Here is a 42248-nt window from a genome sequence, read left to right on the forward strand (position 1 = left end):
GAGTCGTTCGACGACGACGACGCGGTGGGCCCGTTCCAGCCGGCCGCCGACGACCGCCTCGTGGGCCGCCTCGACGAGCACCCCTTCCTCGACGTGGCCGACGAGGAGCACGACCACGCGGGGCACCGCCACTAGCTGTTCCCACCAGGACGGAACGCGGGTGATCGGTGTCGCGTCGCCCGCGTGAGCGCAGGGCCGGCCGTGCGCATCGGCGTGTCGTAGGCGTTCTGGTTAGGCGGGTGGGGGGGCCTCCGCGGAGGCGTCCAACGCGCGTAGCGCAGGCAGTGCCGCTCGGTTAGTTGCACGTAGCGTGCGGTCACGAGGGTGTCCAGTTCAGCTTCAACGCTGATCTTGGACACCCTCGTTTTGCGTCAACCTGCTCTCGCGCTCGCCCGGGAGTTGGGCGTACTGGGCCGGGGCGACCCACACCGGGATCCTCGCCAGGCATCGATCATCGGGTTGAGGCCAGGGCCGCGCAAGGGGGGCCATCCCATCAAGTGGACGTCGGGCGACTTCCGCCCTGGTGCAGGCGCATGTCGGATATCTGCCACTAGATATGACTTTGGGTTCCTGATAGATCTACACGCCGTGTTCGACCGAACGTCGGAAGCGGCGACAGGTCGAGCTCGTCTGCCGGGCGCAGTTGCCGGTTCCGTCGTCGACAGTGAGACCGAAGGGTTGATCATGACAGGTCCGTTCGCACCTGAGTTCGAGGATCAGGCACAGCATCGATTGAGCTTGAGTACGGCGGCGGCGCGGAATCTGGCGACGACGACGAAGTCCGTGCCACAGATGCAGGAAATCAGCTCGCGGTGGCTGCTGCGCGTGTTGCCGTGGGTGCAGGTCTCCAGCGGAACCTACCGGGTGAACCGGCGGGCGACGTACTTCCTCGGGGATGGCCGGGTGTCGTTCACCAATACGGGCGCCGACGTGCGGGTGGTGCCGGCAGAGCTGGGCGAGCTGCGGCTGTTGCGTGGTTTCGACGACCAGTCCGTGTTGGGTGATCTGGCCGGCCGGTTCACCCGGCAGGACTACGAGCCGGGCCAGGTCATCGCCGAGTTCGGCTCGGCCGTTGACAACCTCTACCTGATCGTGCACGGCAAGGTCAGGGCCGAGGGCGTAGGGGCCTATGGCGACCAGGTGCAGCTGCGGGTGCTCGCTGACGGGGAGTTTTTCGGTGACCGGGCGCTGGTCGAGCCAGAACCGATCTGGGACTACACTGCCAAGGCGCAGACGGCGGTGACGTTGCTGGCGCTGCCCCGGACGGCCTTCGCCGAGTTGCTCGACCGGTCCGAGGCGTTGCAGACCCATGTGGAGCGGTTCCGGGCAGCCGCTGCGGTGCCGCAGAACAAGCACGGCGAGGCGGCTATCGAGCTCGTCTCGGGGCACCGGGGCGAACCGGCGCTGCCGGGCACCTACGTGGACTACGAGTTGTCGCCACGCGAATACGAGCTGGCCGTCGCGCAGACCGTGCTGCGGGTGCACACCCGCGTGGCCGACCTCTACAACGAGCCGATGAACCAGCTGGAGCAGCAGCTCCGGCTGACCATCGAGGCCCTGCGGGAGCGGCAGGAACACGAGATGGTGAACAACCCGGAGTTCGGGCTGCTGCACAACGCCGACTACCGGCAGCGGATCCACACCCGGACCGGCCCGCCGACTCCGGACGACATGGACGAGTTGCTCACCATGCGGCGTGGCACCCGGCTGTTCCTGGCCCATCCGCGGGCCATCGCCGCGTTCTCCCGGGAGTGCACGAAGCGCGGGATCTACCCGGACCCGGTGGAGGTCAACGGCCGGCCGGTGCCAGCCTGGCGGGGCGTCCCCATCTACCCGTGCGGGAAGATCCCGATCACCGACGCGCACACCACGTCGATCCTGGCCATGCGGACCGGGGCAGAGGACCAGGGCGTGATCGGCCTGCACCAGACCGGCATCCCGGATGAGTACGCACCGAGTCTCTCGGTGCGGTTCATGGGCATCAGTGAGCAGGCCATCATGTCGTACCTGGTCAGCGCCTACTTCTCGGTCGCCGTGCTGGTTCCGGACGCGCTCGGGGTGCTCGACGATGTCCAGCTGTCGCACTACGGCGACTAGGGCAACGCCGTGTTCCTCCCGTCGCTCGATTCCGGCAGCGCCGGCAAGCTGACCGGGCTGGCCGCGACCATCCTGTCCGACATGGTGGGTGCCCCACCTGCGGAGCTGACCCGGCTCACCGGGCCGACGCTGCGGCTGAACGGGCCGACTGGTCTCGGCACTGCGGCGCTACGGATCTCGCCGCCTTCGGCACCGGCAGCCGTCCCGCCAGCCCCCGACCGGGGCCGGCCAGAGCTGTTCTGCCCGGGGCCGGTCCGCGACGACCCGGCCCTGGGCGAGGAGGTCAATGACCGGGTGGTCGAGTGGGCGGAACAGGTCGGCATCTACCCGGGCCGGCTCGACCGGCTCCGGGCCGGGAACTTCGGCCGCCTGATCATGCTCGCCCATCCTGCCACGAGCGACCCGGACCGACTGCTGGCCGCGACGAAGTGTGTGGTGGCCGAATGGGCGGCCGACGACTACATGGTCGACGAGGTGTCGCTGGGCGCCGACCCCACCGTCGTGGGGTCGCGCCTGGCCAAGCTGCACGTGATCGTGGACCCGGCCAGGCTGCCGGCCCGGTACGCACCGCAGCTCGACCAGTACCGGCGTGAGGAGCCCATCGCCACGGCGTTCCGCAGCGCGATGCAGCACCTGTCCCGGTACGTCTCGGTGCCGCAACTGGCCCGCTTCCAGCACCAGATGTCGATCCTTTTCGTCGCCTGGAACCAGGAGGCGGACTGGCACGTCAACCGGCGGACCCCGCCGGTCTGGGAGTATCTGGTCCAGCGGCACCTGAACAGCTACCTGCCGCCCATGATCCTCGTCGATGCGGTCGCCGGCTACGAACTGTCCCCCGAAGAGTTCTTCCACCCGTTGGTACGCCGCGCGTTCACCACGGCAGGGCTGGCCGCCGTGCTGCTCAACGACATCTACTCGGGTGCCCAGGAGTCGGACACCGACTTCAACCTGCCCCGCGTCATCGCGGCGGAGCACAACTGCGCCCTGGAGGAGGCGATCACCCGCACCGTCGAGATACACAACGAGCTGATGCACGAGTTCGTAGCCGATGCTGTGACGCTCAGCCTGACCGGCTCACCCATGCTGCGCCGCTTCCTGGCCGACACCTGGGCCTGGCTGGGCGGCAGCCGTGAGTGGCACGCCACGACCGCCCGATACCACAAGCAACAGGGAGCTGACCCCGCATGACCGTCTCAACGACGCCCACCGCCGGCAGTCCGGTACTGCGTACCCAGTACCAGAAGTCGGTGGCAGCCTACTGGAACACCAACCAGCAGGACCCGGTCAACCTGCGACTGGGTGAGATCGATGGCCTCTACCACCACCACTACGGGATCGGAAACTACGACCCGTCCGTGCTCGCCGGGCCGGAACAGACCCGCGACGAGCGAATCATCGCCGAGCTGCACCGGCTGGAGACGGCACAGGCGGACATGCTCCTGTCGTATCTCGGTGAGATCGGACCGTCCGACCGGCTGCTCGACGCAGGCTCCGGACGCGGTGGCACCAGCTTCATGGCGAACCAGCGCTTCGGGTGTCAGGTCGACGGGGTGAGCATCTCCGAGTACCAGGTCGACTTCGCCAACCGGCAGGCGACCGACCGCAGGGTCGCCGACCAGGTCCGGTTTCACTTCCGCAACATGCTCGACACCGGCTTCGAAGCCGGCTCCCGCCAGGCCGTCTGGACCAACGAGACCACCATGTACGTCGATCTGTTCGAGCTGTATGCGGAGTTCGCCCGGCTGCTGCCGTTCGGTGGCCGTTACGTCTGCATCACCGGGTGCTACAACGACGTCACCGGCGGCCGGTCCAGGGCGGTCAGCCAGATCGACGAGCACTACACCTGCAACATCCACCCACGGAGCGCCTACTTCAAGGCGCTCGCCGCCAATCGGTTCGTGCCCATCCACGTCATCGACCTGACCTCAGCCACCATCCCCTACTGGGAGCTACGGGCTCAGTCGTCGGTGGCGACGGGAATCGAGGACCCGTTCCTGACCGCGTACCGCGAGGGCAGCTTCCACTATCTGCTGATCGCCGCCGACCGGGTCTGACACCACCGATGACGGACCGCGAACAGCATCTCGTAGAGCTGGTGGACCAGGCGGGAACAGCGGTCGGATCATGTACCGTGGCGCGAGCCCACCGAGTGCCCGGTCTGGCCCACCGCGCCTTCTCCATCCTGCTTGTCGATCCGGCCGGGAGGCTGCTGTTGCAACGGCGCGCCGCCACGAAGACGCGCTTCGCCGGACTCTGGGCGAACGCCTGCTGCGGACACCCCGCGCCCGGCGACGACCTGATGTTCGCGGCCACGAGACGGCTCCGGGAGGAACTGGGAGTGTCCGGTACACCGCTGACCGAAATCGGCGTCCACCGCTACCGGGCCGACGACCCGGGCACCGGGCGGGTCGAACACGAACATGACCATGTGCTGGTCGGCTCCCTCGCGGCCGACCAGCACCTCCAACCCGATCCCTCCGAGATCGCCGAGATCCGCTGGATGCCGCCGAAGGAACTCGCCGCCGATGTGGCGAGCTTTCCCGACCGGTACACCCCGTGGTTGCCCGGACTCCTTGCCATCTGGCAGGCGACCAGGCCGGTTGGCTGAACGACCGCGAGACGAGCCCGGCCGGCCGGCTGGCGGGGGCGTGCGGCCGAGGCGGGCCGCCCGGGTGACCGGCGTACGTCGGTCACCCGGCTCAGTACGACAGGCCGGGCTGGGGCTGGTTCACCCGGCGGCGGCGCAGCACCACCTGGCGCGTGCCGTCCCGGTACAGCCGCACCCGGGCCAGCTCCCAACCGGAGAACTCCGCCTGGATCGCCAACTGCGCCGCGGCGGTCAGCCTGTCGACGTTCGAGGGCAGCCGCAGCGGCGCGTATTCGTAGTCCATGCGTTCCATGCTGCCCAGCCCGGCGGCCGTTCGCCACCCCGTCCACCCCGTCCGCAGCGGCCCGACTGTGCCGCCCGTCCGGCCGACGGCTCAGCCGTCGCGCTCGGGGTAGCCCACCGGCACGGCGGACACGTCGTCGAGCGCGACGACGATCTCCTCCGGCAGCGTCATCCGCTCCACCTGAAGCGCGCCGAGCAGCTGCCCGACCGTCCGCGCGCCGAGAATCGGGGCGGTGACCCCGGGCCGATCCCGGATCCACGCGAGCGCCACCTCCAGCGGCGACACGCCCAGCCCACCGGCCGCAGTGGCCACCGCCTCCACGATGCTGGAGCAGCGCGGCTCCAGGTACGTCGCGACGAACGGCTCGAAGTGCGGCGACGCGGCCCGCGAGTCCGCCGGCCGGCCGTGCCGGTACTTGCCGGTGAGCACCCCCCGGCCCAGCGGCGACCAGGGCAGCACCCCCAACCCCAGCGCCGCGCAGGCCGGCAGCACCTCCCGTTCGACCCCCCGCTCCAGCAGCGAGTACTCCACCTGCCCGGCGACCACCGGAGCCCGGCCCGGCCAGGCCGCCTGCCAGGCCGCCGCCCGGGCGGTCTGCCAGCCGGAGAAGTTCGACACCCCGACGTAGCGGACCCGGCCGCTGGCCACCGCGTGGTCCAGCGCCGCCAGGGTCTCCTCCAGGGGAGTGTCCGGGTCGTACCCGTGGACCTGCCACAGGTCGACGTGGTCCGTGCCGAGCCGCCGTAGCGAGGCGTCCAGGGTACGCAGCAGGTGACCCCGGGAGCCGTCCCGGCGCCGGCCGCTGCCCGGCCGCAGCCCCGCCTTCGTCGCGATCAGCAACTCGTCGCGGGGAACCAGGCTGCCCAGCAGCGAGCCGATGACCGACTCCGCGTCCCCGTCGCCGTACACGTCGGCCGTGTCCACCAGGTTGCCGCCCGCGTCGAGGAAGCTCTTAAGCTGGGCGGCCGCGTCGTCGGCGTCGGTGTCCCGGCCCCAGGTCATGGTGCCGAGCGCGAGCCGGGAAACCGCCAGCCCGCTTCGGCCGAGCGGTCGCTGTTGCATGGGTGAACCTTATTTCGAACCCGCCGCCACCGATATCCTCGCTCCCGTCAAGTTCATGCTCGCCCTCTGGGTGGGGTTCCCTGCTTGCCCTCTGGACTGGGTTTCCCCGCTGGCCCTTTGGGCAGGGTTATCCTGCTCGCCCTCCGGGCGGATCCGGCCCCCGACGGTGTGAGGCGTTCGGGGTGAGCCGGTGGTCGGGTCGGCCGCCCGCATTGCGTAACCTGATGCGACCTGTGGTGCGGGATGGGGGAGGACCAGTGCGACTCGGGCTCAGCCTCGGATACCAGACGGCGTGGAGCACACCCGCCGACCACCTGGCGTTTGCCCAGGAGGCGGACCGGCTCGGCTATTCGGTGGTGTGGGCGGCGGAGGCATACGGCTCCGATTCGCCCAGCATGCTGGCCTGGATCGCCGGCCAGACCGAACGGATCGACGTGGGCAGCGCGGTGATGCAGATCCCCGCCCGGACCCCGGCGATGACCGCCATGACGGCGGCGACCATCGACGCGCTCTCCGGTGGCCGGTTCCGGCTCGGCCTGGGCGTCTCCGGCCCCCAGGTCTCCGAGGGCTGGCACGGCGTGCGCTTCGGCAAGCCCCTCGCCCGCACCCGGGAGTACGTCGACATCATCAAGCTCGCCGTCGCCCGCAAGGAGGTCGCGTACGACGGCGAGTTCTACACCCTGCCGCTGCCCGACGGCCCGGGCAAGGCGCTGCGGCTGGGCTTCCACCCGCCGCGCGAGCAGATCCCGATCTACCTCGCCGCCGTCGGCCCGAAGAACCTGGAACTGGCCGGAGAGATCGCCGACGGCTGGCTGGCCGTCTTCTACGCTCCCGAGTTCGCCCAGGAACAGCTCGCCGTCGTGGCCGCCGGCCGGGCGAAGGCCGGCAAGGAACTGGCCGGCTTCGACGTCGTGCCGTCGGTCCCGGTGGTCGTCGGCGACGACATCGCGACCTGCGCCGAGCTGGTCCGCTGGTACGCCGCCCTCTACGTCGGCGGGATGGGCAGCCGGCAGCAGAACTTCTACAACCAGCTCGCCACCCGGATGGGCTACGGCGACGCCGCCCGCGAGGTGCAGGACCTCTACCTGGCCAAGCGGCAGCGCGACGCGGCCGCCGCCGTGCCGATGGAGTTCATCGACCGCACCTCGCTGCTCGGGCCCAAGGAGCGCATCGCCGAGCGACTGCGCGAGTACGCCGCCGCCGGCGTCACCACCCTCGCGGTGACCCTCTTCGTCGCCGACCGGGACAGCGGCACGCAGACGCTGCGGACCGTCGCCGAGGCCCTCGACCTGTCCGGGGTCGGCGAGTGACCTGGATCGAGGCCATCGTCCTGGGCATCGTCCAGGGGCTCACGGAGTTCCTCCCGGTCAGCTCGTCGGGGCACCTGCGGATCACCTCGGCGATCTTCTTCGAGCGCGACGCTGGTGCCTCGTTCACCGCCGTCACCCAGCTCGGCACCGAGGCGGCGGTACTGATCTACTTCGCCAAGGACATCTGGCGGATCACCCGGACCTGGCTGGTCGGGCTCTGGGACCGCTCGGTGCGCTCCAGCCTCGACTACCGGATGGGCTGGTACGTCATCGTCGGCTCGATCCCGATCGGGCTGTTCGGCTTCCTGTTCAAGGACCAGATCCGCACCGCCGGGCGCAACCTGTGGGTGGTCGCCACCACGCTGATCGTCTTCGCGTTCGTACTCGCCTTCGCCGAGTACTGGGGGCGGCAGAGCCGCACCCTGGAGAACTTCCGGATGCGCGACGGTGTCGTGATGGGCTTCGCCCAGGCGATGGCGCTGATCCCCGGGGTGTCCCGCTCCGGCGGTACGCTCACCGCCGGCCTGCTGCTCAACCTCACCCGGGAGGCCGCGGCCCGGTACTCGTTCCTGCTCGCCATCCCGGCGGTGGTGATGTCCGGCATCTTCAGCATCGGGGACGTCTTCGAGCCGTCCGCGCCGGGAACCTCCGCGCCGAGCGGGGCGCAGATGGTGGTGGCCACGCTCATCGCCTTCGTCATCGGCTACGCGGCCATCGCCTGGCTGCTGCGCTACGTCGCCCACCACACTCTGTACGTCTTCGTGTTGTACCGGGTCGCCCTGGGCACCCTGGTCCTCGCCCTCCTGATGACCGGCACCATCACCGCCACCTAGCTGACGGGCCCGGTGATCGACTCCATGCCGGCGACCCAGGGGTATCCGGGCGGGCGGGACTCCGCCATATCGCCGACACGGAGTCGATCAACCAGGCCGCAACCCGCCAGGCCGCCGGCGACCAGCTCGCGGCGGGCCGACCCTGGGCCCCGCCCGGCCCTGGCTCGTACCCCATAGGGTGGGCAGCGTGGCGACTCTTCTCCTCCTGCGACACGGCCGCACCACCGCGAATGCCGACGGCGGCCTCGCCGGGCGTCAGCCCGTCGAACTGGACGACACCGGCCGGGCCCAGGCGACGGCGGTGGGGGAGCGGCTGCGCGGGTTGCCCCTCGCCGCGGTGGTGACCAGTCCGCTGGTCCGGTGCCGGCAGACCTTGGAGCTGGCCCTGCCGCAGGCCGCGCCGACGGTGGACGAGGGGCTGATCGAGTGCGGTTACGGCAACTGGGAGGGGCAGCCGCTGAAGAAACTCGCCAAGGAGCCGCTCTGGCCGGTGGTCCAGCAGCACCCGAGCGCCGTCGTCTTCCCCGACGGGGAGGCCATGGCGGCGATGGCGGCCCGCGCGGTCGCCACGGTGCGCTCGTGGGACGCACGGATCACCGCCGAGCACGGTCCCGAGGCGGTCTGGCTGGCGTGCAGCCACGGTGATGTGATCAAGGCCATCGTGGCGGACGCGCTCGGCGTACACCTTGATTTTTTTCAGCGCATCGTCGCGGACCCGGCGTCGATCACGGCGATCCGGTACACGCCGCTGCGGCCGTTCCTGATGCGGCTCAACGACACGGGCGGCGACCTGGCCGGGCTGGTGCCGCCGCCGTCGCGGCGGCGCCGACGGCGTGCACGCAGCCCGGCCGGCGGAGTCCGACGCCGCGGTCGGCGGGGGAGCGGGGGCCGGGCGGTGAGGCCGGCGGCGCGCGCAGCGGCGGCCGTGCGGTACGGCGGTCGTGGCGGGGGCCCGCGATTCACGGTCGGTGGGGTGCGCGACGCCGCGGCGCGCCGGATAGGGTCGTAAGCATGACCCACCAGGTGCACGCCTTCGAGCCGCCGGAGCGGTTCGTCGCCGGGACCGTCGGGCCGCCCGGGGAGCGCACGTTCTTCCTCCAGGCGCGCGGCGGAGGCCGGCTGGTCAGCGTCGCGCTGGAAAAGGTTCAGGTGTCGTTGCTCGCCGAGAAGCTGGAGGAGTTGCTCACCGAGGCGCAGCGCCGCTTCGGCGTGCAGTTGCCCGAAGCGGCGGTTTCCGTGGGCGACAACGACCCGCTGGACACGCCGGTCGACGAGGAGTTCCGGGTAGGCACCCTCGGGCTGGCCTTCGACGTCGACACCGCGACCGTCGTGATCGAGGCGATCGCGGCCAGTGAGGCGGAGGCCGAGGTCGAGTTGGGCGGCGACGAGGAAGCCGACGACGAGGAGGACGACGACGAGGAGCCGGACGAGGACCTGGACCGGCTGCGCGTCCGGCTGACCCCCGAGGCGACCCGCGAGTTCATCGAGCGGGCTCGCCGCGTGGTCAACGCCGGCCGCCCGCCCTGCCCGCTCTGCGGCCAGCCGCTGGACCCCGCCGGGCACCTCTGCCCGCGGCACAACGGTTACCACCGGTGACCTCGTCGGAACTCGAACGTCGGCAGGAGTGCGCGGCGACGCTGCGGTTGCTCCGCGACGGTGAGCTGACGGTCGAGGGCCGGCTGGTCGACGCCTCCAACGCCACGCTGCTCGGCGCGCTGACCCTCGACGGGGTCAGCGCCCGCTGCGTCTACAAGCCGGTGCGTGGTGAACGCCCCCTCTGGGACTTCCCGGACGGCACCCTCGCCGGGCGCGAAGTCTCGGCGTACCTGGTCTCCCGGGCCACCGGTTGGGATCTGGTCCCGCCGACGGTGCTGCGCGACGGTCCGTTCGGGCCCGGCTCCTGTCAACTGTGGATCGAGGAGCCCTCCGTTGCCGAGCCACTGGTCGGCTTCGTGCCGGCGGAGTCGGTGCCGCCGCGCTGGTTCCCGGTCGCGGCGGCCCGGGACGACGACGGCACCGCGTACGCCCTGGCGCACGCCGACGACCCGCGCCTGGCCCGGCTGGCCGTACTGGATGCGGTGATCAACAACGCGGACCGCAAAGGCGGGCACGTTCTGGTCGGCCCGGGCGACCGGATCTACGGCGTCGACCACGGGGTGAGCTTCCACGTGGAGGACAAGCTGCGCACCGTGCTCTGGGGCTGGGCCGGCCGGCAGCTGCCGGCGGACGCGCTGGAGATGCTCGCCGACCTGGCCGTCCAGCTCGGTGGGGCGCTCGGCGCGGAGCTCGCCGAGCACCTGACGATCCGCGAGGTCGCCGAGTTGGCCTCCCGGGTGGACCGGCTACGCGACAGCGGCCGGTTTCCCCAGCCGCCGCAGGACTGGCCGGCGATGCCCTGGCCGCCCATGTGACCGTCCGGCACGCCGCCATCCGGTGGCGGGCGGTTGTCGCGTTGGTCACCCGTGGGGTGGGTCCGGCGCGTGGGGCGGCTGGCTAGGCTGACGGTCATGGAGTCTTGGGCGGGACACGAGGTGCCACGGCTGCCCGGCAGGGGCGGCCCGCTGACATTGTTCGATTCGGCGCGACGCGGGACCCATCCCAGTCGACCCGGCGACGTGGCCACCATGTACGTCTGCGGAATCACCCCGTACGACGCCACCCACCTCGGCCACGCCGCCACCATGATCACCTTTGATCTCGTGCAGCGGATGTGGCGCGATGCTGGCCTGACGGTGCGCTACGTGCAGAACGTCACCGACATCGACGATCCGCTGCTGGAGCGGGCCGCGCGCGACGGCGAGGACTGGAAGGTCCTGGCGATGCGGGAGACCGCGCTGTTCCGCGAGGACATGGAGGCGCTGCGGATGATCCCGCCGGCGCACTACGTCGGCGCGGTCGAGTCGATCCCGGACATCGCCGACAAGGTCCTCGTGCTGCTCAAGGACGGGGCCGCGTACCGGCTCGACGACGGAACCGGCGACGTCTACTTCGACATCGCCGCCACACCCGAGTTCGGTTACGAGTCCAACCTGTCCCGCGCGGAGATGCTGGAGATCTTCCCCGAGCGCGGGGGCGACCCGGAGCGGGCCGGCAAGCGCGACCCCCTCGATCCGCTGCTGTGGCGCGGTGCCCGCGAGGGCGAGCCGTCCTGGCCCGGCGGCGACCTCGGCCCGGGCCGCCCCGGCTGGCACATCGAGTGCGCCGTGATCGCGCTGAACCTGCTCGGCGAGTCGATCGACGTGCAGGGCGGCGGCAACGACCTGCTCTTCCCGCACCACGAGTGCTCCGCCGCGCACGCCGAGCGGCTCACCGGCCGGTCGCCGTTCGCGACCCACTACGTGCACGCCGGCATGATCGGCCTGAACGGCGAGAAAATGTCGAAGTCAAGGGGCAATCTGGTCTTCGTCTCCCGGCTGCGGGCCGACAGGGTGGATCCGATGGCGGTCCGGCTCGGGCTGATGGCCGGCCACTACCGCGCCGACCGCACCTGGACCGAAGACCTGCTCACCGTTGCCCAGGAGCGCCTGGCCCGCTGGCGCCGGGCCGCTGCGGCCCCGGCCGGGCCGTCGGGGGTCGAGCTGATGTCGGCGGTACGCGCCCGCCTCGCCGACGATCTCGACACCCCGGGTGCGATCGCGGTCGCAGACGACTGGGCCGAGCGCGTACTGGCCGGCACGGGCGACGACCGTTCGGCCCCGTCCCTCTTCGCCGACACTCTGGACGCCCTGCTGGGCATCCGTCTCTAGCCCACCCACCACCGGTGGCCAGGAGAGAAACGTCTGAGCCGATCTCGACGGTGACGAACCTCTTGACCACCGGGGTGGTGTGCGGGGCCAGCCGCACGGTCAGCCCAGCACCAGGCCCGGGTCCGAGTCGGGGTCCGGGGTAGGGGCCGGGATCTGGTATTCCTCGGTGAGGGTCGTCATCGGGCCGGGCCAGGTGGCCTGGGCGACCTCGATCGGCTTGCGCCGGGCGTCGTAGGCGACGTGCAGCAGGTGCAGCACGGGGGTGTCGGGGCGGATCTGGAGGGTCTCGGCCTCCTCCCGGCTGGGCTGCCGGGCGGTGATGGTGTCGGTGGCGGTGACGTACCGCCGGCCGGTGGCCTCCTCCGCCTCCTGGTACAGGGGCCGGCCGAACGCCTCGCCCCGTTCCAGGGAGGTGCCGGCGGCGTCTCCCGGGAGGAACCACGAGGCACCCACCTCGACGGGGGAGTCCTCGGTACGGACGAGGTGCCGCCGGCACAGCAGCTCGGTGCCGTCGGCGACCCCGAACGCGTCGGCCACCTCGGGCGGGGCGGGGGCACGGCCGACCGACACGAGCTGCTGACGGTACCGGGCGGCCAGGTCGGTGTGGTAGCCGCGGAAGCCGCCGTACCGGCCCCGGGAGAGGCGGTTGAGCCGCCGCCGGGTGCCGCGCACGTACGTGCCGGAGCCGGGTTTGGTGATCAGGATGCCCTCGACCCGTAGCTGGTCGACGGCGCGCTGCACGGTCTGCTTTGCCACGCCGAACATCTCGGCGATGGCCGGGATGGACGGCAGCCGCTCGCCCGGCCCCCAGTCGCCGCGGCGCACCTGGGCCTTGAGCTGCGCGGCGATCTGCCGGTGCGGGAACTCGGCCGCACCCGGGTTGATCTGCATGGCTCCTCCTGGAGATCACAGCTAGGTTCCTAGGATGCCCTAGTGCGCGTGACGGCGCTACCCCGGACACGCGGAGGGCACTTGCCGAAAGCCCCCGGACCCATCGATCCGGGGGCTTTCAGGACAAGCAGGTGGTTACTACCAGGAACCGGCGGTAGGGCCGGCCGAACCGCCACGTCGGCGCAGGTACTTCTCGAACTCCTGGGCGATCTCGTCCCCGGTCAGCGGGGTGATGCCCGCGTCGCCGACGCGTTCCTCCAGCTCGCGCACGTACTCGCCGAGCTCGGCGTCCTGCTCGGCGGCCCCGCGCACCCGCTGCTCCCACTCCGCCGCCTCCTCCGCCAGGTCGGTCATCGGCACCGGCAGGTCGAGCACCTCCTCGACCCGGTGTAGCAGCGCGAGGGTGGCCTTGGGGCAGGGCGGGTTGTTGGCGTAGTGCGGCACGTGCACCCAGAACGAGACCGCGTCGACCTCGGCGCGGGTGCAGGCGTCGTGCAGCACCCCGACGATCCCGGTGGGGCCGTCGTACCGGGTGGGGGTGAGCTGGTAGCGCCGGGCCGCCTCCGCGTCCGAGGCGCTGCCGCTGATCGGCAGTGGCCGGGTGTACGGCACGTCGGCCAGCAGCGCGCCGAGCAGCACCACCCGCTCGACCTCCAGGCTGTGGCAGATCTCCAGCACCTGCTCGCAGAACGTGCGCCAGCGCATGCTCGGCTCGATGCCCCGGATCAGCACCACGTCCCGCTCGGTGCCCTCCGGGCTGGCCACCATGAAACGGGTGGTGGGCCACTCGACCCGGCGGGTCTCGCCGTCGGCCATCGTGATCGTCGGCCGGCTGACCTGGAAGTCGTAGAAGTCCTCCGGGTCCAGCTCGGTGACCTGCCGCGCCTGCCAGACCTGCTCCAGGTGCTCGACGGCCGCGGTCGACGCGTCCGCGGCGTCGTTCCAGCCCTCGAAAGCGGCGATGGCCACGGGGGACCGCAGCACCGGCAGCCCGTCGAACTCGGTCATGCCGTCACCTCACCCTGTCGTCGGCGGGCGGCCCCGGGCTGCGGCCCGGTCGTCCGCCCGCCGGGCCCGGTGGCGTCCCTGATGTCCTTCACGTCCGCCAGCCTACGTGTCGGGGCCGGATGCGGCCCGTCGGCCGCGCCGGTCCGGCCGGCGGGCCCCCGGGCGCGGCCGACGCGTCCCGCCGCCGGTGGTGTGACCCGGCCGACACATTGGGAGAGCCCGAGCCGGGGGTCACCCCTCCGTGACTCCTCGCACTACCCTAAGTTCTGTGCGGACTTCGTTGCTGGATGTGCTGTCAGACCGGATCATCGTCGCCGACGGCGCGATGGCGACGATGCTTCAGGCAGCCGACCTGACCCTGGACGACTTCGAGGGGCACGAGGGCTGCAACGAGATCCTCAACGTCACACGCCCGGACGTGATCCATGGGGTGCACGACGCCTACCTGGCGGCCGGCGCGGACTGCGTCGAGACGAACACCTTCGGCGCGAACCTGGCCAACCTCGCTGAGTACGACCTCCAGCACCGGATCAGGGAGCTGTCCGAGACGGGCGCGCGAATCGCCCGCCGGGCCGCCGACGCGTGGAGCACCGCCGAACGGCCCCGGTTCGTGCTCGGCGCCATCGGCCCGGGCACGAAGCTGCCCACCCTCGGGCACGCCGCGTACGCGACGCTGCGCGACGCGTACCAGGAGAACGCGGCCGGCCTGCTCGCTGGCGGGGCGGACGCGTTGATCATCGAGACGTGCCAGGACCTGCTCCAGGTGAAGGCGGCGGTGGTCGGGTCCCGCCGGGCCATGGCCGAGGCCGGGCAGAGCGCGCCGCTGATCTGCCACGTCACCGTGGAGACCACCGGCACGATGCTGCTGGGCAGCGAGATCGGCGCGGCGCTGACCGCCCTGGAGCCGCTGGGCATCGACCTGATCGGGCTCAACTGCGCGACGGGGCCGGCGGAGATGAGCGAGCACCTGCGCTACCTGTCCCAGCACGCCCGGGTGCCGCTGTCGGTGATGCCGAACGCCGGCCTGCCGCAGCTCACCGCCGACGGCGCGGTGTACCCGCTGACCCCGGTGGAACTGGCCGACGCGCTGGAGCGGTTCGTCGCCGAGTACGGGGTGGCGCTGGTCGGCGGGTGCTGTGGGACGACCCCGGAGCACATTCGGATGGTCGCCGAGCGGCTGCACGGGGTGCGGCCGGGCACCCGCGAGCCGCGCGCCGACGCCGGGGTCTCCTCGATCTACCACCACGTGCCGTTCGCCCAGGACGCCAGCGTGCTGATGGTGGGGGAGCGGACCAACGCCAACGGCTCGAAGGCGTTCCGCGAGGCGATGCTGGCCGGTGACTGGCAGGCATGTGTGGAGATCGCCCGCAGCCAGGCCCGGGACGGCTCGCACCTGCTGGACCTGTGCGTGGACTACGTTGGCCGCGACGGCACCCGGGACATGCGGGAACTGGCCGGGCGGTTCGCCACCGCGTCCACGTTGCCGATCATGCTGGACTCGACCGAGCCGCAGGTCATCGAGGCCGGGCTGGAGATGCTCGGCGGGCGCTGCGTGGTCAACTCGGTCAACTTCGAGGACGGCGACGGGCCGGGTTCCCGTTACGCCCGGGTGATGCCGGTCATCGCCGAGCACGGGGCGGCGGTGGTGGCGCTGCTCATCGACGAGGAGGGCCAGGCCCGCACAACGGAGTGGAAGGTGCGGGTCGCGCAGCGGCTGATCGAGGATCTGACCGGTCGGTGGGGGCTGCGCCGGGCGGACATCCTGATCGACGCGCTGACCTTCCCGATCGCCACCGGGCAGGAGGAGACCCGGCGCGACGGCATCGCCACGATCGAGGCGATCCGGGAAATCGCCCGCCGTTGGCCGGGGGTGAACTTCACGCTGGGCATCTCGAACGTGTCGTTCGGGCTGAACCCGGCGGCCCGGCAGGTGCTCAACTCGGTCTTCCTGCACGAGTGCGTGCAGGCGGGGCTGACGTCAGCGATCGTGCACGCCAGCAAGATCCTGCCGATGTCGAAGATCCCGCAGGAGCAGCGCGAGATCGCCCTGGACCTGGTCTACGACCGGCGCCGCGAGGGCTACGACCCGGTGCAGCGGTTTATCGAGGTCTTCGAGGGGGTGGACGCCTCCTCGGCGCGGGCGACCCGGGCGGAGGAGTTGGCGGCGCTGCCGCTGGACGAGCGGCTGCGGCGGCGAATCGTCGACGGCGAGCGCAACGGCCTGGAGGCCGACCTCGACGCGGCGATGGCCGGGGGCAGGTCACCACTGTCGATCATCAACGAACTGCTGCTGGACGGCATGAAGGTGGTCGGGGAGCTGTTCGGCTCGGGCCAGATGCAACTGCCGTTCGTGCTCCAGTCGGCCGAGGTGATGAAAACGGCGGTGGCCTACCTGGAGCCGCACATGGAGAAGGCCGACGACGGCGGCAAGGGCCGGATCGTGCTGGCCACCGTCAAGGGCGACGTGCACGACATCGGCAAGAACCTGGTGGACATCATCCTGTCCAACAACGGCTACGAGGTCGTCAACATCGGCATCAAGCAGCCGATCAACGCGATCCTCGATGCGGCCGAGCAGCACCGGGCCGACGCGATCGGGATGTCGGGGCTGCTGGTCAAGAGCACGGTCATCATGAAGGAGAACCTGGCCGAGATGGCCGAGCGCGGGGTCGCGCAGCGCTGGCCGGTGCTGCTCGGCGGGGCGGCGCTGACCCGGGCGTACGTGGAGGACGACCTGCGGGCGATGTTCCCCGGCCAGGTTCACTACGCCCGGGACGCCTTCGAGGGGCTGTCGCTGATGGAGCGGGTGATGACGGCCAAGCGGGGTGGCGCGCCAGTGGTGGACCCGCAGCGGGAGGCGGCCCTGGCGGCGCGCCGGCAGCGTCGCGAGCGGCAGCGGGCGATGGTCGGCGAGGCGCTGCCGGGGCTGAACGACGCGTCGGTGCGTTCGGACGTGGCGGTCGACGTGGAGGTGCCGACGCCGCCGTTCTTCGGCACCCGGGTGGTGAAGGGCCTGCCGCTGGCGGAGTACGCGGCGCTGCTCGACGAGCGGGCGACGTTCCTGGGGCAGTGGGGGCTGCGGGGCGCGCGGGGCGGCAAGGGCCCATCGTACGAGGAATTGGTGGAGAGCGAGGGTCGGCCCCGGCTGCGGTACTGGCTGGACCGGCTGACCGCCGACAAGGTCCTCGAGGCGGCCGTGGTGTACGGGTACTTCCCGGCGTACTCGGAGGGCAACGACCTGGTGGTGCTGGACGAGAACGGGCACGCCGAGCGGGCTCGGTTCTCGTTCCCGAGGCAGCGGCAGGAGCGGCGGCTGTGTCTGGCCGACTTCTTCCGGCCGAAGGGCGACCGGCTCGACGTGGTGGCGTTGCAGTTGGTGACCGTCGGGCAGCCGATCAGCGAGTACACGGCGAAGATGTTCGCCGGCAACGCCTACCGTGACTACCTGGAGGTGCACGGCCTGTCGGTGCAGCTCACGGAGGCGCTGGCGGAGTACTGGCACCGGCGGATCCGGGCGGAGCTGACGCTGCCGGGCGGCCGTACGGTGGGCGACGACGATCCGGCGGACCTGGCGGGCTTGCTGCGCACCGACTACCGGGGCTGCCGGTACGCGTTCGGCTACCCGGCCTGCCCGGACCTGGAGGACCGGGCGAAGATCGTGGACCTGCTGGGCGCCGACCGGATCGGGGTGGAGCTGTCGGAGGAGTTCCAGCTGGTGCCGGAGCAGGCGACCGACGCGATCGTGGTGCACCATCCGGAGGCGAACTACTTCAACGCCAAGTGACGCCGTGAGCGCTCTGACCTGCGGCCGACCCGGAAAGGAGGGTCGCAGCACCGGAGGGGCCACGTCAGTGCGCTCGCGTACGCCCTTGCGCCGCACGTTGTCCTGTTGCGGGATCGTCAATCGGTCCGGTGCGCAGGCATCGCGCCAGGATGGGGATCATCACCGTCGCAGGGACGAGGTGTAGCCCGAGGAGGGCGGTGGTGGCGGCGGTTTCTGCTCCGGAGAGGAGGGGCGGGACCAACGAGATCGCGGTCAGCGACACTGCCGTCCACACGAATCGTTTGGCGGGGCGAGCGCTCCAACGAAGAAGAGCCACGGCAATGACGATGCCCACGACCGAGAAGAAGCCGGTCACCACGGCGAACCCGGACAACGGTATCGTCTCGCCACCATCGGGGACCTCGAAGTCGACGCCGACGGCCTGGGCAAGCGCAGCGGCGAGGGTGGTGACCACCGTCGCTGCGAGCGTGGCAATGAAGCCGGTGCCGGCGAGCCCGCGGAGTCGGTGGGTGTGGCTCGTCTGGCCCGATGCCGGGCCTGGGACGATCCCGGTGTCATTCATGCTGTGCATGTCGTTCCTCCATCATCGGCAACTGGCGTACGGGGTGCGTTGACTGGCATGTGACGGTCCTGGCCCTGGGGTGACGATGCGCCCTGCACCCGCCTGGGGGTGACGACGCCGGACGCGTTTCACCACTGCGCCGCGACCACCGCGACACGTGCGCCACCGCGCAGCGCGAGCGTCCACACCGGGGCTACTCCGTGCCGTCCGCCGGTAGGCGCTCCGGCAGCCCGAGCCGCGGGAACTGGTCGTCGTGAAACATGAAGATCTCGGTGATCGCCCCGCTGGTGACGCGCAGGACGTCGATCGTCAATGGCAGGTACGCGTCTTCGCGCTCCTGCCAGATGTAGAAGGCGACGGCGGGCTGCCGGTTGACGGAGGTGCGGATGCCGCGCAGGCCCGTCATGCCCTCGAAGCCATCCTCGACCCAACTGTTCACCACCGCGTCGCGGCCGACGCACAGGCCCGGCGTGGGCGGCATCGAGCAGCGGACGTCGTCCCGTAGCAGGGCAGCGAGCACGTCGACGTCCGTGGCTACGCTCGCGTCGGTAAATCGGCGCACCAGCTCGCGCGTCCCTGCGTCCTCCTCACCGCCGGTCCAGTCCTGCCGCTCGGCGGGCAGGTGCTCCCGCATGCCGGCGCGCGCCCGCTGCAGCGCGCTGTTCACGGAGTTGACGGAGTCCCCGAGGAACTCCGCGACGTCCTTCGCCGGCCAGCCGAGCACGTCCCGCAGGATCAGCACGGCCCGCGGTCGCGGCGCGAGGTGCTGGACCGCGACCAGGTACGCCAGCTCGATCGTCTCCCGCGCGACGGCGACGGTCTCCGGCTCGTCCGCATAGCCCGCGGGCAGCTCGTCGAGCAGCCGGTCCGGGTAGGGCTGCAGCCACGGCACCTCGCCGCCGGTCGCGGGCTCCGGCCGGCGCTTGGCGAGCAGGTCCAGGCAGGCGTTGGTGGCGATCCGGTACAGCCAGGCCCGGAACGTCGACCGCCCCTCGAAGGTCTCCCGCCGCCGCCAGGCACGGAGGAATGTCTCCTGCACGGTGTCCTCGGCGTCCTCGAACGACCCGAGCATCCGGTAGCAGTGCACGTGCAGCTCCCGTCGGTGCCGCTCCGCCAGCCCAGAAAACGCCGGCTCGTCGACCTCGCCCAGACCGCTCACGCCCAGTTCCTCCAGCCGCGTGTCCGCACCCATCACGTCATCCTTCCGCCTCGCCGTGTCCCGTCGTAGGTGTGACGGGTACGGGCGCGACAACTCATCACCAGGGTCGGTCGGCATGGCTGATCCAGTGACCGATCCGGTCGGTGTCGGCGAATCAGGTCGGCGAGGACCTGGTACACCCATGGCATTCCACCTTGCCCGCCGGCACGCAACCCGGCCGCGAGCAACGCCATGTGACGCGGCGGGCCGGGCGTCGCGGGGCGGCTCGCGTTTCGGGCGGTAGAGTGCCGGCGTGGCGGACGGCTGGGTGTGGGACGAGTCCCTCTTCGAGGGCGCCGCCGCGTACTACGAGCGAGGCCGGCTGCCGTACGCGGAGGGTTTCGCGGCGGCCCTGGCGAACGCGCTCGGCCTGGACGGCTTGGGGCGGTTGCTGGACGTGGGGTGCGGCCCGGGGACGGTGACGGTGCCGCTGGCCGGGTGGTTCGCCGAGGCGGTGGGGGTGGATCCCGACGCCGGGATGCTGGCGCGGGCGCGGCTGCGGGCCGCGCGCGACGGCGTGGGCAACGTCCGGTGGGTACGGGCGCGGGCGGAGGACCTGCCCGCCGGGTTGGGCCGGTTCCGGGCGGTGGTGTTCGCGCAGTCGTTCCACTGGACGGTGCGGGACTCGGTCGCCGCCACGGTGCGGGGGATGTTGCTGCCGGGCGGGGCGTTCGTGCACGTCAGCGACGCCAAGGAGCCGGTGTCGACGGCGGGGTTGCCGCATCCGGTGCCCCCGTACGCGGCGGTCGCCGAGCTGGTGCGCCGCTACCTGGGGCCGGTACGGCGGGCCGGTCGCGGGTTGCTGCCACACGGGACGCCGGGCGGCGAGGCGCTGGTCCTGGCCGGGGCGGGGTTCGCCGGCCCGACGCGGTTGCGGGTGCGCTCCCGCGCGGTGGCGTGGCGGTCGGTCGACGACGTGGTGGCGTGGGTGCATTCGCGGTCGGACGGGGCGCCGCACCTGTTCGGGGCGCGGCTGGCGGAGTTCGACGCCGATCTGCGGGCGTTGCTCAGGGCGTCCTCGCCGACGGGTTGCTTCGCGGAGCGGGTGCCGGACACGGAGCTGATGATCTGGCGGGTGCCCGGCTCGGGGGAATGACCGTCCGACCGAGTGTCCGGCCGGACGGCACGGGGCCGGCCGGCGGGACCAGGGCGGGTGTGGGGCCGGTCAGCCGGTGGCGTTCGACGCGGCGGCGGGCGCCTGCACCAGCGGCCCCTGCACCGAGCGGCCGATGCGGGGGCCTCGGCGAGGAGGTGGGCACGCCAGCGCCGCCACAGCGGGGTCATCCGGGAGGTCAGCAGGACGACGTCGACGGCGTCGTCGGGCAGGACGGTGCGGATGTCGAGGGCGTGGCGGGCGGGGCGCGCCGGGTCGCCGGGGAGCCGGGCGAGCAGCGTCTCGTCGTAGTCGAACAGGTGGGCGGGCGGAAACCCGGCCGGCAGTTCGCCGCCGCAGCCGAACACGGCGATCCGCGCGCCGGGTGGCACGGTGTCGCGCAGCCGGGCCAGTTCCGCGGTGACGTCGAGGGCGCGGAGCTGCCAGGTCAGGGGGACGCGGGACAGGTCGAAGGCGGTGCTGGCGAACGTGGCGTGCCGGCCGTCCCAAAAGGAGGCAAGGGTGCCGAAGGCGCGGACGATCTCCTCCGGGCTGCGGTCGCGGGTTGCGGCCTCCAGGCCGGGGGTGGGGTCGTCGGGCCGGTAGCCGTAGGTGTAGCCGAGGACGGCGCGGGTTGGCCCGGGTCGGGCGTGGGCGGCGAGGAAGTCGGGGCCGGGCAGCACGCCGGTGTCGACGAACGCGAGGATGCCGCCGGCTGCGAGCCGGGTGCCGGCGTTGCGGGCGGCGGCGGCGCGGAAGCCGAGGTCGGGCTGGAAGTGGTAGCGCAGGCAGAGCCGGTCGGTGAACGCGTCGACGATCTGCGGGGTGTCGTCGGTGGAGCCGTCGTCGGCGACGACCACCTCGTAGCGCTCGGTGGGCATCCGCTGGCCGGCGAGCGCGGCCAGGGTGCCGCGCAGCAGCGGCGAACGGTTGTAGGCGGGGACGATGACTGAGATCAGTGGTGCGGCGGCAGATGACTTCGTAGTGCGGGAAGACGCGGCCCGCTGCGGCGTTCCGGCATCGCCGGGCGTCATTGTCGGGCATCCACGTACGCCGAAGACTGCCCGCCGCGGCGGCGCGGCGCGGGGCCGGCGACATCCCGAAATATGGGAGATGATCGCGACTTCTGGCACGGTTGACGCCATGGCCGCCCTTCTCCGTTCGCGCGTCACCGACTGGACCCTCACCGTGCCCGTGCTGGCCGTGGTGATCCTGGCTCTGACCTGGGGCAGGGAGCTGCCCCCGCTGGTCGTAGGTGTGGTTGCCACGTTCCTCGCCGGGGCGGTGCTCGCGGCCGTGCACCACGCGGAGGTGGTCGCCCACAAGGTGGGGGAGCCGTTCGGCTCACTGGTCCTCGCCGTCGCGGTCACGGTGATCGAGGTGGCCCTGATCGTCACCCTGATGATCAGCGGCGGGGACAAGACGCAGGCGCTGGCCCGGGACACGGTCTTCGCCGCCGTAATGATCACCTGCAACGGCATTCTCGGCCTGTCCCTGCTGCTCGGGGCCCTGCGCCGCCGGGTCGCGGTGTTCAACCCCGAGGGCACCGGCGGGGCCCTGGCCACCGTGGCGACCCTGGCCACTCTCAGCCTGGTGGTGCCGACCTTCACCACCAGCCGGCCCGGCCCCGAGTTCTCCCCGCCGCAGCTCGCCTTCGCCGCCGTGGCGTCGCTCGCCCTGTACGGGCTGTTCGTGCTGGTGCAGACCGGCCGGCACCGCGACTATTTCCTGCCCGTCACCGCGGACGGGACGGTCGCCGACGCCGACGCCGACGGGCACGCCGACCCCCCGTCGGCCGGTGCCGCACTGGCCAGCCTGGTGATGCTGCTGGTGGCGCTGATCGCCGTGGTGGGCCTCGCGAAGATGGTGTCCCCGGCGATCGAGGCCGGGGTGTCGGCGGCGAATTTGCCGCAGTCGTTCGTCGGCGTCGTGATCGCGCTGCTGGTGCTGCTGCCGGAGACCCTCGCCGCGGCCCGCGCCGCGCGGCGCGACCGGGTGCAGATCAGCCTCAACCTTGCCCTCGGGTCGGCCATGGCCAGCATCGGGCTGACCATCCCCGCCATCGCGATCGCCTCGATCTGGCTCGACGGGCCGCTGCTGCTCGGGCTGGGCGGCACCCAGCTGGCCCTGCTGGCGCTGACCGTCGTCGCCGGCGTGCTGACCGTGGTGCCGGGGCGGGCCACCCTGTTGCAGGGCGGCGTGCACCTGGTCCTGCTGGCCGCGTTCGTCTTCCTCGCCGCCAGCCCCTGACCCCACTGGCGGCGCGTTCGCCGTTGATCGTGGCCGGGGATGGTCACCGTACCGCCGGCCGGGCATGATCGGCGGGGAGCCGGGGTAGAAACCGGCGAGGAGGAGCCGGGGAGGCGCTGTGACGGCACGCTCGGGACGTCGACCGGGTGGATCGCTGGTCGGTCTGGTGGCCGCGTTGGTGCTGGCCGGCGGCTGTGTGGTCGGCGGGGTGAACGAGGGCGAGCCGCAGCGGCCCCTGCCCCAGTCGACCCGCCAACCCACCTCGCCGCAGGCCGAGCGGACCCGCGCCGACGGCACCACCAGTGTGGCCGAGTTCAAGGAGGACATGACCGTCGCCGTGGACAAGGCCGAGATCTACTGGGCCGCGCAGTTCCGGGCATCGGGCCGGCGGTTCCAGCCGGTGCGGCGGGTCGTGCCGTACCAGCGGGAGGGCGAGGTCGCCTGCGCCGGGCAGGCGCTGCCCCGCAACAACGCGGTGTACTGCTCGGCGGGCGACTTCATCGCCTACGACGTCAACTGGTCGGTCGCGGCCTTCCGGCAGGTCGGCGACGCGTTCCTGTACTACCTGCTCGGCCACGAGTACGCCCACGGCATCCAGGTGCGCCTCGGCATCCGCGCCAGTTTCACCATCCAGCAGGAGTTGCAGGCCGACTGCATGGCCGGGGCGTACATCGGCGGCTCGATCGAGGCCGGGCAGCTGCGGCTGGAGGACGGCGACCTCGAGGAGTTCCGGGAAGGGCTGCTCGCCGTCGGCGACGACCCCGACCAGCCGTGGTTCGCCGAGGGGGCGCACGGCACCGCCGAGCAGCGCTCCGACTCCTTCTTCCGCGGGTACGAGTCGGGCCTGTCGGCCTGCAACCTGGGCTGACAGTGGGGCCTGGCCGGCCCCGGCAGGGGCCCGGGTCCGGCGGAGCGGGCCGGCTGAGAGGATCGGGTCGCCCCCGCGACCCCTGGAGGACCCACTGAGCAGCCACCATCCGGCCGCCGTGCTCTTCGACATGGACGGCACCCTGGTCGACAGCGAGAAGCTGTGGGACGTCGCCCTGCGCGAACTCGCGGCCGAGTACGGCGCCACCCTCTCCGACGCCGGCCGTAGGGCGATGATCGGCACGAGCATGGCCGAGGCGATGCGGATCCTGCACGACGACCTCGGCCAGCCGACGCGTGACCCGCTGACCAGCGCGGCGTGGATCGACGCCCGGATCCTGGAGCTGTTCCGCACCGGGCTGCGCTGGCGGCCCGGCGCGCTGGCGCTGCTGCGGGCGGTCCGGGCGGCGGGCATCCCGACCGCCCTGGTGACCTCCAGCCGCCGGCCGCTGGTGGAGGTGGCGCTGGACACCCTGGGCCGGGACAGCTTCGACGCGGTGGTCTGCGGCGACGAGGTCGACGCGGCGAAGCCGCACCCGGAGCCGTACCTGACGGCCGCCCGGCTGCTTGGCGTGCCCATCGCCCGTTGTGTGGCGATCGAGGACTCCCCGACCGGGGTGGCCAGCGCCCTCGCCGCGGGTGCGGCCGTGCTGGCGGTGCCGGCGGAGGTGCCGATCGCGGCGGCCGACGGCGTACACCAGATGGAGAGCCTGACCGGCGCGGACCTGGAGTTGCTCGCCGCCCTGCTCGGCGGGCCGCCGGCCTGACCTCCGGCGGCCCGCCCGGACCCCCTCAGCCGGCGGTGAGGATCAGCGAGCCGTCGTCGGTGAACGCGATCGGGTGCTCGCGGACGGGTTAGGAGGGGTCCCCTGCTACGCCGTAGGCGTCGGCAGGGGACCCCTCCTTGCCCCGCGTCAGTCGTGGGCGATGGCGCCCAGCACGTTGATCCGGGCGGCGCGGACCGCCGGCAGCGCCGCCGCGATCATCCCGATCAGCGCGGCCAGCCCGAGGAAGATCCCCATCTGCGACCAGGGCAGCACCAGGTCGGTGATCCCCTCGTCCTTCAGGGCCCGGACCACCGCCGCGCCGAGCCCGGTGCCGACCGCGACGCCGAGCAGCGCGCCGAACACGGAGATCACCACGGCCTCCACGGTGATCATCCGCATGGTCTGCGCCCGGCGCAGCCCGATCGCCCGCAGCAGCCCCAGCTCCCGGGTGCGCTCCAGCACCGACAGCGCCAGGGTGTTGACGATGCCCAACACCGCGATCACGATGGCCAGCGCCAGCAGGATCTGGATCATCGTGAGCAGCGTGTCGAAGACGCTGGTCTGCTGCTTGATGTAGCTGGCCCGGTCGGCCACCGACACCTCCGGGTTGTCGGCGACCAGCGAGTCGAGCTGCGGCTGCACCTGCGACACCGGCGTGCCCGCGCTCAGCCGCACCAGCGCCGAGAACGGCTGCGGGTTGGTGAACTCCGCCCCCGCCTGTTCCGGCAGGATGATCGACCCGATGGACCTCTCGTCGGGCAGGACCGCCGTCACCGTGTATGTGTGCGGCCCCTCACCCCGGGCGAACTGCGCGGTCAACCGGTCACCCACCGACTTGCCCAGCTCCTTCGCGCCGGAGACGCTCAGCGCCACCTGGTCCGGCCCTAGCGTGGCGATCGTGCCCGACTGCGCGACGGTGCCGTAGATCCGGGCCATCGCGGCCAGGTCGGTCAGGGCCACCACGTATTTCGGGTCGCCGTCGACGACCGCGTTGTCGTTGTACACGCCCAGCACCGCGTCCACCCCCGGCAACGCGGCGGCCCGGTCCACCACCGACGGATCGAACGTCGGCGGCCGGGGCCCGGTCTGCTCCCCGGAAATCACCAACTGCGCGTCGACGATGCGTTCCGCCGTGGCCGAGATGCTCGACTTGGCCGAGTCGAGGAGCACCGTCACCCCGGTCACCAGGGCGATACCGACCATCAGCGCGGCAGCGGTGATCGCCGTGCGGCGCGGGTTGCGCCCCGAGTTCAGCCGGCCCAGCCGGCCCGGCACCGACCAGGCGAACAGCGCGCCGAGCAGCGACACCACCGGCCGGCTGATCAGCGGGGTCAGCAGCGCCACCCCGATGAACGTGAACAGCACCCCGCCCAGGATCACCATCAGCGTGGACCCGCCGGCGTTGCCGGTCAGCCCGAGGGCCAGCAGCCCGCCGCCGAGGGTGGTGACCACGGCGCCGGAGACCGTGATCTTCGTGAGCGGCCGGTCCGGGGTGGCCACGTCCTGCATCGCCGCGATCGGCGGGATGCGCGACGCCCGCAGCGCCGGCAGCAACGCCGCGACCACCGTGATCAGCATGCCGACGGCGAACGCGCTGAGCACCGCCATCGGTGGCACGCCGATCCCGGCCAGCGACAGCCCGCCAGCGAACCTGCCGAACGCCCAGGCCAGCAGGGCACCCACTCCGATGCCCGCGCCGAGCCCGAGGACCGAGGCGACCAATCCGATCGCGAGTGCCTCCAGCACCACCGAGCCGATGATCTGCCCCCCGCTGGCGCCGATGGCCCGCATCAGGGCCAACTCCCGGGTCCGCTGCGCCACGATGATCGAGAAGGTGTTGAGGATCAGGAACGTGCCCACCAGCAGCGCCACCGCGGCGAAGCCGAGCAGCACTTTGTTGAAGAAGGACAGCCCCTCCTTGAGGCTGGCCGAGGCGGCGGCGGAGAGTTCCTCGCCGGTCTTGACGTCGTAGCCGGCGCCCAGGGCGCGGGCCACGTCGTCGCGTACCGCCTCCGGGCGCACCCCGTCGGCGGCCTGCACGGTTACGCTGTTGAAGGTGCCGGGCTTGCCGAGCATCAGCCGCTGGGCGGTGGGCGTGGTGAACGCGATCTGGTTGACCCCGCCGATGGAGTCCCGGCCGCCGCTGTAGCCGAAGATGCCGACCAGGGTGAAGTCACGGCGCTTGGACTCGAACGCGGTCAGCGCCCCGACCCGGTCACCCACCTTGACCTTGGCGGCCGTCGCGAGGGCCGCGTTCACCACGATCTCGTCGTCGGCCTGCGGGGCACGCCCCTCGCGCAGCCGCACCACGTCGCTCTCGCCGGTCCAGTTCTCCCCGAGCTGGGGCGGGCCGAACGAAGTGATCGCCTTGCCGTTGCTGCCGATGAGCCGGGCCCCGTCGGCGCTGACCACGCCCGTGGCCGACGCCACCCCGGGCACCGCCCGCACCCGGTCCACCACGTCCGCGCCGAACGGCGGGGACACCTGCTCGCCCTCGGCCTCACCCACCACGAGTTTCGGCTTCGCGGCGACGTTGACGTCGACGCCCTCGAACGCGTCGGCGAAGACCGCGTCGAAGGACCGGCCGAGGGTGTCGGTGAGCACGAACGCGCCGGAGACGAACATGACGCCGAGCACCACGGCCAGGCCGGACAGCACCAGGCGCACCTTGCGCGCCAACAGGCTCTTCAGGGTCGCTCGGAACATCAGTTGCCCACCTCGGTGGTGGCGGGCAGGTCGAGCTTCTTCATGGTGTCCAGCACCGTGTCGGCGGTCGGCTCGATCAGCTCCGACACGATCTCGCCGTCGGCGAGGAACACCACCCGGTCGGCGTACGCGGCGGCCGTCGGGTCGTGGGTCACCATGACGATCGTCTGGCCGTGCTCGCGCACCGAGTTGCGCAGGAAGTTCAGCACCTCCGCACCGGAGCGGGAGTCCAGGTTGCCCGTCGGCTCGTCGGCGAAGATCACCTCGGGGCGGGCGACCAGCGCCCGCGCGCACGCCACCCGCTGCTGCTGGCCGCCGGAGAGCTGCGCCGGGCGGTGGTCGAGCCGGTCGCGCAGCCCCACCGTGTCGATCACGACGTCGTACCAGACCGGGTCCGGCCGGCGCCCGGCGATCGACAACGGCAGCAGGATGTTCTCCTTCGCCGTCAGCGTCGGCAGCAGGTTGAACTGCTGGAAGATGAAGCCCACCTTGTCGCGGCGCAGCTTCGTCAGCCCGGCGTCGCCGAGCCCGGTCACCGTCGTGTCGCCGATCGACACCGTGCCCCTAGTGACCGAGTCCAGGCCGGCCAGGCAGTGCATCAACGTCGACTTGCCCGACCCGGACGGGCCCATGATCGCCGTGAACTGGCCCCGCTCGAACTCGGCGCTCACCCCCCGCAGCGCGACGACCTGAGCCTCGCCGCTGCCGTACACCTTCCACACGTCGCTTGCGCGGGCCGCGGCCCGATCCTGGCGGCCTGTCGTCGCGGTCACGTCATCTACCTCTTCCTCGGGCTGGGTCCGCACCGGCCCCCGCTGGCCCGGTGCGGGCATGTGCTCATCCTCGGCCCCCCGCGGCACCGAACCCTCCGACTCCGGGGGGAGCCCAGGCGGATTTCCCGCTGCGGGTGGGCCCCGATGCCGGCTCAGGGTTGCCCCTGACCGCTACGCGGTACGCGCACCTGGCCCCGGGCCCGCCGGCTAGGCCCGGGGGCGCACCAGACCCGACTCGTACGCGAACACCACGGCCTGCACCCGGTCGCGCAACCCCAGCTTGGTCAGCACGTGCCCGACGTGGGTCTTCACGGTCGTCTCGCTGACCGTCAACTCGCGGGCGATCTCCGCGTTGGACAACCCCCGCGCCACCTGCACGAGCACCTCCCGCTCGCGCTCGGTGAGCGCGTTGAGCGCCTTCGGCGGGGTCGCCGCCGGGTCGGGCAGCGCGTCGGCGAAGCGGTCCAGCAGCCGCTTGAGGATCCGCGGGGCGACCACCGCGTCCCCGGCGGCGACGGTGCGGATGGCGGTGATGAGGTCCTCCGCCGGCACGTCCTTGGCCAGGAAGCCGCTGGCCCCGGCGCGTAGCGCCCCCACCACGTACTCGTCGAGGTCGAAGGTGGTCAGGATCAGCACCCGCACCGGCAGCCGGGCGTCGACGATGGCCCGGGTCGCGGCCACCCCGTCCATCCGGGGCATCCGGATGTCCATCAGCACCACGTCGGGCAGCAGCCGGCGGGACAGCTCCACCGCCTCCACCCCGTCGCCGGCCTCGGCCACGATGTCCAGCCCGTCCTCGGAGCCCAGCACCATGCGGAAGCCGGTACGCAGCAGCGGCTGGTCGTCGGCGAGCAGGATCCGCACCGGCCGCGGCGGCGTCGTGCCCTCTCCGGTCATCTGGATCCCCCCGTCACGCCGGCCCCGCCCGGCTGGTCGTGGCGCGGCCCGGTCACGCCGAAGCCGTCCCGAGCTGCTCCACCGGAATCCTCGCGTACACCCGGTAGCCTCCGCCGGGCCGGGCCCCGATGCGCAGCGTCCCGCCGTAGAGGCCGACCCGCTCCCGCATGCCCACCAGCCCGTGCCCGATTCGGCCCGAACCCGGCACCGGCCCCCGGCCGGTGTCGGTGACCTCCACGGCCAGGAACGCCGCGCCGAACGTCAACCGGACCACGGCCGTCGCCTTCCCGGCGTGCTTGAGGGCGTTGGTCAGCGCCTCCTGCACGATCCGGTAGACGGTCAACGCCACGCCCTCCTCCAGCGACCCCGGCACGCCCTCGACGCGCAGCGTCACCGGCAGCCCGGCCTCGCGTACCTGCTCCACCAGCCCCTCGATGCCGGCCAGGCCGGGCTGGGGGGCCAGGTCGGCGGCCGGTTCGGCGTCGGTGCGCAGCACGTCCAGCAGCCGGCGTAGCTCCCGCAGGGTGGCCCGGCCGGTGTCCTCGATGGTGGCGATCGCCTCGTCGGCGGCGTCCGGGTCGCGGCGCAGCACCCGCCGGGCGCCGGTGGCGAGGACCCCCATCACGCTCACGTGGTGGGCCACCACGTCGTGCAGCTCCCGGGCGATGCGCCGCCGCTCGTCGGCGACCGCCTGCTCGGCCAGGGAACGCTGGTTCTGCTCGGCCACCCGGGCCCGCTCCCGCAGCGCCTCGGTGGAGGCACGGCGGGCGTGCACCGCCCGACCCACCGCGTACGCCACCACGGCGACGAGCAGGTTGTTGAGCACCAGGTAGGCCGGGCCGACCTCGAAGACCGCGTCGGCGACCGGGACGAGGACGTTGGCCACCATCACCGGCGTCCACAGCGCCACGGCGGACAGCGCCGCGGGGCGGGCCGGGTGGTGCGCCGCCATCGTGTACGTCAACGCCATGAAGGTGAGGCTCTGCGTGGCCGGGGCCTGCCCGAGCCCCGCCGGCACCGCAAGGGTGGCCACGGCGGCGACCACCGCCGGCCACGGCGCCACCCGGCGCAGCGCCACCGGGGCGGCGCAGAGCACACTCCAACCCATCGCGGCCGGCAGCGGGCCGGGCCGCAAATGCACCGGGGTGAGCAGCACGAAGACGGCGTCCACCAGCACCACGGCGACGGCGAGGAGCACGTCGGCGGCCAGCGGGTGGCGGCGCAGCAACGCCTTCGGCCCTGCGGTCATACCGGAACGCTAGCCGCCGCCGGTCGCGATCGGTCGTCGCCGATGGTGAACCCGGTCTCCTCCTCAGGGAGGAGGCTCACTCGTCCGCCCCGGGCGGGCTGGGCCGGGACCGGGCGTCGACCAGTGGGTCCGCCGCGGCAGCCGGGGCCGGGAACGGCGGCGGGGTGCCGCCGAAGCTCGGGCACAGCGCCCGGTGGTTGCACCAGTCGCACAGCCGGCTCGGCCGGGGCCGGAAGTCCTGCCGGGCCGTGGCCGCCTCGATCGCCTGCCACAGCGCCACCACGGTGCGCTCGAAGCGCGCCAACTCCTCGGCGTCCGGGGTGTAGTCGCAGACCTCCGCGTCCTTGAGGTAGAGCAGCCGCAATACCCGGGGCACCACGCCGCGCGTGCGCCACAGCACCAACGCGTAGAACTTGAGCTGGAACAGCGCCCGCGCCTCGAACGCCTCCCGGGGCGCGCCGCCGGTCTTGTAGTCGACCACCCGCAGCGCCCCGTCCGGGGCCACGTCTAGGCGGTCCAGGTAGCCTCGGATCAGCAGTTCGTCATCGACCACCGCGGAGATCAACGCCTCTCGCTCGGCCGGCTCCAGCCGGCGCGGGTCCTCGACCGCGAAGTAGCCCTCCAGCAGCCCGGCCGCCGACCGCAGGAACTCCGCCGTGCCGTCGGGGTCACCGGCGTCGAACAGGGCGGCCAACTCCGGCTGCTCGGCGACCAGCCGGTCCCACTGCGGGGCCACCAGGTCACCGGCCGCCTCTGGGGTGCGGCCGGCGGCCGGCAGGTCGAACAGCCGCTCCAGCACCGCGTGCACCAGCGTGCCCCGGACCTGCTCCACGCTGGGCCGCTCCGGCAGCCGGTCGATGCTGCGGAACCGGTAGAGCAGCGGACAGGTCTTGAAGTCGGCCGCCCGTGACGGCGACAGCGACGCCCGGACCGTCGCCGGCACCTTCGCCGTGGCCCGCGACTGCTGCTGGTCGATCACCGGTTCCGCCGTCATGCCCGGAAGGTTAGGCCACCGGTCCGACAAGCCCACCGCGCCGCTCCGACAGGTGATCGTGCGCGCCGGGTCCGTAGCATCGGGACGATGGAGCAGCAGACCGACCGCCCGCCCCGCCGACCCGCCCGCCCCGGCCTCACCGTCGGTCGGGTGTTCGGCGTGCCCCTGCACCTCAACGGGTCGATGCTGCTGCTGGCCCTGCTGGTCACCGTGACGTACGCCGAGTTCGCCCGCCGCCAGCTCGACCTGTCCCAGCTCGGCGCGTACCTGATCGGGGTCGGGTTCGTCGTGTCGCTGCTCGGCTCGGTGCTGCTGCACGAACTCGGCCACGCCCTCACCGCACGCCGGTACGGCATCGGCGTGCGGGGGATCACCCTGGAGTTGCTCGGCGGGTACACCGAGATGGACCGTGACGCCCCCAGCCCCCGGGTCGACCTGCTGGTGTCGCTGGCCGGCCCGGCGGTCTCCGCCGTGCTCGGCGTCGCCGCCGTCGCCGTCACCCTGGCGCTGCCCGACGGCACCCTGGCCAACCAGCTCGCCTTTCAGCTCGCGCTCAGCAACGTCATCGTCGCGCTGTTCAACCTGCTGCCCGGGCTGCCGCTGGACGGCGGCCGGGCGCTGCGGGCCGCGGTGTGGGCGCTCACCCGCGACCGACACACCGGCACCGAGGTCGCCGGCTGGGTCGGCCGGGCGGTCGCCGTCGGAACCGCCGCGCTGGCGGTCGTGCTGACGGTCAACCGGCTGCTGGCACCCCTGGCCCTGCCGCTGATGCTGCTCGTCGCGGTCACCCTGTGGCGCGGTGCGGGACAGTCCATTCGTCTCGCCCGGATCAGCCGCCGGTTCCCGCTGATCGACCTGCGCCGGCTGGCCCGCCCGGTCCTCGCGGTGCCCACCGGCACCCCGCTGGCCGAGGCGCAGCGCCGCCGTGCCGAGGGCGCCCGCCCCGACGCCGCGCTCGCCGTCGCCGACGGTGCCGGCCGGCCGGTCGCCCTGGTCGACCCGGTCGCCGCCGACGCCGTGCCGCCGGCACGGCGGCCCTGGATCGCCGTCGACGCGGTGTCGCGCACCCTGGCCGGCCTGCCGGTCCTGCCGGCCGGCCTCGACGGGGAACGGGTGATGGAGGCGGTGCGGACCCACCCGGGCGCACAGTACGTCGTGACGGCAGGCGAAGATGTCGTCGGCGTTCTGCACATCGCGGACCTGGCGCAGCTCCTGGAACCCAAACGGAAGATGAACACGTGACCGCACATCCCTCCTCCCTCTCGGCCGACCCCGGCGCGCCGGGATCCGCCGACACCCCGGCGCCCCTGCCGGCGGCCCCCGGCGACGGCGCGGCGTCCGGCGCCCCGGGCCTCCGCCATGGCAGGGGGCCGTTCCGCCCCGGCGACCGGGTGCAGCTGACCGACCCGAAGGGGCGGATGCACACGGTCACCCTGGAGCCTGGCAAGGAGTTCCACACCCACCGCGGGATCCTCGCCCACGACGCCCTGATCGGGCTGCCCGACGGCAGCGTGGTCACCACCTCCGGCGGGGGCACCGCGTTCCTCGCGCTACGCCCCCTGCTGTCGGACTACGTGCTGTCCATGCCTCGCGGCGCCCAGGTGATCTATCCGAAGGACTCGGCGCAGATCGTCGCCATGGGTGACATCTTCCCCGGCGCGAAGGTCCTGGAGGCCGGCGCCGGCTCCGGCGCGCTGAGCTGCTCCCTGCTGCGGGCCGTCGGCACCACCGGCGAGCTGCACTCCTACGAGCTGCGCGACGACTTCGCCCAGATCGCCCGCCGCAACGTCGAGGCGTTCTTTCACGGCCCCCACCCGGCGTGGCGGCTGCACGTCGGCGACGTCGCGGCGTGCCCGGAGACCGGCTTCGACCGGATCATCCTGGACATGCTCACCCCCTGGGAGACCCTCGACATGGTGGAGCGGGCCCTGCTGCCCGGCGGGGTGTTCATCGGATACGTGGCCACCACCCCCCAGCTGTCCGAGCTGGTGGAGGCGCTGCGCGAGCGCGGCGGCTGGACCGAGCCGCGCGCCTGGGAGTCGCTGGTGCGCGACTGGCACGCCGAGGGGCTCGCCGTGCGCCCCGACCACCGGATGATCGCGCACACCGCGTTCCTCGTCTCGGCCCGCCGCCTCGCCCCCGGCGTGAACGCCCCGCCCCGGCGACGCAAGCCCAGCAAGGGCGCCGAGGCGTACGCCGAACGCAAGCAGGCGCTGCGCGCGGCCGCCGAGGCCCGGCAGGCCGCCGCCGCTCAGGCCGCCGGGGCGCTGCCCGACGCGGCGGAGGAGCGTGGGGAGGCCGGATGAGCCAGCCGGGCTTCGGCGGTCAGGACGTGCCGGCGGTCTTCCCCGACTGGTCGCCCTACACCGAGCTGGAATCGGCGGCGCGGGCCTACCTGCGGGACCCGGACGTCGCACTGGAGGCCCTGGACGGGGTGCTGCGCGGCGCGTCCGTGCTCGGCTTCACCCTCGAACGGTTCGTCAACGAGGTCAACGGCGTGTGGCAGGAGGTGGTGGTCTGCGACGGCAGCCGCCTCGTGCTCTGGCACGGCGAGGACGTGCCCCCGGGGGAGGGGCCGCCCGGGTCGATGACCTCGTCGCTGCGGGTCGTGCCGGTCTCCACCGTGACCGAGGTCGGCTGCCGGCGGCGGCTCACCCGCACCGACGACGGCGGGATCCGGGTCGACAGCATCGACGTCTACCTGCTGCTCACCTCGCTGGACGAGGCGCCGCCCGGCGACGAGATCGGCGGGGTGCCCCGGCACGACGCGCTGCGCTTCGGTAAGACCCTCGACGACGGCGGGGCGGGGCAGATCGCGCGGCTGGAGGAGTTCGCCCGGATGGTGGCCTCGGTGGTCGGCCGGCCGCTGCTCTGAGCCCCGGCCGCCGGGTGGGCCGAGCCCCGGCCGCCGGGGCAGCCGGGCGCTCAGTCGTCCGTGGCGTCCGGGCCGGCCACCTCGACGCCGTCGCCGCGCACCACGTGGATGCACTCGCCCGGGCACTCCCGCGCCGAGTCGATCACCTCCAGGCGCAGGTGCTCGGGCACCCCCACCCGGCTGCCCGGCGCGAGCCGCAGCTCGCCGTCGGTGCCCTTGACGTAGGCCAGCCCGTCGACGTCGAACTCGAAGACCTCCGGCGCGTACTGCACGCACAGGCCGTCGCCCGTGCACAGGTCCTGGTCCACCCAGACCTGCAACTGGTCGGTCGCGACCTCGCTCACCGGCGTACCCCCATGCTCTCCCGTCCCACGACACGACGGTACCCGAAGGCCCGGACCTGCCTCGGCGGCCACCCTTGGCGATCAAGCTTCAGTGACGAGGGCGTTGCGTGGGACCGAATCGGCCTCATAGCGGCTAGTGTTAGGGCAGAACGTTCAAGCCCCCCGGGGAGGTGGGACGTGGCACGCAGCGACGACGCGGACTCGCGCGCCGCACGGTGGGAGAAGGAGGCCCACGATCTCTCCACGCAGGTCGCGTTCCTTCAAGAGGAACTCGCACTGGTGCGGCGCAAGTTGACCGAAAGCCCCCGACACGTCCGGCAGCTCGAAGAGCGGCTGGCGGCCACCCAGGCACAGTTGGCGCGGCTGACCGAGAACAACGAACGGCTCGTGAGCACTCTGAAGGAGGCCCGGGCGCAGATCGTGACCCTCAAGGAGGAGATCGACCGCCTCGCGCAACCGCCGAGTGGCTACGGTGTCTTCCTGGCAGCGCACGAGGACGGCACGGTGGACGTGTTCACCGGGGGGCGCAAGCTCCGGGTCGCCGTCTCACCCTCGCTGGACGTCGCGGAGCTGCGACGCGGCCAGGAGGTCCTGCTCAACGACGCGCTCAACATCGTCGACGCGTTCGGTTTCGAGCGGGTCGGCGAGGTGGTGATGCTCAAGGAGATCCTCGCGGGTCCCGACGGCGCTCCGGGTGACCGGGCGCTGGTGGTCTCGCACTCCGACGAGGAGCGCATCGTGCACCTCGCCGATACCCTGATCGGCTCGCCGATCCGGGCCGGCGACTCGCTCATGATCGAGCCACGCTCGGCGTACGCGTACGAGCGGATCCCGAAGAGCGAGGTCGAGGAGCTGGTCCTGGAGGAGGTGCCCGACGTCGACTACACCGACATCGGTGGCCTCCAGGCGCAGATCGAGCAGATCCGCGACGCGGTGGAGCTGCCCTTCCTGCACGCGGACCTGTTCCGTGAGCACCAGCTCCGCCCGCCCAAGGGCATCCTGCTCTACGGCCCGCCCGGCTGCGGCAAGACGCTCATCGCCAAGGCGGTGGCGAACTCGCTGGCCAAGAAGATCGCCGAGCGGTTGGGCAAGGAGAGGCACACCAGCTTCTTCCTCAACATCAAGGGCCCCGAGCTGCTCAACAAGTACGTCGGCGAAACCGAGCGGCACATCCGGTTGATCTTCCAGCGGGCTCGGGAGAAGGCCGGCGAGGGCACCCCGGTGATCGTGTTCTTCGACGAGATGGACTCGATTTTCCGCACCCGCGGCTCCGGCGTCTCCTCCGACGTGGAGAACACCATCGTCCCCCAGCTGCTCAGCGAGATCGACGGCGTGGAGGGGCTGGAGAACGTCATCGTCATCGGCGCCTCCAACCGGGAGGACATGATCGACCCGGCCATCCTGCGCCCCGGCCGGCTCGACGTGAAGATCAAGATCGAGCGGCCGGACGCCGAGGCGGCCAAGGACATCTTCTCCAAGTACATCCTCTCCGGGCTGCCCCTGCACCCGGACGACCTGGCCGAGCACGGCGGCGACCCGCAGGCCACCGTCGCCGCCATGATCGACGCGGTCGTGCTGCGGATGTACTCCGAGACCGAGGAGAACCGCTTCCTCGAGGTGACCTACGCCAACGGTGACAAGGAGGTCCTGTACTTCAAGGACTTCAACTCCGGCGCGATGATCCAGAACATCGTCGACCGGGGCAAGAAGATGGCGATCAAGGAGTTCCTCACCTCCGGCCGCAAGGGCCTGCGCCTACAGCACCTCCTCGACGCCTGCGTCGACGAGTTCCGCGAGAACGAGGACCTGCCCAACACCACCAACCCCGACGACTGGGCCCGCATCTCCGGCAAGAAGGGCGAGCGGATCGTCTACATCCGCACGCTCGTCTCCGGTGGCAAGGGCACGGAGGCCGGCCGGTCGATCGAGACCGCCAGCAACACCGGCCAGTACCTGTAGCCCCGACGGCACGCGACGGGGCCCGCGACAGCGACGTCTCGGGCCCCGTCGCGTCCCCACCCCGGGGCCGCGACACCGCCCCGGCGTGGCCCGCCCGCCGCGCCCCCTCGCCGCGCGGCGCGGACTACGCTCGACGTGACGGGGGACCGGGTCGGCGAGCGAAGCGGGTAGGTCGATGAGCGTAAGACGGATCATGGGCACCGAGGTCGAGTACGGCATCTCCGTGCCCGGCCAGGCGGGGGCCAACCCGATGGTCACCTCCTCCCAGGTGGTCAACGCCTACGGGGCGCGCCCCGAACTCAACCGGGGCGGCCGGGCCCGCTGGGACTACGAGGAGGAGTCGCCGCTGCGCGACGCCCGCGGCTTCACCTACTCCGGCGCCGCGTACGACCCGGCCGAGGCCCTCGCCGACGAGGACCTCGGGCTGGCCAACGTCATACTCACCAACGGCGCCCGGCTCTACGTCGACCACGCCCACCCGGAGTACTCCACCCCCGAGGTCACCAACCCCCTCGACGTGGTCCGGTGGGACAAGGCCGGCGAGCGGGTGATGGCCGAGGCGTCCCGCCGGGCCGCCACCATCCCGGGCACCCAGCCCATCCGCCTCTACAAGAACAACACCGACAACAAGGGCGCCAGCTACGGCGCCCACGAGAACTACCTGATGCGCCGGCAGACGCCGTTCGCCGACATCGTCGCGTACCTGACGCCGTTCTTCGTGACCCGCCAGATCGTCTGCGGTGCCGGCCGCGTCGGCATCGGCCAGGACGGCGGCGCCAGCGGCTTCCAGATCTCCCAACGTGCCGACTTCTTCGAGGTCGAGGTCGGCCTGGAGACGACGCTCAAGCGACCCATCATCAACACCCGCGACGAGCCGCACGCCGACGCCGACAAGTACCGGCGGCTGCACGTCATCATCGGCGACGCCAACCTGTCGGAGATCTCCACGTACCTGAAGCTCGGCACCACCGCGCTGATCCTCACCATGATCGAGGAGAAGGCGCTCGGTGCGGACCTGGGCATCGCCGACCCGGTGGGCGAGTTGCGCGCCGTCAGCCACGACCCGTCGTTGAAGCACCTGATGCGGCTACGCGACGGGCGGCGGTTGACCGCCCTGGACGTGCAGTGGGCGTACTTCGAGCGGGTCAGCTCCTTCGTGGACGACCGGTACGGCACCGACGTCGACGCGCAGACCGCGGACGTACTGGCCCGCTGGGAGAGCGTGCTGGACCGGCTCGGCCGCGACGCTTTCCTCTGCGCCGACGAGCTGGACTGGGTGGCGAAGCTGCGGCTGCTGGAGGGGTATCGGGAGCGGGAGAACCTCGGCTGGGGCTCACCCAAGCTCCAGTTGGTCGACCTGCAGTACTCCGACGTGCGGCCGGAGAAGGGCCTCTACCACCGGCTTGTGCAGCGCGGGTCGATGAAGACGCTGCTGACCGACGAGCAGACCCGCACGGCGATGACCGAGCCGCCGGAGGACACCCGGGCCTACTTCCGGGGCCGCTGCCTGGCCCAGTACGCCTCCGAGGTGGTCGCCGCGAGCTGGGACTCGGTGATCTTCGACGTGGGACGGGAATCGCTGGTGCGGGTGCCGATGATGGAACCGGAGCGGGGCACCCGCAAGCACGTCGGTGCCCTGTTCGACCGGTGCGTCAGCGCCAAGGACCTGCTGGAGACGCTGACCGGCGGCTGATCCGCCGTCGACGCGGGCCCGCCGCGCGCCGGGAACCCGGCGCGCGGCGGGCTTTTCGTCGCCTCCGCGAGGTAAGTTCATCGGAGGAGATCGTGGAGGAGGCAGCAATGGCCACTCGTGACAGCGGCGGGCAGTCGCAGTCGGGCAAGGCCCGGCAGGGCGAGGAGATCGAGGACGTCACCACCGAGGCGAACCCGGAGGTTGCCGAGCGGCACGCCGAAATCACCGAGGACGTCGACGACCTGCTCGACGAGATCGACTCCGTCCTGGAGGAGAACGCAGAGGAGTTCGTGAGGGGATACGTACAGAAGGGGGGTGAATGATACTATATGTCCGATTTGCCTAGTGCGTCGGACAAGAAGTGCCTCCAGTGTGAGCGCCTGCTGCCCACGACCGAGTTTCATCGCAACCGGCGGCGCGTGGACGGGCTGGCCTACTACTGCAAGACCTGCGCGGCGGCCCGCTCAGAGGCGAGCCGCCGCAAGCGCGGGATCAGCGCGCCGACAAGGCCTCCGGCTCCGGTCCCCGCCGGGCTGAAATGGTGTCCCGACTGCGGAGACACCAAACCGCTTGAGGACTTTCCGCGCACCAGGAAGGCCGGCGGGCGGCACTCGTACTGCAAACCGTGTCACAACGCCCGCGGGAAAGAAACGGTGCAGCGGCTGTACGGCGGCACCCGCGAATACCACCTGCGTCGCCGCTACGGGGTGGGGCAGAAGGAGTTCGACGAGCTTCTGGCCGAGCAGGGCGGGGTCTGCGCGATCTGTGGCGGCGCGGACCCGCAACATCTGGACCACGATCATCGCACCGGTTGGGTGCGCGGGATACTCTGCTTCAACTGCAACGGTGGTCTTGGCCAGTTCCGTGACAGTCCTACGAGGCTGGCCAGGGCGATCACGTACCTGAAGGGAACCACGTGGCAGCGGGCTTTGATCCATCCGGGCGTCTACCAGATGTGTTCACCAACGCGGGGACGTCCTCCTTCACGTCTTTCCTGAGCAGGGTGGCTCCCGAGATGCTGCCCGGCCGTCGGCCGTTGCCGCCGGGCATGGCCGCCGACCTGGCGCCGCACGCGACCACCATCGTGGCCATCTCGGCCGCCGGTGGCGTGGTGATGGCCGGCGACCGGCGGGCCACCATGGGCAACCTGATCGCCCAGCGGGACATCGAGAAGGTGCACCCGGCCGACGCGTACTCGCTGGTCGGCATCGCCGGCACCGCGGGCATCGGCATCGAGCTGATGCGACTGTTCCAGGTGGAGCTGGAGCACTACGAGAAGATCGAGGGCGCGATGCTCTCGCTCGACGGCAAGGCCAACCGGCTGGCCTCGATGATCCGGGGCAACCTGGGCGCGGCCATGCAGGGCCTGGCGGTGATCCCGCTGTTCGCCGGGTTCGACCTGGCCGCCGCGGACCAGGCGCGGGCCGGGCGGATCTTCAGCTTCGACGTGACCGGCGGCCCCTACGAGGAGACCGGCTACGACGCGATCGGCTCTGGGTCGATCTTCGCCCGGTCGGCGCTGAAGAAGCGGTTCCGCGCCGGTCTGTCGATCGACGACGCGGTGCGGCTCGCGGTCGAGGCGCTCTACGACGCGGCCGACGACGACACGGCCACCGGCGGCCCGGACATGATCCGCCGCATCTACCCGGTGGTGATGACCGCGACGGCGGAGGGCACCCACCGGCTCACCGAGGCCGAGACGGCCGCCATCGCCGAGGCCGTGGTCGCCGGCCGGATGGAGAACCCGGGCGGCTGAGCCCGCCCACACCCCAAGCAGCAGTCGTCGTCAGCACAGCGCCCAAAGGAGAACCGCCGCCGTGGCCATGCAGTTCTACGCCTCGCCCGAGCAGATCATGCGCGACCGCTCCGAGCTGGCCCGCAAGGGCATCGCCCGGGGTCGCAGCGCGGTGGTCCTGAGCTACTCCGGCGGGGTGCTCTTCGTCGCGGAGAACCTCTCCAGCACCCTGCACAAGGTCAGCGAGATATACGACCGGATCGGCTTCGCCGCCGTGGGCCGGTACAACGAGTTCGAGAACCTGCGTCGCGCCGGGGTCCGGATGGCCGACCTCAACGGCCTGAGCTACGACCGGCGGGACGTGACCGGTCTGGCGTTGGCCAACGCGTACGCGCAGACCCTCGGCGCCATCTTCACCGAGCAGTCGAAGCCGTTCGAGGTGGAGATCTGCGTGGCGGAGGTGGGCGCGACGCCGGAGGCCGACGCGCTGTACCGGTTGACCTACGACGGTTCGGTGAACGACGAGCCCGGCCGGATGGCGATGGGCGGGCAGGCCGAGGCGATCTCCGGGGTGCTCAAGGCGCAGCACCGGCCGGACATGTCGCTCGGCGAGGCGGTCCGGGTTGCCGTGGCGGCGCTGGGCAGCGTCGGTGGGGAGGGCGGCGCGGCCCGGACGATCGCGGCGAACCAGTTGGAGGTGGCGGTCCTGGACCGTCGCCGGGTGGGCCGGACGTTCCGGCGGATCACCGGGGCGGCTTTGACCGCGCTGCTGGATGCCGACGCGGACGCGGCGAAGGACGAGGCGTCGACCGAGGAGCGCCCGGAGACCCCGACGACGCCGATGCAGGAGGCGGGGAAGCCGACCACGTCGGCCGGCTCGGCGGACCTGGAGGGGCAGCAGGAGTCCGACACGTCCGGGTCGTGACTTCCGAAGCGGTGATCACCGGCCGGCCACCCCGCGCGGGGTGGCCGGTCCCGTGTCCGGGTGGCCAGCCCTGCCCATTCGGTGCTTCGGGGGGCTAATGTCACCTCATGGAGCGGCGAATCTTCGGCCTTGAGACCGAGTACGGCGTCACCTGTACCTACCGTGGGCAGCGGCGGCTGTCCCCTGACGAGGTTGCGCGGTACCTGTTCCGCCGGGTGGTGTCGTGGGGTCGGTCGAGCAATGTGTTCCTGCGCAACGGTGCCCGGCTCTACCTGGACGTCGGCTCGCACCCGGAGTACGCGACGCCGGAGTGCGACTCGGTGGTGGACCTGGTGGCCCACGACCGGGCGGGGGAGCGGATCCTGGAGGGGCTGCTCGTCGACGCGGAGAAGCGGCTGCACGACGAGGGCATCGCCGGCGAGATCTACCTGTTCAAGAACAACACCGACTCGGCCGGGAACTCGTACGGCTGCCACGAGAACTACCTGGTCTCCCGGCACGGTGAGTTCGGCCGGCTGGCGGACGTGCTGATCCCGTTCTTGGTGACCCGGCAGCTGATCTGCGGCGCGGGCAAGGTGTTGCAGACGCCCCGGGGTGCGGTCTACTGCCTGTCGCAGCGGGCGGAGCACATCTGGGAGGGAGTGTCGTCGGCGACGACCCGGAGCCGGCCGATCATCAACACCCGGGACGAGCCGCACGCGGACGCGGAGCGGTACCGGCGGCTGCACGTCATCGTGGGTGACTCGAACATGAACGAGGTCACCACGCTGCTGAAGGTCGGCTCGGCGGACATCGTGCTGCGGATGATCGAGGCGGGGGTGGTGATGCGGGACCTGTCGCTGGAGAACCCGATCCGGGCGATCCGCGAGGTGTCGCACGACATCACCGGCCGGCGCAAGGTGCGGCTGGCCTCCGGCAAGGAGGTCAGCGCGCTGGAGATCCAGCAGGAATATCTCGCGAAGGCGACGGAGTTCGTGGAGCGCCGGGGCGGGGACCAGACGGCCAAGCGGGTGGTGGAGCTGTGGGGTCGGGTGCTGCGCGCGGTGGAGACCGGTGACCTGGAGCCGGTGTCGAGGGAGATCGACTGGGTGTCGAAGCTGCGACTGATCGAGCGGTACCAGCGCAAGCACGACCTGCCGTTGTCGCATCCGCGGGTGGCGCAGATGGACCTGGCGTACCACGACCTGCGGCGCGGGCGCGGCCTGTACGGGCTGCTGGAGCGGCGCGGGCAGGTGGACCGGGTGGCGACTGATCCGGAGATCTTCGAGGCGAAGGAGACACCGCCGCAGACGACCCGGGCGCGGCTGCGGGGCGAGTTCATCCGGCACGCGCAGGAGAAGCGGCGTGACTTCACCGTCGACTGGGTGCACCTGAAGCTCAACGACCAGGCGCAGCGCACCGTGCTGTGCAAGGACCCGTTCCGGGCGTACGACGAGCGGGTGGAGCGGTTGATCGCCAGTATGTGATTCGGTGGCCCCCTCGCGCGGCGCTGGTCGCGGCGGGAGGGGGCCGTCCGGGTAGGCTGGCGCTGCCATGACGATGTCTGAACCTCCCGGGCGCGAGCGCGGCGGCGCCGAGAAGCCGAACTGGATCGACCGCCGCCGCGAGAAGATCCGTGCCGAGGTCGAGCGGAACCGGCGCGGCGAGTACACGGTGCCGACGTGGGTGCTGGCCCGTCGCGCTTGCTGGTGATCGTCGGCGGCTGGCTCGCGTTGATCTTCGTGGCCTGACGGGCCCGG

General features: G+C 71.9%; 36 protein-coding genes and 3 pseudogenes. 26 read left to right on the top strand and 13 right to left on the bottom strand.

The genetic code is table 11. The features are described from left to right. Window positions 1-684: 684 nt before the first annotated feature. Genes MCAG_RS28485 through idi form a run of 4 tightly spaced genes read left to right on the top strand, consistent with a single transcriptional unit; the run spans window position 685 to window position 4705 of the window. A complete protein-coding gene (locus tag MCAG_RS28485) occupies window positions 685-2097 on the top strand; it encodes a family 2B encapsulin nanocompartment shell protein (protein WP_007076403.1) in 1413 nt (470 codons plus the stop codon). 9 nt (window positions 2098-2106) lie between these two features. After that, entirely contained in the window at window positions 2107-3285 is a 1179-nt protein-coding gene (locus MCAG_RS28490) for a family 2 encapsulin nanocompartment cargo protein terpene cyclase (RefSeq protein ID WP_007076404.1), read from the top strand. Beyond that, complete coding sequence (locus tag MCAG_RS28495) at window positions 3282-4151, top strand: geranyl diphosphate 2-C-methyltransferase (RefSeq protein ID WP_007076405.1); 870 nt, start codon at window positions 3282-3284, stop codon at window positions 4149-4151. Before MCAG_RS28490 ends, MCAG_RS28495 begins: the two co-directional genes overlap by 4 nt. Before the next feature lie 8 nt (window positions 4152-4159). Beyond that, the gene (idi, locus tag MCAG_RS28500; RefSeq protein WP_036375658.1) at window positions 4160-4705 is read left to right on the top strand and encodes an isopentenyl-diphosphate Delta-isomerase; all 546 of its coding nucleotides are present in this window, start codon (window positions 4160-4162) and stop codon (window positions 4703-4705) included. 91 nt (window positions 4706-4796) lie between these two features. Here idi and MCAG_RS28505 read toward each other — a convergent pair whose 3' ends face one another. After that, on the bottom strand, window positions 4797-4988 hold the full coding sequence (locus MCAG_RS28505) for a DUF5703 family protein (RefSeq protein WP_036378156.1): 192 nt from the start codon (window positions 4986-4988) through the stop codon (window positions 4797-4799). 90 nt (window positions 4989-5078) lie between these two features. Continuing rightward, on the bottom strand, window positions 5079-6050 hold the full coding sequence (locus MCAG_RS28510; RefSeq protein ID WP_007076408.1) for an aldo/keto reductase: 972 nt from the start codon (window positions 6048-6050) through the stop codon (window positions 5079-5081). Between the two features lie 257 nt (window positions 6051-6307). On the opposite strand from MCAG_RS28510, the gene MCAG_RS28515 reads away from it, so the two are divergent. The 6 genes and pseudogenes from MCAG_RS28515 to mshC all read left to right on the top strand — a co-directional run bounded on the left by MCAG_RS28515 (window position 6308) and on the right by mshC (window position 11939). Further along, complete coding sequence (locus MCAG_RS28515; RefSeq protein ID WP_007076409.1) at window positions 6308-7360, top strand: LLM class F420-dependent oxidoreductase; 1053 nt, start codon at window positions 6308-6310, stop codon at window positions 7358-7360. After that, window positions 7357-8193, top strand: a complete 837-nt coding sequence (locus MCAG_RS28520; RefSeq protein ID WP_007076410.1) for an undecaprenyl-diphosphate phosphatase — start codon at window positions 7357-7359, stop codon at window positions 8191-8193. Before MCAG_RS28515 ends, MCAG_RS28520 begins: the two co-directional genes overlap by 4 nt. Before the next feature lie 178 nt (window positions 8194-8371). Continuing rightward, window positions 8372-9092 (top strand): annotated as a pseudogene (locus MCAG_RS28525) (histidine phosphatase family protein). Between the two features lie 112 nt (window positions 9093-9204). Next, complete coding sequence (locus MCAG_RS28530; protein ID WP_036375660.1) at window positions 9205-9789, top strand: DUF3090 domain-containing protein; 585 nt, start codon at window positions 9205-9207, stop codon at window positions 9787-9789. Continuing rightward, window positions 9786-10604, top strand: coding sequence for an SCO1664 family protein (locus MCAG_RS28535; protein ID WP_007076413.1), 819 nt, complete (start codon window positions 9786-9788; stop codon window positions 10602-10604). The genes MCAG_RS28530 and MCAG_RS28535 overlap by 4 nt, the downstream gene beginning before the upstream one ends. Before the next feature lie 96 nt (window positions 10605-10700). Continuing rightward, the gene (mshC, locus tag MCAG_RS28540; protein ID WP_007076414.1) at window positions 10701-11939 is read left to right on the top strand and encodes a cysteine--1-D-myo-inosityl 2-amino-2-deoxy-alpha-D-glucopyranoside ligase; all 1239 of its coding nucleotides are present in this window, start codon (window positions 10701-10703) and stop codon (window positions 11937-11939) included. A 99-nt stretch (window positions 11940-12038) separates the two neighbouring features. On the opposite strand, the gene MCAG_RS28545 is transcribed toward mshC, so the two are convergent. After that, complete coding sequence (locus MCAG_RS28545; RefSeq protein WP_007076415.1) at window positions 12039-12830, bottom strand: GntR family transcriptional regulator; 792 nt, start codon at window positions 12828-12830, stop codon at window positions 12039-12041. A 138-nt stretch (window positions 12831-12968) separates the two neighbouring features. Beyond that, window positions 12969-13838: a PAC2 family protein gene (locus MCAG_RS28550; RefSeq protein ID WP_007076416.1), complete on the bottom strand. Its 870-nt coding sequence runs from the start codon at window positions 13836-13838 to the stop codon at window positions 12969-12971. A 268-nt stretch (window positions 13839-14106) separates the two neighbouring features. Between MCAG_RS28550 and metH the strand changes: the two genes are divergently transcribed. Then, on the top strand, window positions 14107-17622 hold the full coding sequence (gene metH, locus MCAG_RS28555) for a methionine synthase (protein WP_198141678.1): 3516 nt from the start codon (window positions 14107-14109) through the stop codon (window positions 17620-17622). Between the two features lie 64 nt (window positions 17623-17686). Here the strand turns inward: metH and MCAG_RS28560 are convergent, their stop codons facing one another. Further along, window positions 17687-18193 (bottom strand): DUF6069 family protein, encoded by a 507-nt coding sequence (locus MCAG_RS28560; protein WP_007076418.1) that lies wholly within the window; start codon window positions 18191-18193, stop codon window positions 17687-17689. A gap of 184 nt (window positions 18194-18377) precedes the next feature. Beyond that, on the bottom strand, window positions 18378-19379 hold the full coding sequence (locus tag MCAG_RS28565; protein ID WP_369751345.1) for an RNA polymerase subunit sigma-70: 1002 nt from the start codon (window positions 19377-19379) through the stop codon (window positions 18378-18380). A 400-nt stretch (window positions 19380-19779) separates the two neighbouring features. On the opposite strand from MCAG_RS28565, the pseudogene MCAG_RS35450 reads away from it, so the two are divergent. Beyond that, window positions 19780-20004 (top strand): annotated as a pseudogene (locus tag MCAG_RS35450) (class I SAM-dependent methyltransferase); the annotation flags it as partial. A gap of 143 nt (window positions 20005-20147) precedes the next feature. Here the strand turns inward: MCAG_RS35450 and MCAG_RS35455 are convergent. Beyond that, window positions 20148-21509: a glycosyltransferase family 2 protein gene (locus MCAG_RS35455; RefSeq protein WP_007076421.1), complete on the bottom strand. Its 1362-nt coding sequence runs from the start codon at window positions 21507-21509 to the stop codon at window positions 20148-20150. A gap of 109 nt (window positions 21510-21618) precedes the next feature. Here MCAG_RS35455 and MCAG_RS28580 point away from each other — a divergent pair, with 109 nt between their 5' ends. The 3 genes from MCAG_RS28580 (at window position 21619) to MCAG_RS28590 (ending at window position 24359) form a co-directional block, all read left to right on the top strand. Continuing rightward, complete coding sequence (locus tag MCAG_RS28580) at window positions 21619-22725, top strand: calcium:proton antiporter (RefSeq protein WP_007076422.1); 1107 nt, start codon at window positions 21619-21621, stop codon at window positions 22723-22725. Window positions 22726-22843: 118 nt separating this feature from the next. Further along, a complete protein-coding gene (locus tag MCAG_RS28585) occupies window positions 22844-23593 on the top strand; it encodes a neutral zinc metallopeptidase (protein ID WP_007076423.1) in 750 nt (249 codons plus the stop codon). 118 nt (window positions 23594-23711) lie between these two features. Next, complete coding sequence (locus tag MCAG_RS28590) at window positions 23712-24359, top strand: HAD family phosphatase (RefSeq protein WP_036375668.1); 648 nt, start codon at window positions 23712-23714, stop codon at window positions 24357-24359. Between the two features lie 147 nt (window positions 24360-24506). Here the strand turns inward: MCAG_RS28590 and MCAG_RS28595 are convergent, their stop codons facing one another. From MCAG_RS28595 to MCAG_RS28615, 5 genes are all read right to left on the bottom strand, one after another. Beyond that, window positions 24507-27065, bottom strand: a complete 2559-nt coding sequence (locus MCAG_RS28595; RefSeq protein ID WP_007076425.1) for an ABC transporter permease — start codon at window positions 27063-27065, stop codon at window positions 24507-24509. Beyond that, window positions 27065-27838 (bottom strand): ABC transporter ATP-binding protein, encoded by a 774-nt coding sequence (locus MCAG_RS28600; RefSeq protein ID WP_007076426.1) that lies wholly within the window; start codon window positions 27836-27838, stop codon window positions 27065-27067. Before MCAG_RS28600 ends, MCAG_RS28595 begins: the two co-directional genes overlap by 1 nt. 207 nt (window positions 27839-28045) lie before the next feature. Next, the gene (locus MCAG_RS28605) at window positions 28046-28735 is read right to left on the bottom strand and encodes a response regulator transcription factor (protein ID WP_007076427.1); all 690 of its coding nucleotides are present in this window, start codon (window positions 28733-28735) and stop codon (window positions 28046-28048) included. 52 nt (window positions 28736-28787) lie between these two features. After that, window positions 28788-29984: a sensor histidine kinase gene (locus MCAG_RS28610; RefSeq protein WP_007076428.1), complete on the bottom strand. Its 1197-nt coding sequence runs from the start codon at window positions 29982-29984 to the stop codon at window positions 28788-28790. 76 nt (window positions 29985-30060) lie between these two features. Beyond that, complete coding sequence (locus tag MCAG_RS28615; protein WP_007076429.1) at window positions 30061-30978, bottom strand: PD-(D/E)XK nuclease family protein; 918 nt, start codon at window positions 30976-30978, stop codon at window positions 30061-30063. A 150-nt stretch (window positions 30979-31128) separates the two neighbouring features. Here MCAG_RS28615 and MCAG_RS28620 point away from each other — a divergent pair, with 150 nt between their 5' ends. The 3 genes from MCAG_RS28620 (at window position 31129) to MCAG_RS28630 (ending at window position 33853) form a co-directional block, all read left to right on the top strand. After that, complete coding sequence (locus MCAG_RS28620) at window positions 31129-32220, top strand: M50 family metallopeptidase (RefSeq protein ID WP_036378162.1); 1092 nt, start codon at window positions 31129-31131, stop codon at window positions 32218-32220. 65 nt (window positions 32221-32285) lie between these two features. Beyond that, window positions 32286-33284, top strand: coding sequence for a tRNA (adenine-N1)-methyltransferase (locus MCAG_RS28625; protein ID WP_007076431.1), 999 nt, complete (start codon window positions 32286-32288; stop codon window positions 33282-33284). Continuing rightward, a complete protein-coding gene (locus MCAG_RS28630) occupies window positions 33281-33853 on the top strand; it encodes a hypothetical protein (RefSeq protein WP_007076432.1) in 573 nt (190 codons plus the stop codon). The genes MCAG_RS28625 and MCAG_RS28630 overlap by 4 nt, the downstream gene beginning before the upstream one ends. Before the next feature lie 50 nt (window positions 33854-33903). Here MCAG_RS28630 and MCAG_RS28635 read toward each other — a convergent pair whose 3' ends face one another. Beyond that, window positions 33904-34197, bottom strand: a complete 294-nt coding sequence (locus tag MCAG_RS28635) for a ferredoxin (protein WP_007076433.1) — start codon at window positions 34195-34197, stop codon at window positions 33904-33906. A gap of 177 nt (window positions 34198-34374) precedes the next feature. Between MCAG_RS28635 and arc the strand changes: the two genes are divergently transcribed. From arc to MCAG_RS34115, 8 genes and pseudogenes are all read left to right on the top strand, one after another. After that, window positions 34375-36156, top strand: coding sequence for a proteasome ATPase (gene arc, locus MCAG_RS28640; RefSeq protein WP_007076434.1), 1782 nt, complete (start codon window positions 34375-34377; stop codon window positions 36154-36156). A gap of 175 nt (window positions 36157-36331) precedes the next feature. Continuing rightward, a complete protein-coding gene (gene dop / locus MCAG_RS28645; protein WP_007076435.1) occupies window positions 36332-37849 on the top strand; it encodes a depupylase/deamidase Dop in 1518 nt (505 codons plus the stop codon). Window positions 37850-37956: 107 nt separating this feature from the next. Continuing rightward, window positions 37957-38172, top strand: coding sequence for a ubiquitin-like protein Pup (locus MCAG_RS28650; RefSeq protein WP_036375672.1), 216 nt, complete (start codon window positions 37957-37959; stop codon window positions 38170-38172). A gap of 6 nt (window positions 38173-38178) precedes the next feature. After that, complete coding sequence (locus tag MCAG_RS31600; RefSeq protein WP_007076437.1) at window positions 38179-38847, top strand: endonuclease VII domain-containing protein; 669 nt, start codon at window positions 38179-38181, stop codon at window positions 38845-38847. Continuing rightward, window positions 38766-39605: a proteasome subunit beta gene (gene prcB / locus MCAG_RS28660; protein WP_007076438.1), complete on the top strand. Its 840-nt coding sequence runs from the start codon at window positions 38766-38768 to the stop codon at window positions 39603-39605. The genes MCAG_RS31600 and prcB overlap by 82 nt, the downstream gene beginning before the upstream one ends. A gap of 61 nt (window positions 39606-39666) precedes the next feature. Further along, window positions 39667-40509, top strand: coding sequence for a proteasome subunit alpha (gene prcA / locus MCAG_RS28665; protein ID WP_036375675.1), 843 nt, complete (start codon window positions 39667-39669; stop codon window positions 40507-40509). Between the two features lie 107 nt (window positions 40510-40616). Then, window positions 40617-41975, top strand: a complete 1359-nt coding sequence (gene pafA, locus MCAG_RS28670) for a Pup--protein ligase (RefSeq protein WP_007076440.1) — start codon at window positions 40617-40619, stop codon at window positions 41973-41975. A gap of 67 nt (window positions 41976-42042) precedes the next feature. Next, window positions 42043-42239, top strand: a pseudogene (locus tag MCAG_RS34115) (hypothetical protein). The last annotated feature ends 9 nt before the right edge of the window (window positions 42240-42248 follow it).

The sequence above is a fragment of the Micromonospora sp. ATCC 39149 genome (assembly GCF_000158815.1).
GTDB lineage: Bacteria > Actinomycetota > Actinomycetes > Mycobacteriales > Micromonosporaceae > Micromonospora.

Bases quoted from the DNA above. Each gene is read 5' to 3' on its own strand.
- MCAG_RS28485 (WP_007076403.1), top strand. From the start codon at position 685: ATGACAGGTCCGTTCGCACCTGAGTTCGAGGATCAGGCACAGCATCGA.
- MCAG_RS28495 (WP_007076405.1), top strand. From the start codon at position 3,282: ATGACCGTCTCAACGACGCCCACCGCCGGCAGTCCGGTACTGCGTACC.
- idi (WP_036375658.1), top strand. From the start codon at position 4,160: ATGACGGACCGCGAACAGCATCTCGTAGAGCTGGTGGACCAGGCGGGA.
- MCAG_RS28505 (WP_036378156.1), bottom strand. From the start codon at position 4,988: ATGGACTACGAATACGCGCCGCTGCGGCTGCCCTCGAACGTCGACAGG.
- MCAG_RS28510 (WP_007076408.1), bottom strand. From the start codon at position 6,050: ATGCAACAGCGACCGCTCGGCCGAAGCGGGCTGGCGGTTTCCCGGCTC.
- MCAG_RS28530 (WP_036375660.1), top strand. From the start codon at position 9,205: ATGACCCACCAGGTGCACGCCTTCGAGCCGCCGGAGCGGTTCGTCGCC.
- mshC (WP_007076414.1), top strand. From the start codon at position 10,701: ATGGAGTCTTGGGCGGGACACGAGGTGCCACGGCTGCCCGGCAGGGGC.
- MCAG_RS28545 (WP_007076415.1), bottom strand. From the start codon at position 12,830: ATGCAGATCAACCCGGGTGCGGCCGAGTTCCCGCACCGGCAGATCGCC.
- MCAG_RS28550 (WP_007076416.1), bottom strand. From the start codon at position 13,838: ATGACCGAGTTCGACGGGCTGCCGGTGCTGCGGTCCCCCGTGGCCATC.
- MCAG_RS28560 (WP_007076418.1), bottom strand. From the start codon at position 18,193: ATGCACAGCATGAATGACACCGGGATCGTCCCAGGCCCGGCATCGGGC.
- MCAG_RS35455 (WP_007076421.1), bottom strand. From the start codon at position 21,509: ATGACGCCCGGCGATGCCGGAACGCCGCAGCGGGCCGCGTCTTCCCGC.
- MCAG_RS28580 (WP_007076422.1), top strand. From the start codon at position 21,619: ATGGCCGCCCTTCTCCGTTCGCGCGTCACCGACTGGACCCTCACCGTG.
- MCAG_RS28595 (WP_007076425.1), bottom strand. From the start codon at position 27,065: ATGTTCCGAGCGACCCTGAAGAGCCTGTTGGCGCGCAAGGTGCGCCTG.
- MCAG_RS28605 (WP_007076427.1), bottom strand. From the start codon at position 28,735: ATGACCGGAGAGGGCACGACGCCGCCGCGGCCGGTGCGGATCCTGCTC.
- MCAG_RS28610 (WP_007076428.1), bottom strand. From the start codon at position 29,984: ATGACCGCAGGGCCGAAGGCGTTGCTGCGCCGCCACCCGCTGGCCGCC.
- MCAG_RS28615 (WP_007076429.1), bottom strand. From the start codon at position 30,978: ATGACGGCGGAACCGGTGATCGACCAGCAGCAGTCGCGGGCCACGGCG.
- MCAG_RS28630 (WP_007076432.1), top strand. From the start codon at position 33,281: ATGAGCCAGCCGGGCTTCGGCGGTCAGGACGTGCCGGCGGTCTTCCCC.
- dop (WP_007076435.1), top strand. From the start codon at position 36,332: ATGAGCGTAAGACGGATCATGGGCACCGAGGTCGAGTACGGCATCTCC.
- MCAG_RS28650 (WP_036375672.1), top strand. From the start codon at position 37,957: ATGGCCACTCGTGACAGCGGCGGGCAGTCGCAGTCGGGCAAGGCCCGG.
- MCAG_RS31600 (WP_007076437.1), top strand. From the start codon at position 38,179: ATGTCCGATTTGCCTAGTGCGTCGGACAAGAAGTGCCTCCAGTGTGAG.
- pafA (WP_007076440.1), top strand. From the start codon at position 40,617: ATGGAGCGGCGAATCTTCGGCCTTGAGACCGAGTACGGCGTCACCTGT.